Raw genomic sequence first — 56037 nt, 5'->3', positions numbered from 1 at the left:
GCCCCGACCTGTTTCGCAACTATCTGACGCAGCAGATCCGCCATCTGATCCGCAATCATGGCGTGCCGGTGCAGGTGGGCCTGTCGTCCACGCCGATGCCGGTGCATTTTGCCGTGGCCGCGCACCCCTCGGTCAGCGTGCCGCAGGAAGGGGTGCTGGATTTCAGCCTGCGTGACGTGTTCGACGTGCCCGATCTGGCGAACATGAACGACGACATCGTGAATGGCACAGCCGGGCACAACCCCGATGGATCGGGCCATCTGGCGCCGTTCACCGCGCAAAGGGTCGATTACTCGCTCGCCCGGCTAAGCCATTACACCGCCACCGCGGCCGAGCATTTCCAAAACCATGTGCTGTTCACCAACTACCAGTTCTATGTGGACGAATTCGAAAGCGTCGCGCGGCAGATGCTGGCCGATCCGACGTCGGGCTACACCGCCTTCGTGGCCCCCGGCAATGCCGAGATCACGACCGCAGGCGGCACCATTCCGGGGCTTGCGAAGCTGCCGCAGATGCCCGCCTATCACCTGAAACGCGACGACGGGAACGGCATCACGCTGGTCAATATCGGGGTCGGGCCGTCGAATGCGAAAACCGCGACCGACCATATCGCGGTGCTGCGCCCGCATGCCTGGCTGATGGTCGGGCACTGCGCGGGGCTGCGCAATTCGCAGTCGCTGGGCGATTTCGTTCTGGCCCACGCCTATCTGCGCGAAGATCACGTTCTGGATGACGACCTGCCGGTCTGGGTGCCGATCCCGGCGCTAGCCGAAATCCAGATCGCCCTGCAAGAGGCGGTGGCCGAGGTCACCAAGCTGGAGGGATACGAGCTGAAACGGATCATGCGCACCGGCACCGTGGCCACCATCGACAACCGCAACTGGGAGCTGCGCGACCAGTCCGGCCCGGTCCATCGCCTGAGCCAGTCGCGCGCCGTCGCGCTCGACATGGAAAGTGCCACGATCGCGGCCAACGGCTTCCGCTTCCGCGTGCCCTACGGCACACTTCTGTGCGTCTCGGACAAGCCGCTGCATGGCGAGTTGAAGCTGCCCGGAATGGCGACCGAGTTCTACAAAACGCAGGTCGCCAGCCATCTGCTGATCGGCATTCGCGCGATGGAGAAACTGCGCGAGATGCCGCTGGAGCGGATACACAGCCGCAAGTTGCGCAGTTTCGAGGAAACGGCCTTCCTTTGAGGCAAGCGGATTTCCGGCGGTAAACCGCTTTTACCAGCCGAAAAAGGCTTGCCTTGGCTAATAAAAGCGTGTGTTACAGGCGCACCAACCGTGTAACGCGGATCTAATTGACCCCGGGCGAGCGGGGCGTATGAGAGGAAAACATATGTCGAAACCGATGACCAAGACCCAGCTCGTGGCCGCTCTGGCCGAGACGATGGGCTCGGACAAGAAAACCGCTTCGGCCGCGCTGGACGCCATCGCTGAAGTCGTCACCAAAGAAGTCGCCGCTGGCGGCGCTGTGACCCTGCCGGGCATCGGCAAGGTGTCGTGCAAGGCGCGCCCCGAGCGTCAGGTCCGCAACCCGGCCACCGGCGAGACCATGACCAAAGCTGCCGACAAGCAGGTCAAAGTGACCATCGCGAAAGCGCTGAAAGACAGCGTGAACGACTGATTTGCACGCAGCCCCTTGCGGGGCGCGACGCATCGGATAGGGTCGCCCTTCGAGCAATCGGGGCGGCCTTTTTCTTTGGCCGGGAAAGGGCGGCGATGGATCTGCGCGCAATCGGAATGGGACTGGCCTTTGCGCTGATGTGGTCCTCGGCCTTCACCTCGGCCCGAATGATCGTGGCCGACGCGCCCCCGCTTGCCGCGCTGTCGCTGCGGTTCTTCGTGTCCGGCCTGATCGGGGTGGGGATTGCGTTGGCGGCGGGGCAAAGCTGGCGGCTGAACCGGGCGCAATGGCGCGCCACGCTGATCTTCGGGCTGTGCCAGAACGCGCTTTATCTGGGTCTGAACTTCGTGGCGATGCAATGGGTGCAGGCCTCGGTCGCCTCGATCATCGCCTCGACGATGCCGCTGATGGTGGCGGGCCTCGGATGGGCAGTGTTTCGTGACAGGGTGCGTCCGCTGGGGCTGATCGGGCTGATCGCGGGCGTGCTGGGCGTGGCGATCATCATGGGCGCGAGACTGCAAGGCGGGGTCGATCCCGTCGGAATGGCGCTGTGTTTCGCGGGCGCGCTGGCACTGAGCATCGCAACGCTGAGCGTGCGCGGCGCGTCCTCGGGCGGCAATGTGATGATGATCGTGGGGCTGCAGATGTTCGTCGGCGCCGCGATCCTGGCCGTCGCCTCGGCCCTGTGGGAGCCTTGGGTCGTGCATTGGTCGCCCCGGCTGATCGGCGCCTTCGCCTATACCACGCTGATCCCCGGCGTGCTGGCGACCTGGGTCTGGTTCCGGCTGGTGGCGCGGATCGGCGCGATCAAGGCCGCAACCTTCCACTTCCTGAACCCGTTCTTCGGCGTTGCCATCGCGGCCCTGGTGCTGGGCGAGCGGCTGGGCCTGATGGACCTGATCGGCGTGGCCGTCATCGCAATGGGCATTCTGGCGGTGCAGCTGTCCAAACAGGGCTAGTCGCGAAACGCCGCCGCAAAGGGCTCGGGCAGGTCGAATTCGGCCAGCACCCGCGCGCGGCCCTCGGCCGACATCTTGCGCGCGGTCCTTTGCACGATCTTCAGCAGGGCCTCGGGGGATTGCGTGGCGGCGAAGGGCGCGAAATAGTGCCGCAGGAAGACGAAGCAGATCACGTCTTCCAGGGCCTGCACCTCGGCGTCGCGCTTGATCCCTTCCTTGCGCAGCAATTGCCCCGCGCGCACGATATCGTCGGCGCGATAGCCGGCTTCGGCCATGATCTGCCCGACCCGGCGCGCATGCCGCCGTGCCTGCTCGCGGCGCCACTCCAGATAGCCCTCGCGGCCTTCTGGAAAATCCGAGCGCGGCAACAGCCAGCGTTCGACATGCTGCCCCCGCGCCGCGATCTGCAACATCTCGGACGCATCCGGGACCAGCCGTTCCAATTCGGCCGACATCCGCTGGCCATACAGCAGCGCCGCAGGTTGGCTGGCTTCGATCGTGGGATCGGCAGCATTGGCGGCGTCGATGCCACGCAGGGCGCGGGCGAGCGGAGTGACCATGGCAATCTCGGGAAGTGATTTATGTTAAGGCAGCTTTGCACGATTTTATGGCAGGCTCCAAGGGCGCAAGAGGTATTCGATGGGATGGTTTGAATTCATTGCGGCATTTGCCGTTTTCATGGGCATTCATGCGGTGCCTTCGCGCCCGGGGCTGAAAGCGGCGCTTGTGGCCGGGCTGGGCGCGCGCGGCTATGCCGTCGTGTTCAGTCTGGTCTCGACCGCACTGTTGGCCTGGCTGATCGTGGCGGCCGGACGGGCGCCCTATGTCGAACTGTGGCCGCAGGCGGGCTGGATGCGGTGGCTTGTGAATGGCGTGATGCCGCTGGCGGTTGTGCTGGCGAGCTATGGCGTCGCGGCCCCCAACCCGTTTGCCTTCGAGGGGCGCGCAGATGGGTTTGACCCCGATCATCCGGGGATCGCGGGCGTGGCGCGCCAACCGCTGCTGTGGGCCCTTGGGCTATGGGGCGGGGTGCATCTGCTGGTCAATGGCGATCTGGCGCACGCAATCCTGTTTGGCGCCTTCGCAGTGTTTGCCTTTGTGGGCCTGCGCGCGATGGAGGCCCGCAAGCGCCGCAACTGGGGCATGGCCGAGTTCGACCGTCTGGCCGCGCGCACCTCTGACTGGCCGTTTCAGGCGCTGATCGCCGGGCGCTGGCGCCCGCAAACCGGGCCATCGCTGGCCCGGCTGACGCTGGCGGTCGTGATCTGGGCCGCGCTGTTGCATCTGCACAGCCCGGTGATCGGTGTCTCGCCCCTGCCTTAACGCAACGCCTTGAGCAGATCGAGCGTGGCATAGCCGTCGGGCGCATGGCCATTGGCGCGCTGCCAGGCCTCGATCGCAGCGATGGTGTTGGGGCCGATCTTGCCGTCAGTGCCCTGCGTGTCATAGCCCTTGGCAGTCAGCCGTTCCTGCAGCTCCTGCCGCTCGGCCGAGGTCAGCGCCCGCCCGGTGCGCGGCCAGGGCGCCTGAAACGCGGGGCGCCCACGCAGCCGGTCGGACAGGTGGCCCACCCCGATCACATAGGCATCGGCGTTGTTGTAGCGCGAGATCGCGGTGAAATTGCCAAAGATCATCAGCGCCGGTCCCTGCGCGCCCGCCGGCAGCAGGATCGAGGCCGCACCATAATTGGGCACCTTGCCGCCTGAGGCCGCGCGCACGCCCAGTGCCGCCCAGTCGTCGGGCGATTTCTTCACCTTCTTGCCCGCCAACCCATAGTTGAAGCCGGGCGGCAGCGTGACCTCGACACCCCAGGGCTGCCCCTTCGACCAGCCCGAACGCGCCAGATAGGCCGCGGTCGAGGCCAGCGCATCGGCGGGGTTGTCCGACCAGATGTCGCGCTTGCCGTCGCCGGTGAAATCGACCGCATAAGCCAGATAAGAGGTCGGGATGAACTGCGTGTGCCCCATCGCCCCTGCCCAGGACCCGGTCATGTGGCCTGCGTCGGTATCGCCCGCCTGGATGATCTTCAGCGCGGCAATCAACTGCTGCTGGAAGAAGCTGCCGCGCCGCCCGTCATAGGCCAGCGTTGCCAGCGCGGGCACGATCAGCGTGGTGCCGCGGTTCTTGCCGAAGTTGGATTCCATCCCCCAGACGGCCACGACGACCTCTTTCTCGACGCCATATTTCGCCTCGATCGCGCGCAGCACGGCGGCATGTTCGCGCAGCGCCGCCTGACCGTTCGCGATCCGCGTGTCGGAGACCGCACTGTCCAGATATTCCCAGATCGTCTTGGTGAATTCGGCCTGATGGCGGTCACGCTCGATGACCTTGGGGTTATAGCGGATGTTCCGCGTCGCGCGGTTCCAGGTGGTTTCGGAAATGCCATTGGCCAGCGCGCGCGGTTTGAAGTCCGCCAGCCACGCCTCGAAACCGCGCTGCACATCCGGGGCAACGGCAGGGATCTCGTCGATCATCTGCACACCTCGGGGCATCGGCCGGGGCGAATTTTCCAGCGGCCCGGCACAGGCCGCCAGCCCCGAAAAGGCAAGAAACGAGAGAGAGGTGATTTTGACTGCACTTTTCATGATCTGCCCGACTGTTTGTTCTTTCGAAACAGTCTAGCAGGCCGGCACGGGGGCGCAAATCACCTTTACGTCCGGTTCAGGCGTGGCCCTTGTCATCCCCGAAATAGGGCGTCATCTGCGCCACCACGACCGAGTTTTCAGCAAGCGCGCGCGCCATCAGGGCGCGTTCCTCATCGTCGATCTCGTGGCCCTGCGCTTCGCGTTCCTCGATCGTGCCATAGCCGGTCACATCAAGCGGCGCCAGATCAGCCTGCTTCAGGATCTGCACGGTCTCGCGCACGGCTTCGGCCTCGTCCACGCCGCTGGCATAGCACAGAAGGCCCGCGCCGGTGGCCTTCTTCGGCAGGCCGTCCCCCTCTTTGCGGCCAACCTCGATCAGCAGGGTATAGACCTGCTGCGGGCGCTTTTGCTTGACGGGTTTTTCATCGGGCGTGTCGGTCATTCTGGCCTCCGGGCTTTTGTCGGGGGTCGCCTGCATCGGCGATTGAGTCAAGGCCGGATCGGTGCAAACGTGACACCGATGAATTGCACAAAGAGGATTTCAATGCGTTTTCTGCCTGCACTGGCTGCAGCACTGATGCTGTCGGCCTGTATCGACGCCGATGTGACGATGGATTTTTCCGACGGCGAAACCATGCAGGGCGGGGTCGAGATGACCCTTGCGCGCGAGCTGTTCGACATGATGGGCAAAAGCCCCGCGTCCGCCTGCCCCGGCGGCGAGGGCGTTCTGACGAAAACCGACTTCACCTGCCGCACCCATGGCGAAACCCCCATCGCCAAACTGCTGGAAGAGGGCGCGGCCGAAACCGCCCAGAACGATTTCGACCCTTCGGCGGCGGCAAAGTTCGAACGCGTCGACGACAATACGATCCGCGTCAGTTTCGATTTCACCGAAATGGCCAGCAAGGGGCAGAAAACGGGCCAGCAGGACATGGGCGGCATGGAGGATCTGATCTCTGCCGCGATGGCGGGGCATTCCTTCAGCTTCCACATCAAGGGCTACAAGATCGTCTCGACCACCGGCACCCTGTCCGAAGACGGAACCGAAGCCAGCCTCGTGATCCCCGTCAGCGCGTTTCTGGACGAGAGCCCCGATCTCGGCCCGCCCTTCGTGACCGAGGTGCAGTTGAAACGGCACTGCACATTCTTCATCTTCTGCGACTGAACGAAAAAGGCCCGCCAGATCGGCGGGCCTTGAACACTCGGGCGCGCGGGTCAGTCGCGCAGCAGCTCGTTGATGCCGGTTTTCGAGCGGGTCTGCGCATCGACGCGTTTCACGATCACCGCGCAATACAGGTTCACGCCGTTTTTCGACGGCATCGAGCCCGCAACCACCACCGAATAGGGCGGCACTTCGCCATACATCACTTCGCCGGTCTCGCGGTCGACGATCTTCGTCGATTTGCCGATGAACACGCCCATCCCCAGGACCGAGCCTTCGCGGATGATGCAGCCCTCGACCACCTCGGAACGCGCGCCGATGAAGCAGTTGTCCTCGATGATCGTGGGGCCCGCCTGCATCGGTTCCAGCACGCCGCCGATGCCGACGCCGCCCGACAGGTGCACATGCTTGCCGATCTGAGCGCAGCTACCCACGGTGGCCCAGGTGTCAACCATCGTGCCCTCGTCGACATAGGCGCCCAGGTTCACGAAGCTCGGCATCAGCACCACGCCCTTGCCGATGAAGGCCGAGCGGCGTACAACGCAGTTGGGCACCGCGCGGAAGCCCGCGCTTTTCCACTGCGCCTCGCCCCAATGGGCGAATTTGCTGTCGACCTTGTCCCACCAGTTGCTGCCCTGCGGCCCGCCCGATTGCAGTTCCATGTCTTTCAGCCGGAAGCCCAGCAGAACGGCCTTCTTGGCCCACTGGTTCACATGCCACTGCCCATCGTCCTGCTGTTCGGCCACCCGCAGGGTGCCGTTGTCCAGCGAGGCCAGCGTGGTTTCGATGGCATCGCGGGCCTCGCCCTTGGTCGAGGGCGTGATCGTGTCACGGGTTTCCCAGGCGGCTTCGATAGCGGCTTCAAGCGCAGATCTCGGCATGGTTGCACTCCCATTTTCATGCGGTTTCAGGTGGCTTTTACGGGGTTTGCGCATTAGTTGAAAGACATAACAGGCATGACGAGCAGGACGACCATGACCGACGATACCCGCAGCCACACGTTCCGCGATTCGATCGAGGACGCGCGCGCCGCCAAACGCATCCCGGATACGCCGCAGACGCGCGCACCGGCCTATCGGCTGGCCTTCATCGACAACGATTTCATGATGCGCGCCGATCTGCGCCCAGTGCGGTTGCAGCTTGAACTGCTCAAACCGCAGCTGATCCTGGACGAACGCGGGATCGAAAGCACGATCGTGATGTTCGGCGGATCGCGCATCCCCGCCCCCGAGCAAAAAGACAGCGCCAAGACCCCCTATCTGGCCGAACTGTCGCATTATTACGAAGAGGCGCGGCAATTCGCGCGGATGATGACCGAACGCAGCCTGGAAAGTTACGGCCGCGAAATGGTGGTCTGCACCGGCGGCGGCCCCGGCGTGATGGAGGCGGGCAACCGCGGCGCGCACGAGGCGGGCGGGCATTCCATCGGGCTCAACATCGTGTTGCCGCACGAACAGGCGCCGAACCAGTATGTGACCCCGGACCTGAGCTTCAACTTCCACTATTTCGCCATCCGCAAGATGCATTTCCTGATGCGCGCCAAGGCGGTCTGCGTGTTTCCCGGCGGCTTCGGCACGCTGGACGAGATGTTCGAGTCCCTGACGCTGATCCAGACCCGGCGGATGCGCAGCATCCCCTTCATCCTGTTCGGCACCGAATTCTGGAAAAGCGTCGTCAACTGGGACATGCTGGCCGAGGCGGGCACGATCTCGCCCGAGGATCTGAACCTGATCAGCTTTGTCGAGACCGCAGCCGAGGCCGCGCAGATCATTGACGGCTGGGATTACGGCTGCGACGGCTGAGGGGGCGGGCATGCGCGCGATCGAACAATGGCTGGCCGGGCTGGGCCCGCGGGGCGTGAGCGCGCTGCTGCTGGCGGTGTCGCTGCTAATGTTTCTGCCCGGTTTCACCAGTCTGCCGGTGCTGGACCGCGACGAGGCGCGCTTTGCCCAGGCCAGCCGTCAGATGCTGGCGAGCGGCGATTTCATCGACATCCGCTTTCAGGATGAACCACGCTACAAGAAACCCGTGGGCATCTACTGGCTGCAATCGGCGGCGGTGGCGCTGACCGGGGCGGAGGCCGCGCCGATCTGGAAATACCGCCTGCCCTCGCTGCTGGCCGCCGTTGCCTCGGTGTTGCTGACCGCACGCATCACAATGGGCTTCGGCACCGCGCGCGCCGGGCTGATTGCCGGGCTGATGATGGCAGGGGTGTTCAGCCTGGGGATGGAGGCGCGGCTGGCCAAGACCGACGCGGTGCTGTTGCTGGGCATTCTGGCATCCCAGGCGGTTCTGGCGCAGCTGTGGCAGGTGGCGCGGGCGCAGAATTTCGCGCGCCCCACCCTGCCCCTGGCGGCCGTGCTGCTGTTCTGGGCGGCGATCAGTGCGGGACTGCTGGTCAAGGGGCCGGTCGGGCCGATGGTCAGCGGGCTGACGGTCGTCGCGCTGGCCCTGATCGCCCGGCGGCTGGGCTGGCTGATGGCGCTGCGCCCGGGGCTGGGGCTGGCGCTGACGGCAGTGCTGGTGCTGCCCTGGTATATCGCGATTTCGGTGCAATCGCAGGGCGCGTTCTGGGCCGCCTCGCTGGGGCATGACATGATCGGCAAGATGGCAGGCGCGCAGGAAAGCCACGGCGCGCCGCCCGGCACCTATCTGGTGCTGCTGTGGCTAACGTTCTTTCCCGCCTCTGTCGGGCTGGCGCTGGCGTTGCGCCCGCTGTGGCTGTGGCGGCACAGCCGATCCACCGCGCTGCTGTTCGTGCTGGCCTGGGTCGTGCCCGGGTGGGCCGTGTTCGAACTGACGCCGACCAAGCTGACGCATTATGTGCTGCCCTTCTATCCGGCACTGTCCGTGGCCGTCGCCCTGGTGTGGGAGGATCTGATCGCCGCGCCGCGCAAGCGCTGGCATTGGCTGGTGCTGGGGGCGCTGGCCCTGCTGGCCGCCGGGGTTTTGGGGGCGATCGGGGCCTATGCCGCGCGGCTCGCGCCCGATTTCACCGCCCCCGTGGGGGCACTGCTGCTGGCGCTGTCGGTGCTGGCCGCGGGCGTGGCGCTGGCGGCCCGGGCGATGGCCCGGCATCTGCCGCTGCTGGCGGCGACCGGACTGGCGGTGATGGGACTGGGGTTCAGCACAGGTGCTGTTCTGGCGGTGTCACGCGTGCCCGCGATCTGGCCTGCCCCGCGGATCGTGGCGGCGGCGGTCGATGCCACCTGCCCTGCGCCCACGATCTATGCCCAGGGGTATTTCGAGCCCTCGCTGGTCTTCCTGTCACCCGGCCCGGTGCGTCCGACCACCCCCGAAGAGGCAGCCGCCCATCTGGCAGAGCCCTGCGCGCGCGTGCTGTTGCCGGCAACGGATAGAACGCTGGCCCCGATCGGCACCCAGATCGCCCGGATCGAGGGGCTCAATCTGGGAACCGGCAAGCCCGTCGATCTGCGGCTCTGGCAGGCGCGTTAGGCGCCGCCCGGGGCCGCCTTGCCCAGACCCGTTTTCTCGCGCCGCGCGCGTTCGGTCGCCGATTTCAGCTGCCCGCAGGCGGCCATGATGTCCTCGCCGCGCGGCGTGCGGATCGGGCTGGCGTAACCGGCCTTGTAGATGATGTCGGCGAAGGCCTCGATCCGTTCCCAGTCGCTGCGCTGATAGGGGGCGCCGGGCCATTCGTTGAACGGGATCAGGTTGATCTTGGCCGGGATGCCGCGGATCAGCCGGACCAGACGCCGGGCGTCCTCATCGCTGTCATTCACGCCCTTCAGCATCACATATTCAAAGGTGATCCGTTCGGAATTCGACAGCCGCGGATAGTCGCGCAGCGTGTTCAGCAGCGTCTCGATGTTCCATTTCTTGTTGACCGGCACCAGCTTGTCGCGCACCTCGTCGGTGGTCGCGTGGAAGGACACCGCCAGCAGGCAGCCGATTTCCTCGGCGGTCTTGGCAATCTCGGGCACGATACCGCTGGTCGACAGCGTGATCCGGCGGCGCGACAGGGTCAGGCCTTCGTGATCCATCACCACCTTCATCGCATCCCGCACATTGTCGAAGTTATACAGCGGCTCGCCCATGCCCATCAGCACGACGTTGCTGACAAGGCGCGTTTCATCCTTGGGCGCACCGGGCACCGGCCATTCGCCCAGATCGTCGCGCGCCAGCATCACCTGGCCCACAATCTCGGCCGCGGTCAGGTTGCGCACCAGTTTCTGCGTGCCGGTATGGCAGAACGAACAGGTCAGCGTGCAGCCGACCTGCGAGCTGATGCACAGCGTGCCGCGGTTTTCCTCGGGGATATAGACGACCTCGACCTCGTGCCCGCCCGCGATCCGCACCAGATATTTGCGCGTGCCATCGGCCGACACCTGTTTCGAGACCAGCTCGGGCACGGCGATCTCGAACCGTTCGTCCAGAAACGCGCGGTAGTCCTTGGCCAGATTGGTCATCACCGCGAAATCGCGCACGCCCCAGTGATAGATCCACTGCCAGATCTGGCCCACACGCATCTTGGCCTGCCTTTCAGGCGTGCCTGCGGCGATCAGCGCATCGCGCATCTGTTCGCGCGTCAGGCCGACAAGATTGGTCTTGCCGCCCTCGGGCAGCTTGCGCGGCAGGGTCAGCACGTCTTGCGTGATCGGGGCGGTAGGCTCGGTCATGGCAGGGTTCCGGTATGCGAGAGGCGCTTCATATAGGGGATTCGCAGGCAAACGGGTAGTGCAAATGCAAAAGCCCCGGCAAAGCCGGGGCCTGCGCGCGCGCCGGAACGCTTACTTGCAGCGTTTGGCGGCCTCTTCCATCGCGGCGGTGAAGCCCATCAGAGAGAATTTGTCCTTGGTATAGGTGCCGCGGCCCGAATGACCGCCCACCGTCACATCGGCCCCCGCTTTCAGCGCGGCGATGATCTTGGCATCTTCCTCGGGCGAACCGGCCCAGGCGCCTTCGCCATCGGTGAACAGGGTGAATTTCGCGCCGTTGTTGACTTCCAGATCGACGGTCGAGCCCGATGCAAAGGGATAACCGCCCATGAAGGACACTTCACCCGGTTTGCCCGGACGGAAGGTCACGAACAGCAAGATGTCACCGCGGCGCACCTGGACCGGCTTGCCGTCCTTGGTGTTCACGGTTTCCTTGGGCTGCGACACGCCCCAGCATTCCTTCGGGCTTTCTTCGACGAAGACGCTCCAATCGGTGCTGGCCGCGACGCGGTTGGTGGTTTGCTGCGCCGCCGCAGCCCCGGTCAGGAAAACCGACGCAGCCAGGATCGCAACGCCCCGCAGAACAAGATTCGTCATGGTTACAGCCTCCAGCTGCCTGATGCCTCTGCCCCGCCTCGTGGGCTTATGCCCTTTTTTACAATGGCGGATGTGATTTCAACTCGATATCCAACAGATAACGCAAAAGTGCCGCTGTGGGAAAGCCCCTCAGGCGGGATTTCGCGCATCAGACAGGAGGACAGACCGATGACAGCGGTTCCGATGATCGAATTGTGGCGCGGCGGCATGCTGGAATCGGTGCATTCCGGGCATGCGGTGGTGTTCGGCCCGGGGGGCGTGGAAATGGCCTGGGGCGACCCCGAGACGGTTATCTTCCCGCGCTCGTCGTGCAAGATGCTGCAGGCGTTGCCGCTGATCGAAAGCGGCGCGGCCGAGGCCGCGGGCCTGACCGAACGGCAACTGGCCCTGTCCTGCGCCAGCCATTCGGGCGCCGCGCTGCACACGCTGGCCGTCGAAAGCTGGCTGGCATCGCTGGGAATGGCCGAACCCGATCTGCGCTGCGGCAGCCACATGCCGCAGGACCGCGACGAAAACAAACGCCTGACCTGTTCGGACACCGCGCCCTGCCAGTTGCACAACAACTGTTCGGGCAAGCATGCGGGCTTCCTGACGCTCAACCGCCATCTGGGCGGGGGCAGCGAATATGTCGAACTCGATCATCCGGTGCAGCGCGCGGTCAAGGCCGCCTTCGAAGAGGTCACGGAGGAAACCTCGGCCGGGCATGGCATCGACGGCTGCTCGGCCCCGAACTTCGCCTGCACCGTCACCGGGCTGGCCCGCGCGATGCAGTTCTTCGCCGCCGCCAACCCCGACGGCGATACGCGCCAATCCGCCGCGGCCCGCCTGACCCGCGCCATGGCGACCTTCCCCGAGATGGTGGCGGGCGAAGGCCGCGCCTGCACCAATCTGATGCGCGCGATGGGCGGCAAGGTGGCGGTGAAGACCGGCGCCGAAGCGGTCTTTGTCGCGATCCTGCCCGAACAGAAACGCGGCATCGCGCTCAAGATCCTGGATGGCGGCACCCGCGCATCAGAGGCCGCGATCACCGCGTTGCTCATCAAGCTCGGCGCGCTGGATGCCGCGCATCCGGTGGTCGAGAAACTGCTGCCCAGCGTGCAGCGCAACTGGCGCGGTTTCGTGACCGGCGACATGCGTCTGGCGCCGGGCTTCGGCTGAACGGCCCAGCCGCGCAAGACATCCCCGCCGCAGGCCACGCCCACCCGGCGATGCCTCCGGCGGGAGTATTTCAGCCAAGAAGAACGCTAGAGCATCTGCCAGATCAGGCGCAGCGCCAGCAGGGTCGAGGTGGTCACCAGCAGCGGCTTGATGACCTTTGCCCCGACCCGCATCGCCAGTTTCGATCCGATCCGCGCGCCCGCCACCTGCGCTAGCCCCATCGCCAGCCCCAGTTTCCACCACGGCGCGCCAATCGCGGCAAAGGCGATCAGCCCGCCCAGGTTCGAGGCGAAATTCAGCAGTTTCGTATGCGCGGTGGCGCGGAGCACGCCATAGCCCGCCAGCGTCACGAAGCCGATCATGTAAAACGCCCCCGCCCCCGGCCCGATCAGCCCGTCGTAAAACCCGATCAGCGGCACCACGAAGGCGGTGAAGGCGGCCGGCTTGATCCGCTCGACCCGGTCGGTGTCATCCAGCCCCTTCTTGAAGGCGAAAAACGCCGCAATCGCGATCAGCACCACGGGCAATCCCAGCCGCAGCCCCTCGGTCGGCAGGACCGAAACCAGAAGCGCCCCCACCAGCCCCGCCAGAAACGCCAGCGAGGCCGCGCCGATCTGCCGGCGCAGATTGACATGCCCCGAGGCCGCATAGGACAGCGCCGCGGTGGCCGCGCCGAACACGCCCTGCACCTTGTTGGTGGACAGCGCCTGCAAGGGCGAAGCCCCCGCCAGCAACAGCACCGGCAGCGTAATCAGCCCGCCGCCGCCCGCGATACTGTCGACAAACCCCGCCGCGAAGGCCGCGCCGATCAGCAGAGCCGCCAGGTCGAAAGAAACCTCAAACATCGTCCCCCCGGGATTCAGACCGCCCTTCATCCCGCGCCGATCGCGCGAAGTAAAGGGGCGCTTGTGAGCCCCCGGGCCGCCGGGTAGGCTGCGCCCGAACCAGCCGAGGACCGCGATGCGCTACCCCTTCCTTGCCAGTTTCGCAGCCCCGGCGGGGGCGCGGGCAGAACTGTGGCGCACCGCATTGGGCGTGCTTGGCATCGCAGCGCTGTATTCCGCGGGGCTGTTTGTGGCGCTCAATGCGCTGGCCGCGGTGTTGGGCGATCTGCAATTCGCCCGCACCCTCAGGGGCATGATCGGCGGCTCGACCCCACAAGGTCTGGCGCTGATGCTGGGCAGCTTCGCACCGATGCTGGCGGCGGTGATCTTTGTCACCGGGGCCCTGCACGGGCGGAACTGGCGCAGCCTTCTGGGTCGGGGAGCGGGGGCGAATTTCCTGCGTGTGGCGGTGCCGCTGATCGGGCTGTCGCTGCTGCTGATGCCGCTGGATCTGTTCGATCCGAACGTCGGGCGGGCCACGCCACTGGCCACGGTTCTGGGCTGGATGCCGCTGGCGCTGCCGCTTCTGGCGGTGCAGATCGGCGCCGAGGAACTGGTATTTCGCGGCTATCTGCTGCAACAGCTGGGCGCGCGGGCGCGCAGCCCGCTGGTCTGGATGGTGCTGCCCTCGGCGCTGTTCGGGGCGCTGCATTACGCGCCCGAGGATTTCGGCGCGAATGCCGTCTGGCCCGCGCTCTGGGCTTTTGCCTTCGGATGTCTGGCCGCCGACCTGACCGCCCGCACCGGCAATCTCGGCGCCGCCCTGGGGCTGCATTTCGCCACCAATTTCGCCGGGCTGTTTTTGGTCGGGCTTTATGGCAATCTCGACGGGCTTTCGCTCTATACCCTTGTCATCAATACGCGCGATGCCGCGGCACTCGGCCCCTATCTGGCACAGGATTTTCTGGTGATGGGGATCTCGTGGCTTCTGGCGCGGCTGATGCTGCGGGTCTGATTGCAATTCCCGCGCATGGGGCTTATCTGGGGCGGACGTGACGGAAGGCGCATTGCAAGGGGCAACAGACCGATGAACTGGATCTCGAACTACGTCCGACCCAAGATCAACTCGCTGTTTTCGCGCCGCGAGGTGCCCGAGAACCTGTGGACCAAATGCCCCGAATGCGGGACCATGCTGTTCCACCGCGAACTGGCCGACAATCTGAATGTCTGCACCAACTGCAATCACCACATGGCGATCACGCCGCGCGCGCGTTTCGCCGCGCTGTTCGATGGCGGCATCTTCTCCGAGGTGAAGGTGCCCGAACCGATCACCGATCCGCTGCAGTTCCGCGATCAGAAGAAATACCCCGACCGGATGAAGGCCGCGCAGAAATCCACCGGCGAGAAAGAGGCGATGCTGGTCGCCGAAGGCGAGATCGGCCGCACCCCGATCGTTGCCGCAGCCCAGGATTTCTCGTTCATGGGCGGCTCGATGGGCATGTATGTCGGCAATGCGATCATCGCGGCCGCCGAACGCGCGGTGAAGCTCAAGCGTCCGTTGGTGCTGTTTTCGGCCGCCGGTGGCGCGCGCATGCAGGAAGGCATCCTGTCGCTGATGCAGATGCCGCGCACGACCGTCGCCGTGCAGATGCTGCGCGAGGCAAAGCTGCCCTATATCGTCGTGCTGACCCATCCCACGACCGGTGGCGTCACCGCATCCTACGCGATGCTGGGCGATGTGCAGATCGCAGAACCCAACGCCCTGATCTGCTTTGCCGGGCCGCGCGTGATCGAACAGACGATCCGCGAGAAACTGCCCGAAGGCTTCCAGCGCGCCGAATACCTGCTCGATCACGGCATGCTCGATCGGGTCACCCACCGCAGCAAGATGCGCGAGGAGTTGATTACCATCCTGCGCATGCTGATGGGGCTGCCCCCCGCTGTGGCAGGCGACCTGCCCTCGCCCGAGAAAGCGGCCGCCCAGAACAAACCCGCCGAGGCCAAACCCGCCAAGGCCAAGAAGGCCTGACCCTTTCTTTCTGGCAAAAATATCCCGGGGGTCCGGGGGCGGCGCCCCCGGCCTGCCCCCCAACCCGACGGTGCATCCATGAGCCAGCCTTCTGACGAAATCCTCGCGCGGCTGATGTCGCTGCACCCCAAGATCATCGACCTGACGCTGGACCGGCTGACCCGGCTTCTGGATGCGCTTGGCAATCCCGAGCGCGCGGTGCCGCCGGTCATTCATATTGCGGGCACCAATGGCAAGGGATCGACCCAGGCGATGATCCGCGCCGGGCTCGAATCGCAGGGGCTGCGCGTGCACGCCTATACCTCGCCGCATCTGGCGCGGTTTCACGAACGCATCCGTCTGGCAGGCGAGCTGATTTCCGAACCCGCGCTGACCGCCCTGCTGGACGAATGCGAGGCGGCCAATGGCGGCGCCAATATCACCTTCTTCGAAATCACCACGGCGGCGGCCTTTCTGGCCTTCGCCCGCACGCCCGCCGATTTCACCCTGCTCGAGGTGGGCCTGGGCGGCCGGCTCGATGCGACCAATGTGATCGACCAGCCGCGGCTGAGCATCATCACCCCGGTCTCGATCGACCATCAGCAGTATCTGGGCGAAACCCTGCCCGAGATCGCGGGCGAAAAGGCCGGCATCATCAAGCGCGGGGTGCCGGTGATCGTCGGCCCGCAGGACGAGGCGGGGCTTGCCGTGATCGAGGCCCGCGCCGCGCGGCTGGGCGCGCCGGTTCTGGCCTATGGTCAGCACTGGCATGTGGCCGAGGAGAACGGGCGGCTGATCTATCAGGACGAACGCGGCCTGCTGGACCTGCCGCTGCCCAACCTGCCCGGCCCGCATCAGATCGTGAATGCAGGCGCCGCGATCACCGCGCTGCGCGCGCTTGGCCTGGATGACACCGCCTGCGAGGCCGCCGTGACCCGCGCCGAATGGCCCGCGCGCATGCAGCGGCTGCGGCAGGGCCCGCTGGCGCAATCGGCCCCGGGGGTCGAGCTATGGCTGGACGGCGGGCACAACCCGGCAGGCGGCATCGCCGTGGCGGCGACGCTGGCGCGGATGCCCGCGCGGCCGACCCATCTGATCTGCGGGATGCTCAACACCAAGGATGTGACCGGCTATCTGCGCCCGCTGGCCGCACAGGCCGTCAGCCTGACCGCCGTGTCGATCCCCGGCGAGCCCAACACCCTGCCCGCCGCGGAAACCGAGGCCGCCGCCCGCGCGGCAGGTTTTGCACGAACTGCCACTGCCCCCGACGTGGCCGAGGCGCTGGCGCAGATCGCCGCCGCCGATCCGCAGGCACGGGTGCTGATCTGCGGATCGCTTTATCTGGCGGGACAGGTGCTGAAACAGAACGGCTAGGCACAACCGCCCCCCGCCGTCACCGCGCCTCGGGGCTGCCCTCGGCCCAGTCCGCCGATTGCATCTCGCGCAGGCGCGAGGCGGTGCGTTCGAATTCGAAGGTGCCCGTGCCTTCGATATAGAGCCGCTCTGGCACATCTGCGGCCGAACAGATCAGCCGCACCTTCGCCTCGTAAAGCGCGTCGATCAGCGTGACGAAGCGCTTCGCCTCGTTGAAATTCGACGCAGACAACAGCGGGATGTCATCAATCATCAGAACCCGCACCGCCCCCGCGATCGCCAGATAATCCGCCGGCCCCAGCATGGAGGCGCACAGATCCCAGAACGAGGCCCGCCCGACGCCATTGTGGAACCGCTCGATCACCACATCGCGTCCCTTGACGTTCAGCACCAGCCGGGTGCTGGCATCGTGGCCGGTCAGCTCGTCCCACAGCGCATCCATCGCCGCATGGGCATGCGCGCCGCCGGGGGTGAAATAGACCTCGGCCCCGGCCAGACGATGCTGGCGATAGTCCGTTTCGCTTTCGATCTCGTGCACATCAAGCTGCGCGCGCAGCACACCGATGAAGGGCACGAACAGCTGCCGGTTCAGGCCGTTCTTGTACAGATCCTCGGGCACCCGGTTCGAGGTGGTCACCACCGTCACGCCCAAGGAAAACAGCGTCTCGAATAGCCGCCCCACGATCATCGCATCGGCAATATCGGTGATCTGCATTTCATCGAAACACAGCAACCGGACAGAGCCTGCGATTTCCCGGGCGACCGGCATCAGCGCATCTTCGACCTTGGCCCGGCGGGCCGCGTCGATCTTGGCCTGCACCTCTTGCATGAAGGCGTGGAAATGGACGCGCCGCTTGGGCGTATCGGTCGCCTCGCAGAACAGATCCATCAGCATGGATTTGCCACGCCCGACCCCGCCCCACAGGTACAACCCGCGCACCGCCTCGGGCGGCTTGGACCAGCGGCCGAACAGACCCGGCTTCTTCACCGGCACTTCAAGCCCCGCGCGCACGCGTTCCAGCATCGGCAGGATTGCGCGTTGCGCCGCATCGGCATGCAGGCTGCCATCGGCCACACGGGCGTCGTAAATCTGGGTCAGGCTTTGTCTCATGGCCCGTTCGTAGCCGCTGCAGGCGCGATTGAAAAGCCGCGCGATGATCGGCCGCGAAATCCGTTCCGGCGCGGTCGATTGCCGCAGGCAAAGCTTGAGCTGACGCTGCGGCTGCACTAGGGTGCGCCACCGCAGCACCCCCATGCGACAGGAGCATCCATGTCCAAGACAACCCAGCGTCTTCACCTCGTCTTCGGCGGCGAGTTGACCAACCCGACGCGCACCGAATTCAAGGATGTGAGCAAGATCCACATCGTCGGCATCTTCCCGAATTACGCAACCGCGCATAACGCCTGGAAAGCCGAGGCGCAGCGCACCGTGGATGACGCCCACACCCGTTATTTCATCGCGCATCTGCATCGCCTGCGCGACGAGGAAACCCCGGCCTCGCCGACCGAGGAACTGGGCGCCTGACCGGACACCTCTGACATGCGCTATTCTGTGCTGCTGTGGCTGCGTCTTGCGCTGGCGCGCGGTCGGCGGACCGGCCCGCTGGCCCATGCCGCAGCGCAGGTGGTGCGCCCCCCCGGCGCGCTGATCTGGCTGCATCTGGCCGACGGGCCCGAAGCGGTAAGCGGGGCCGCCCTGATTGCCCAGCATTTGCTGCGCCAGCGCCCCGCCGTCCAGTTGCGGATCACCTTCTGCGGGCCAGAGCCGGTCACGACCGCCTGGCCCGCGGATGTGCCCTGTCTGCCCGCCCCCGAAGACACCCCGGCCGCCACCCGGCTGGTGCTGGAAAGCTGGCGTCCCGATCTGATCGTGCTGGTCGGCAACGGCCTGCCCGGGGCACTGATCTGCACGGCCCACAAGCTGGGGGTGCCGGTCATGATCGCGGATGCCCGGATCGCCCCCGATGCCCGACGTGGCCTGTTTTTGCGCAGTGAACAGCGATCGCTGCTCAGCCGTCTGTCGCGAATGCTGGTCCGCGACCCGGAAAGTGCGGCGGCACTGGCCCGGCTGGGCGCGCCGCCGAACCGGATCGAGGTCGGCGGTCAACTGTCGGAACCCGCCGATCCCCTGCCCTGTTCGGAGGCCGAGCGCGCCTCGATCGCGGGCCAGATGCGCGCGCGCCCGGTCTGGCTGGCCGTGGCAGTGCCCGCCGCCGAATTGGCCGCCGTGCTGGTCGCGCATCGCCACGCCCTGCGCCATGCCCATCGCAGCCTGCTGATCTTGGCCCCCGCCACGCCCGGAGAGGCGACGGATCTGGCCGCCGAGCTGGAGGCCGACGGCTGGGTCGTCGGGCGTCGCACGCTGGAGGGGGAGCCCGACGAAGAGATGCAGATCTTCCTGGCCGACGACCCGGGCGATTTCGGTCTGTGGTATCGGCTGGCCCCGGTCACCTATATGGGCGGCACGTTCAGCGAGGGCACAGGTGCCGCGCGCTCGCCACTGGAGGCCGCAGCCCTGGGATCGGCGATCGTCCACGGCCCAAGGACCGCCCCGTTCGACGCGGAATACGCACGGCTGGACGATGCGCGGGCCGCCCGTGCGGTGCTGCGCCCGACCGGGCTGGGCGATGCGGTGGCAGATCTGATGGCCCCTGACCGTGCCGCGATTCTGGCGCATAATGCCTGGGCGGTCACCTCGGGCGGGGCCGGCGCGGCCGAGGCGGTGGCCCGCGCGATCCTGTCCGAACTCGACAGCCGCACAACAGGAGCACAGTGATGGGCGCACCGCTTTTCTGGTTCACCCCGCCCGCACGGCCCGGCTGGAAAGCCCGCGCGCTGGCGCCTCTGGGCGCGCTCTATGCTGCGGCGACCGCGCGGCGTGTGGCACATTCGGGTGTGCGTGCGGGCGTGCCGGTGATTTGCGTCGGCAATATCAATGCGGGCGGCACGGGAAAAACCCCGACCGTCATCGCCCTGATCCAGCATCTGGCCGCGCGCGGTGTGGCGGCCCATGTCGTCAGCCGCGGCCATGGCGGCAGCCTGCAAGGTCCGGTGCGGGTGGATGAACGCCAGCACAGCGCCGATCAGACCGGAGACGAGCCGTTACTGCTGTCGGCCTTCGGTCCGACCTGGGTCGCCAAGGACCGGGCCGCAGGCGCGCGGGCTGCGGTGGCCGCGGGCGCGCAGGCGATCATTCTGGATGACGGGCATCAGAACCCGGCGCTGGTCAAGGATCTGTCGCTGGTTGTCGTCGATGCGGTGAAGGGCTTCGGCAACGGCCGCTGTCTGCCCGCAGGACCGCTGCGCGAACCCGTTGCTGCGGGCTTGGCGCGCGCCGATCTGCTGCTCAGCATCGGACCGCAAGCGGCGCAGCAGGATTTCGCCCGGACCTGGGGCCATGCGATCACCGTGCCGCATCTGACCGGCGCGCTGGAACCACTGCAAACCGGGATGGATTGGCAAGGCCTGCCCGTGCTGGCCTTCGCGGGGATCGGCCATCCCGAGAAATTCTTTGCCACGCTGCGCAGCCTCGGGGCCGAGGTGCTGCGCGGCGAGGCGCTGGAAGATCACCAGCTGTTTTCGCCACAGTTGCTGACCCGGCTGGAAACCGAGGCCCGGCTGCTGGGCGCGCAGATGGTCACGACCGAGAAAGATGCCGTGCGCCTGCCCGCGGCCTTCCGGCCCAAGGTTCTGGCACTGCCGGTGCGGTTGCAGATTGCCGACACCAGCGCGCTGGATGACGCGCTGGTGCGTATCGGGCTTTAGGCGCCCGATTTCAGGCTGGCGCGAACCTCGGCATCATGCTCGCCCAGTTTTGGCGAGGGCCGGTCAAGCGCCAGTTCCGCCCCCGAAAACACGATCGGCAGACGCACCCCCGGCACGCCGCCCGGTGCGATCTGCATGCCGCGCGCGACGATCTGCGGATCCGCGAAGACATCGGCCATCTCGTTGATCGGCCCGGCGGGCACGCCCGCCGCCTCGCAAGCCGCCAGCAGATCCGCCCGGGTCCAGCCCCGCGTCTGCGCCGAGATCAGATCGGTGATCGCCTCGCGATGCGCGATCCGGTCGGCATTGGTCAGAAAACGCGGATCGGTCGCCAATTCCTGAACATTCAGAATTTTGCAAAGCTTCTGATATTGCGCATCATTTCCCGTGGCCAGAATGGCAAACCCGTCCGAACAGGGGAACACCGCATAGGGCACAAGGTTCGGATGCGCATTGCCCATCCGCTTGGGCGAAACCCCGGTGGCCAGATAGTTCATCGCCTGATTGGCCATCACCGCCGTGGCCACGTCGAACAGCGCCAGATCGACGCGCTGGCCCAGCCCGGTGGTATTGCGCTGATGCACGGCGGCCAGAATCCCGGTCGCGGCATAGATCCCGGTGAACACATCGGTCACCGCGACGCCCACCTTTTGCGGCTCACCATCGGCGGGGCCGGTCACGCTCATCAGCCCCGACATGCCCTGCACAATGTAGTCATAGCCCGCGCGATGCGCATAGGGGCCGTCCTGGCCAAAGCCGGTGACCGAGCAATAGATCAGCCGCGGGTTCACCGCACGCAGGCTGTCATAATCCAGCCCGTATTTCGCCAAGCCCCCGACCTTGAAATTCTCGATCAGGATATCGGCCTCGGCGACCAGTTTACGCACAAATTCCTGCCCCTCGGGGGTGCGGAAATCGCAGATGACCGAGCGTTTGCCCCGGTTCGCGGCGTGGAAATAGGCCGCCGTCGTCTCGCCCTCGCGGGTCAGGAAGGGCGGGCCCCAGCGACGGGTGTCATCGCCTTCGGGGGCCTCGACCTTGATCACTTCGGCACCCAGATCGGCAAGGATCTGACCGGCCCAAGGGCCCGCCAGAATCCGCGCCAGCTCAACGACTTTCAATCCGGCAAGTGGCGTCATGGGTCAGAGCTTCGCATCCAGAATTGCCTTCAGTTCGGCATAGGTCATGTTGGAATGCTTGACCCCGTCGATGACCAGCGACGGCGTGCCGGTGATTTCATCGGCGCCCGCGTTTTTCTGATAGGTCGCGACCAGTGCCTTGGCGCGATCCTGATCGTTCAGACAGGTTTCGATCTGCTCTTTCGACAGGCCGGCCTTCAGCCCGATCTTGCGCAGATTGGCGCCGATCGTGGCCTCTTTGCCATCGCCGATCCAGTCATTCTGGGTGGCATAAAGCATCCCGGAGACCGCGTAATATTTCGGCGCACCGCCGCATTGTGCGATCAGCCCGGCCCACAGACCGAACTTGTCGAAGTAAACCTCGCGGTGGATGAATTTCACCTTGCCGGTGTCGATGTAATCCCGCTTCAGCGGGATGAACACATCGTCATGGAAATGCGCGCAATGCGGGCAGGTGTAAGAGGCATATTCGATCACGGTGATCGGCGCGCTGTCCTGCCCCAGAACGATATCGGGCAAGGTCGCGGCATCTTCGGCCAGCGCAGGCGCGACAAAGCCCGTCTGCTGTGCGCCCTGGCGCGATGCGACCCAGCCGCCGGTCACGGCAACGATGGCGGCCCCGGCGATGCCAAGGAGAAGGGAACGTCGAGTCATTATCTAGCCTTTCTTCTGCGCGGCCCGCTGCGCGGACCTCGTTAGGACGTTTTGTGCCAGCGTTTCAAGCGCCGTGCGCAGATCGGGGTCATGCAACCCGTCTGCGCTGGCCTGCGCCGCCGCACGGATTTCAGGAGAGGGCGGAACAGCCGCCGCTTTCGGCGCCGGGACGAATTGCGCCTGCCCCTCGGCAAAGCCGGTCGGCGCGGTCTGGGTCAGCACCACGCGCGAAATCGCGTTGTACCCGTAGCAGGCATTCACCTTGTCGCGGATCTGCGGCAGTTGCATCTGCACCATCGGCGCCGATGCACCCTGCGTCAGCAGGGTCAGCGTGGCACCGAACCCGCCCTTGGAATAGCCGATCTTAACAGGCCGGGTCTGCGCGGCGATCTCGGGGCCCACCACCTCGGCCCAATGGGTCAGCAGGCGCGACACCGCAAACCCGCGCGATTCGCCAACCGTGCGGATGCGATCCTGCAACAGCCTGGCCGCGGGCTCGAAACCGCGCATCCGCCGCTGAGGCGGGGTCTGGGCCACAGAGCCGGCCGATATGCGCGACGGTTTTTTGGGGGGCATCCCTGTTCATCCCTGATCTCGTCGCTATCTTAGGCGGCTTGCAGGGCAATGCCAGCAGAATGCACGAAAAAGGGGCTAAAGATTGCGTGACGGAGACGAGAGCGCCGCCAGCGCGGCCTTGCTGGCCTGGTATGACCGGGCTGCCCGGGTGATGCCATGGCGCACCGGCCCGGCAGAGCATGCCGCAGGCCTGCGCAGCGATCCCTACCGCGTCTGGCTGTCCGAGGTGATGCTGCAGCAAACCACCGTCGCTGCGGTGCGCGATTACTTCCATCGTTTCACGGCGCGCTGGCCCGACGTGACAGCGCTCGCCGCGGCCGAGGATGCCGAGGTCATGGCCGAATGGGCCGGTCTTGGATATTACGCCCGCGCCCGAAACCTGCTGAAATGCGCCCGCGCCGTGGTCACCGATCATGGCGGCACCTTTCCCAAAACCGCGGCGGGGCTGCGCGCGCTGCCCGGCATCGGCCCCTATACCGCCGCCGCCATCGCCGCCATCGCCTTTGACGAACCCGCCGTGGTCGTCGACGGCAATGTCGAGCGGGTGGTGGCGCGGCTTTGGGCGGTGCAGACGCCGCTGCCCGCGGCCAAGCCCGAACTGACCGCGCTGGCCGCGCGCCTGACCCCCGACACCCGCCCCGGCGAACATGCGCAGGCGATGATGGATCTGGGCGCCACAATCTGCACGCCGCGCAAACCGGCCTGCGCCCTGTGTCCGCTGGCGCCGTTCTGCGCGGGGCATGCCGCCGGCACCGCCGCCGATCTGCCCCGCAAAAGCCCCAGGCCCGAAAAGCCCACCCGCCAAGGCTTTGCCTATGTCGCACTGTCGCCTGCGGGGGATGTGTTGCTGGAACGTCGCCCCGACAAGGGGCTGCTGGGCGGCACGCTGGGCTTTCCCGGCTCGGACTGGTCGGACGCACCGGCGCCCGCCCCGCCCCTTGTCGCCGAATGGCGCGAATCCCCGGCCAGCGTGCGCCACACCTTCACCCATTTCCACCTGGTCCTGCGGGTCTTCGTGGCGCAGACCGTGGCCCCCGGCATGACCCCCTGCGCCAGTTTTCGCCCCGCCGACCTGCCCACGCTGATGCGCAAGGTCTGGGACGCGGCCCAAAGCGCCGATTGGCCGCAGCGCGCGTGATTGCGCACGCGGTCCGGCACGCTATCATCCGCCCCGCCGCCCGCGAGAAAAGAGGTGCCGATGTCCAGCCGCGAACAGATCCGCTCCCCCCGCCGGGCGCTGCCGTTCTGGCTCTCGCTCGGGATGGTGCCGCTGGCGGTGCTGGGCGCCACGGTGGGGGGCTGGACGGTGGTGCTGATGCCGATCTACGGCTGGACCATGGTCACCATACTCGACGCGTTTCTGGGCCTGAACGAGGACCAGCCCGACCCCACCACCCCCGAGGCCGACCTGTTCTGGTATCGGCTGATCACGCTGATCTGGTTCCCGGTCCAGTTTGTGACGATCTACGGCATGATCTGGTGGGTGACCCATACCGACCACCTGGGCGCGCTGGAAACCATCGTGCTGTTCTTCGGTGTCGGGGTGATTTCGGGCACGGTGGGCATCGTCTACAGCCACGAATTGCTGCATCAGAAGAACCGCCTGGAACGCTGGCTTGGCGATCTGCTGCTGGCAAGCGTGCTGTATTCCCATTTCCGCACGGAACATCTGCTGGTGCATCACCTGTGGGTCGGCACCCCGCGCGATGCGGTGACGGCGCGCTATAACGAGGGGTTTCACCGCTTCTTCCTGCGGGTGCTGCTGGACTGCCCGCGCAGCGCCTGGCGGGCCGAAAAGCTGAAACTGGCGCGCGCGGGGCGCCCGGTCTGGCACCGCAGCAACCCGTTCTGGCGCTATGGCGCGCTGCAGCTGGCGGCGCTGGCACTGGCCTTTGCCTTGGGCGGGTGGGTCGGGCTGGGATTGTTCGTGTTTCAGGCCTTCGTCGCCATCTGGCAACTGGAGCTGACCAATTACGTCGAACATTACGGACTGACCCGCGAATACAAGGGCGAGGGGCGGTATGAACATGTCCTGCCGCGGCATTCCTGGAACGCCTCTCATACCGCGTCGAACTGGCTGTTGATCAACCTGCAGCGTCACTCCGACCACCACTACAAGCCCGAGCGCCGCTTCCCGCTGCTGCAAACCTATACTGCGGACGAGGCGCCGCAACTGCCGCTGGGCTATCCGGCGATGACCGCGCTGGCGATGATCCCGCCGCTGTGGCGGCGCCGGATGAACCCGCGGGTGCGGGCCTGGCGCAAGACATACTATCCGCAGATCGAAGACTGGGCGCCCTACAAAGACGGCACGACCCCGATGCCGCGCGGCTCTGTCTGAGGCCGCCGGGGGCTTCGCGCCCCCGGACCTCCGCGGGATATTTGGGCCAGAAAGAAGGGGCGGATTTCAGCTTACCACGCGCAGCGTCAGATTGATCCGCCCGCCCCGGGGCAGCAGGGGCGAAGTGCCCGGCGCAATCCGGTCGATGCCGTGATAGCGCAGCCGCGCGTCGCCCCCCATCACCAGCACATCGCCCGAGCGCAGCCAAACGCTTTGTGTCGCACCGCCGCGCGTCAGGTTGCCGATGCGAAACAGCGCGTCGTCGCCCAGGCTGACCGAGACGACAGGCTGGGTGAAATCCGTCTCGTCGCGATCCTGATGCAACCCCATCTTCGCCTGATCGTCGTAGAAATTGATCAGGCAGCACTCCGGGCTGCGCGCCGTGCCTGCAACCGCATTCCAGATGTCGAGAACGCGCGCGGGGATCGCAGGCCAGGGCTGCCCGTCGGAATGCGTTGCGCTGTAACGATACCCGCGCCGGTCCGAGACCCAGCCGAAACGCCCTGCGGACGTCATCCGCACCGACATCGCCTTGCCCGAGGGCGTGACCGGCGAGAACAGCGGCGCCTGCGCCACCACCGCACGCAGATCGTCGCGCAGCGCGGCCTGCTCGGCCGCCGTCAACCAGCCGGGATAATGCAGAAAGCCGCGGATTTCCTGCGGCAACGGGCGGATCGGCGCCGGATCGGCAGATTCCTTCATTTGTCGCGATCTTCCTGTCCAACGGGTTCTTGCAGGGGCTCTGACCCCTCCTTATATACGCCCAGAAGCCGCCGAAGGACATGTTCGGAAGCGGATTTTGAACTGAAACCCAGGGATAGGGGTCAGGGGCCTTAATGGACCTGTTCCCCGTCATATCGCCGCAAGAAGAGGTATTATCATGGCCAAAGTCATCGGGATCGACCTCGGGACCACGAACTCCTGCGTCGCCATCATGGATGGGTCGCAGCCCCGTGTGATCGAGAACTCCGAAGGGGCGCGCACCACGCCCTCTATCGTTGCCTACACCGACAACGAACGTCTGGTCGGCCAGCCTGCGAAACGTCAGGCCGTCACCAACCCCACCAATACCATTTTCGCCGTCAAGCGCCTGATCGGTCGCCGCGTGACCGATGCCGAAGTCGAAAAAGACCGCAAGCTCGTGCCCTATTCGATCGTGGATGGCGGCAACGGCGATGCTTGGGTCGATGTGAAGGGCGAGAAATTCTCGCCGGCGCAGGTTTCGGCCGTCATCCTTCAGAAGATGAAGGAAACCGCGGAATCCTATCTGGGCGAGCCGGTGACGCAGGCCGTCATCACCGTTCCGGCCTATTTCAACGACGCCCAGCGTCAGGCGACCAAGGACGCCGGCAAGATCGCGGGCCTTGAAGTGTTGCGCATCATCAACGAGCCGACCGCGGCTGCGCTGGCCTATGGTCTGGACAAGAAAGAAACCAAGACCATCGCCGTTTATGACCTTGGCGGTGGCACCTTCGACATCACCATTCTGGAAATCGACGACGGTCTGTTCGAAGTCAAATCGACCAACGGCGACACCTTCCTGGGCGGTGAAGACTTCGACATGCGCATCGTGAACTACCTCGCCGAGGAGTTCAAAAAAGAGCATGGCGTCGATCTGACCAAGGACAAGATGGCCCTGCAGCGCCTGAAAGAAGCCGCTGAAAAGGCCAAGATCGAACTGTCGTCCAGCCAGCAGACCGAAATCAACCAGCCGTTCATCTCGATGGATGCGTCCTCGGGCACGCCGCTGCACATGGTGATGAAACTCACCCGCTCGAAGCTGGAGCAACTGGTGGGCGACCTGATCAAGGCCTCGCTGAAGCCCTGCGCCGCCGCGCTGAAAGATGCCGGCGTGTCGAAAGGCGACATCGACGAGGTGGTTCTGGTCGGCGGGATGACCCGGATGCCGAAGGTCGTGGAAGAAGTGACCGCCTTCTTCGGCAAGGAACCGCACAAGGGTGTGAACCCCGACGAGGTCGTGGCACTGGGTGCTGCGATCCAGGCGGGCGTTCTGCAAGGCGACGTGAAGGACGTGGTCCTGCTCGACGTGACCCCGCTGAGCTTGGGCATCGAGACGCTGGGTGGTGTGTTCACCCGTCTGATCGACCGCAACACCACGATCCCGACCAAGAAATCGCAGGTCTTCTCGACCGCCGAGGACAACCAGAACGCCGTGACGATCCGGGTGTTCCAGGGCGAGCGTGAAATGGCGGCCGACAACAAGCTGCTGGGCATGTTCAACCTTGAAGACATCCCGCCCGCGCCGCGCGGCATGCCCCAGATCGAGGTGACCTTCGACATCGACGCCAACGGCATCGTTTCGGTTTCGGCCAAGGACAAGGGCACCGGCAAGTCGCAGAACATCACCATTCAGGCCTCGGGTGGTCTGTCGGATGAGGACATCGACAAGATGGTGCGCGACGCCGAGGCCAATGCCGAAGCCGACAAGGCCCGCAAGGATCTGGTCGAAACCAAGAACCAGGCCGAAAGCCTGCTGCACTCGACCCGCAAGTCGCTGGAAGAGCATGGCGACAAGGTCGACGCTTCGACCGTCGAAGCGATCGAACTCGCCGCCAATGCGCTCGAAGAGGTGCTCAAGTCCGAAGACGCCGGCAAGATCAAGGGCGGTATCTCCAACCTGACCGACGCCGCGATGAAGCTGGGTGAAGCGATCTACAAGGCGCAGGCAGCCGAGGCTGGCGGTGCCGACGTGGACGAAGACGCCCCGCGCGACGTGGACGATGACATCGTTGACGCCGATTTCGAAGACATGGGCGACAACAAGCGCAAGTAAGCGCCGGAACCTGAGGAGCGGGCCCCAAGGGGCCCGTTCCCGTGTTCCCCCAAGGGGGTAAGCAATGGCAAAACGTGATTTCTACGAGGTTCTGGGCGTCGCCAAAGGCGCCTCGACCGAAGAGATCAAGAAGGCCTATCGCAGCAAGGCGAAGGAACTTCACCCCGACCGCAACCAGGATAATCCCAACGCCGAAAGCCAGTTCAAGGAAGTGAACGAAGCTTATGACGTGCTGAAGGATGCCGAGAAGAAAGCGGCCTATGACCGCTTTGGTCATGCGGCCTTCGAAGGCGGCATGGGCGGCGGTGGCGGCCCGCGCGGCGGTTATGCGCAGGGCGATTTCTCTTCGGCCTTCTCCGATGTGTTCGAGGATCTGTTCGGCGACTTCATGGGCGGGCGTGGCCCGGGCGGTGGTGCGCGGTCGCGCGCGACCCGTGGCTCGGACCTGCGCTACAACATGCGCGTGACGCTGGAAGAGGCGTTCAAGGGCGCACAGAAGACGATCACCGTTCCGGGCTCGGCCGCCTGCACGGCATGTAATGGCACAGGCGCGGAAGGCGGCGCGGAACCGCAGACCTGCCCGACCTGTTCGGGCATGGGCAAGGTGCGCGCGCAGAACGGCTTCTTCACGGTCGAACGCACCTGCCCCACCTGTGGCGGCCAGGGTCAGGTTGTCAAGAACCCCTGCCGTGTCTGCCATGGCGCGGGTCGGGTCGAGAAGGAGCGCACGCTGAGCGTCAACATCCCGGCCGGGGTGGAAACCGGCACGCGCATTCGTCTGGCCGGCGAAGGCGAGGCCGGGATGCGCGGCGGCCCTGCGGGCGATCTGTATATCTTCATCGAGCTGCGCGAACACGCGATCTTCCAGCGCGACGGGATGACCCTGTTCTGCCGCGTGCCGGTCAGCATGGCCTCGGCCGCGCTTGGCGGCGAGGTCGAGGTGCCGACGATCGACGGCGGGCGCTCGCGCGTCAAGATCCCGGCTGGCAGCCAGTCGGGGCGGCAGATGCGTCTGCGCGGCAAGGGCATGCCCGCGCTGCGCGGTGGCGGCACCGGCGATATGGTGATCGAACTGGCGGTGGAAACCCCGGTGAACCTGACCACGCGGCAAAAGGAGTTGCTGCGCGAGTTCGAGAAGATCGAGGCCGAGAACAACCCCGAAGGGGCGTCGTTCTTCAAGAAGGTCAAGAGCTTCTGGGACGGGATGAAAGGTTGAATGGGCGCCTTCGGGCGCCCTTTTTCTTCGCCTTTGCGCCTCGGGAAAAGCGTTAACGTTTTTTTCACCATCCCTGCAGCACAGTGCAGGGCATGAGCAAGCCCCGCGCCTTTCACGAAGCCCCACTGCCCCTGTTCGGTGACCCGGACGAGGCGCTGGCGGTTGCGCTGGCTGATCCCGGCAAGTTGCCTTCTTATATCACCGATCACCGCAAACGCCTGCGCGAACGGTTCATGCAGGGCGGCGCGCAGGCCCTGCCGGATTACGAACTGCTGGAACTGATCCTGTTTCGCGCCCTGCCCCGGCAGGATGTCAAACCCCTGGCGCGGCGTCTGATCGACACGTTCGGCGATTTCGGGCGGGTGATTTCTGCCGCGCCCGCACGGTTGCAGGCGGTGACGGGGGTTGGCGATGCCGTCGTGCAGGAACTGAAGATCGTCGAGGCGGCGGCGCAGCGGCTTGCGCGCTCCAAGGTGATGCATCGCGCCGTGCTCAGTTCGTGGGAGGCGCTGCTGGATTACTGTCACACCACCATGGCGCATCGCGAAACCGAGCAATTCCGCGTGCTGTATCTGGACCGCAAGAACGTGCTGATCGCCGATGAGGAACAGGCGCGCGGCACGGTCGATCACGTCCCGGTCTATCCGCGCGAGGTGATAAAGCGTGCGCTGGAACTGAATGCCTCGGCGCTGATCCTGGTGCACAACCATCCCTCGGGCGACCCGACGCCCTCGGACTCCGATCTGGCGATGACCGCACAGATCGCGCAGGCTGCGCAGGTTCTGGGGCTGGTGCTGCACGATCATCTGATCGTCGGAAAAAGCCGCGAACTCAGCTTTCGCGCCCAGGGCTTTCTGTAATCAGTTCGCGGCCACCGAAACCGGCAGATCGGGCAGCGCCATCACCACATCCCCGCCGGCATCGCTGCAATCGGGCAGTGACAGGATCAGCCGCGCGGCAGGCTCGGCCGTTGCCGCCAGAACCCGCTGCAGGGCTCCGCCCAGATCGCGCCCGCAGCTGTGTTGCCCCACGGGCGCGTCAAGTTCGAAGCGCAGATCGGTCATCGTCGCAGGTGCCGTATAGACTTCGGCCCTGGCACCGTCCCGCAGATCGCCATAGGCCAGAAGATAGCCCCCCAGCGGCGTGTCGGGCGTGCGCGGCGCGGCGGCATGGATATGCCCGGCATCACCGAACCCCGCCCCCCGTTCGAAAACGTTCAGATGCATGTCACCCGCGCCCTGCCAGCTCAGGACAATGCGGTTGATCGCCTCGACGCCCGGCACCGCCACACTGGCGCCGATCTGCGCGCCCCCGGCGATCTGGACGGTCACAACCGCCTGTGTCGCAAGGGCTGGCAGCAGGCCATGCCACTCGCCCTGCCCATCCAGCACTGCGGTGAAGCGCAGCCCCTCATGCGCCACCTCGACGGGCTGACCCGCGAGGCATGGCGCATGCAAATCAGCCTGCAGAAGGGCATGGTCAACCGCCTGCACCTTCAAATCAGCCGGCGCACAGATCCCCGAAAATCCGACCGTCGCCGACACATCCCGGGGGACTGCGGGCGCCCCCAGATCCGGCGCAATGGCGCGTTGCGACAATTGGGGCAGCTCCGCGACGCTGGCAATCTGCGCGCCGGTGATCGTCAGCGATGCGGCCGCCGCGCGAGGCAGCGATGCGCCCGCCCCATATAGTCCGTCTTCCGCTGTCGTCTGCATTACATGTCCGGTGGCGGCGGCCAGCAGGAAGGTTGCCCCCACCATGATCACATTGCGCATCTGTCGCATCGCGGCCTCCACTCACCCCTGACATTGGCCCAGTCTAGCCCCCGAAAAGGGCAAAGCGATGACCGGAAAGTGGCAGTGTTTCCAAATAGTTAACGCCCATATCGCGTAAATTCGCCCAAAATGCGCGAAAAACCACAAGATATGGGAAAGCGGCCCCGGATCGCTCCGAGGCCGCCTGATTGTCGCCCTATTTCAGTCAGACGAGGCGCCCGTGGCAGTGCTTGAACTTCTCGCCCGAACCACAGGGGCAGGGATCGTTGCGCGATGGGTTGCCCCAGGTGGTGGGGTCGGATTCGTCAAAACCCGGCACGGCAGCGGCAGCAGGGGCAGGCGCGGGGTCATCGGCCGGCTCCGGCGCGGCGGCGGCCACCATCTGCGCCTGCATCGCGGCGCGCTCTTCCTCGGTCAGCGGCCGGATCTGCGCCAGACGCTTGGTCACATCGCTGCGCAGACTGTCGAGCATGGTTTCGAACAGCTGGAAGCTCTCGGTCTTGTATTCTGAAAGCGGATCGCGCTGCGCATAGCCGCGGAAGCCCACGACCGAACGCAGATGCTCCAGCGTCACCAGATGTTCGCGCCATTTGGTGTCGATCGTCTGCAGCAGAACCTGCTTCTCGATCATCCGCATCGTATCGGCGCCAAAACCTTCGGCCTTTTGCGCCATGTAGCCGTCGGTCATCTGTTCCAGCCGCTCGCGCAGCACGTCCTGATCGACGCCCTCTTCTGCGGCCCATTCGGCAATCGGCAGGTCCATGTTCAGCGCTTCGATCACGGCCTGATGCAACCCGGGAACATCCCACTGATCGGCATAGGATTTCGGCGGCGCATATTGATCGACCAGATCGTCGATCACCTGATAGCGCATGTCCTGCGCAATTTCGCCGATGTCCTCGGCTTCCATGATCTCGCGGCGCTGGCTGAAGATCGCCTTGCGCTGGTCGTTCATCACATCGTCGAACTTCAGCAACTGCTTGCGGATGTCGAAGTTGCGGCCTTCGACCTTGGCCTGCGCGCGTTCCAGCGACTTGTTCACCCAGGGGTGAATGATCGCTTCGCCTTCCTTCATGCCCAGCTTGGACAGCACGGACTCCAGCTTGTCCGAGCCGAAGATGCGCATCAGATCGTCTTCCAGCGACAGGAAGAACAACGAGCGCCCCGGGTCACCCTGACGCCCCGACCGGCCGCGCAGCTGGTTGTCGATGCGGCGGCTTTCGTGGCGTTCGGTGGCCAGAACGAACAGGCCGCCCGCTTCCAGCACCTTCTTCTTCTCTTCGGCGTGTTCGGCTTCGATCCGCGCGCGGACCTCATCGGGGTTCGCCTCGGGGTTGGCGGCCAGCTCATCCAGAACCTTCATCTCGACGTTGCCGCCAAGCTGAATATCGGTGCCGCGACCGGCCATGTTGGTGGCGATGGTCACCGCACCCAGACGGCCCGCATCTGCCACGATCTTGGCTTCCTGTTCATGCTGGCGGGCGTTCAGCACGTTATGCGCGATCCCCTCGGCCTTGAGCATTTCGGAAATCATCTCGGATTTCTCGATCGAGGTGGTGCCCAGCAGAACCGGCTGTCCCTTGGCATGCGCCGCTTTCAGCGCCTCGATCACGGCGGCGTATTTTTCACGCGCAGTGCGATAGACGCGGTCGTGTTCGTCGATCCGCTGCACCGGGCGGTTGGTCGGCATCTCGATCACGCCCAGCTTGTAGATCTCGGCGAATTCCTCGGCTTCGGTCGCGGCGGTGCCGGTCATCCCGCCCAGTTTCTCATACAGGCGGAAATAGTTCTGGAAGGTCACCGAGGCAAGGGTCACGTTCTCGGGCTGCACCGGCAGCCCCTCTTTCGCCTCGATCGCCTGATGCAGACCGTCCGACAGACGGCGGCCCTTCATCGCGCGGCCGGTGTGTTCGTCGATCAGCACGACTTCCTGCCCCATCACCACATAGTTCTGGTCCTTGTGGAACAGCTTGTGCGCGCGCAGGGCCTGGGTGACGTGGTGGACGATGGTCGTCGATTCCGGGTCATAGAGCGACTGGCCCTCGGGCAGGATACCGGCCTCGTGCAGGCGCTGCTCCAGGAATTCGTTGCCCTCTTCGGTATAGGTCGCGTTGCGGCCCTTTTCGTCCAGGGTGAAATGCGCCTCGGTGATTTCCGGGATAAACTTGTCGAGCGTGTTATACAGCTCCGAGCGGTCCTGCGACGGGCCCGAGATGATCAGCGGCGTGCGAGCCTCGTCGATGAGGATACTGTCCACCTCGTCGACGATCGCGTAGAAATGACCGCGCTGCGCCATTTCCTCGACCGAGCCCTTCATGTTGTCGCGCAGGTAATCGAAGCCCAGCTCGTTGTTGGTGGCATAGGTCACGTCGGCGGCATAGGCCGCGCGTTTCTCTTCGTCGGACTGGAAGGGAACGACAACGCCGGTGGTCAGCCCCAGATGGGCATAGACCTTGCCCATCCATTCCGCATCGCGCCGCGCCAGATAGTCGTTGACGGTGACGATATGCACGCCCTTGCCCGCAAGCGCGTTCAGATAGGCCGGGAAGGTCGCGACCAGGGTCTTGCCTTCGCCCGTTTTCATCTCGGCGATATTGCCGCGGTGCAGGAAGATCCCGCCCATCAGCTGCGTATCGAAGGCCCGCAGGCCAAGCGCCCGGCGCGCCCCTTCGCGGCAGTTGGCGAAGGCCTCGGGCAGCAGCGCATCAAGGCTTTCGCCACCCTGGGCCCGCGCCTGCAGCTCGCGCGTCTTGGCCTTGATTTCATCGTCGGTCAGCTTCTCGAACTCGGGTTCGAGCGCATTGATCTTGGCGACCAGCGGACGCACCGACTTCACCTGGCGATCATTCGGCGTGCCGAAGACCTTTTTCGCGATAGTTCCGAGGCCCAGCATGTTTTCTCCGCGGGTTCGTCTGACCAAATCGTGTGACAAGCGGCCTTGCCGTGCCCTTCGCCCCCGCCTAGAACGGCTTGAGAAAAAGGGCGGCGGCGCCTTCACTAGACCCTTGGCGATGTAAGGGGCGGCCGTCTGAGTGTCAACGCCGCGGGGTGCCGCGGCCCCCTGCAGGAGAGGCTTTGATGCCGAAACTCATCCAATTTCTGGGCGCCACGGCGATTTCTCTGGCGTTGAGCGTCCCCGCTTTCGCCGAAGACCCGAAACCGGCGGCGCCGGAAATGAAGGTGGATACCGTGCTGGCCACCGTGAACGGCACCGAAATCACCCTTGGCCACATGCTGACGGTGCGCAACGGCCTGCCGCCCGAATACCTGCAACTGCCCGATGACGTTTTGTTCAACGGCATTCTGGACCAGCTGATCCAGCAGACCGCGCTGGCCGAAATCGGCGAAGGCCGGATGACCCATCGCGACGAACTGGCGCTGGAAGTCGACCGCCGCGCCTATCTGGCCGGGTCGCTGCTGGATTACACGGCCAGGAAGGCCGTGACCGAAGAACAGATCGAAGATGCCTACAAGGCGAAATATGCCGCGGCCGAACCTTCGCGCGAATATCACGCCGCCCATATCATCGTGGCGACCGAGGACGAGGCCAAGGCCGTGAAGGCCGAGATCGACGGCGGCGCCGATTTTGCCGAGGTCGCCAAGGCGAAATCGACCGATGGTGCCGCGGCCAATGGCGGCGATCTGGGCTGGTTCGGGCTGGATGCGATGGTGCAACCCTTCGCCGAAGCGGTCGCCGCGATGAAGGATGGCGAGGTCAAGGGCCCGGTGCAGACCGAATACGGCTGGCACGTCGTCAAGCTGATTGAATCGCGTCTGGCCGCCGCCCCCACGATCGACGATGTCCGCGCCGAACTGGAAGGCGATTTGCGTCAGAAAGCCGTCGAAGAACGCGTGACCGAGACGGTTGCCAAGGCTAAGGTCGAGAAGATGACCGAGGGCGTGGACCCGGCCATCCTGAAAGACGACAGCATTCTGGGCGAGTGACGGTAAGGGAGGCGCGGGACATGGCCAAGCAGGACAAAGAGTTGAAAGCCAAGGTCGAGAAGCTCAAGACCAAGGTCAAAAAACTGAAATCGCAGCTTGAACATCTGGCCGCCGAGGCGGTCGAAGAGGTTACCGAAGTGATGGGCGAGGTCGCGGCCAAGGTCAAGAAGACCGCGCCCGTCTCTCCTCTGGCGCCTGCCTCCTTCCCGGCCTTGCCGGTGATCGAGGGCGTGGAATTCGCTGCCATCGGGGCCGGTGTGCGCTATGCCGGCCGCACCGATGTGATGCTGGCGCGCGTGGCGCCCGGCGCGACCATCGCCGGGGTGTTCACCACCTCGTCGACCCGTGCGGCCTGTGTGCTCGACTGTCAGGCCAAATTGGCGGGTAAACCCGATGAAAGCGCCGGCGCGGCGATCATCGTGAATTCGGGCAACGCCAACGCCTTTACCGGCGCGGGCGGGCAAGAGGCAGTCGATGCCGTGACCGGGGCCGTCGCCGCGGCCCTGGGGATGCCGGCAAGCCGCGTGTTTTCCTCGTCTACCGGGGTCATCGGCGAGCCGCTGCCCTATGAACGGATCACGGCCAAGGTCGGCGATCTGGCCGCCGCGCTCGATCCGGCCGGCATGGAGGCCGCCGCGCGCGCGATCATGACCACCGACACCTTCCCGAAAGGGGCCGCCGCCGAGGTGGCGGGTGATGGCGGCACGATCCGCATTGCGGGCATCGCCAAAGGTTCGGGAATGATCGCGCCGAACATGGCGACGATGCTGGTCTATATCTTTACCGATGCCAAGATTTCGGCCCGCAACCTGCAAAAGATGCTGTCGCGTCAGGTGGATGACACGTTCAACGCGATCACCGTGGACAGCGACACCTCGACCTCGGACGCGCTGATCCTGGCGGCGACGGGCAAATCCCCGGCCGCCGAGATCACCGATCTGCGGTCCAAGGTGGCGAAGGACTTCGAAGCCGCGCTGCGCAGCGTGATGATGGATCTGGCGCATCAGGTGGTGAAGGATGGCGAGGGCGCGACCAAGTTCGTCGAGGTCCGCGTGACCGGCGCCGAAACCGCCGCCGATGCGCATAAGGTCGCGATGGCCGTCGCCAACTCGCCGCTGGTGAAAACCGCCATCGCGGGCGAGGATGCGAACTGGGGCCGCGTCGTGGCCGCCGTGGGCAAGTCCGGCGCCAAGGCCGATCGCGACCGGCTGACCATCCGGTTTGGCGACATGGTTCTGGCGGCGAACGGCTGGCGCGTGCCCGATTACGACGAAGACGCCGCCTCGGCCTATATGAAGGGTCAGGAACTGGTGATCGGCGTCGATCTGGGGCTGGGCAAGGCCGCGAAATCGGTCTGGACCTGCGACCTGACGCATCGCTACATCGACATCAATGCGGATTATCGGTCTTGAGCGCGGGCTGCGGCCCGGATGGCACCCCCGCCCCCACGCCGGGGCGGGTGTTGCTGGTCACCGCCGTTGCGCTGATCGACGTGGACGGCCGCATCCTGCTGGCGCAGCGCCCCGAGGGCAAATCGCTGGCCGGTCTGTGGGAATTTCCCGGTGGCAAGGTAGAGCCCGGCGAAACCCCCGAAGCCGCGCTGATCCGCGAGCTGAAGGAAGAGCTGGGCATCGACACCTATCATTCGTGCCTGGCGCCGCTGACCTTCGCCAGCCATTCCTACGACGATTTCCACCTGCTGATGCCGCTGTTCGCCTGCCGCCGCTGGGAAGGCACGCCAACTCCGCGCGAAGGGCAGACCCTGGCCTGGGTGCGCGCGCAGAACCTGCGCGATTACCCGATGCCCCCCGCGGACGAGCCGCTGATTCCGATCCTGCATGCCTGGATATGACAGAAAGACAGACCAATTCGGCCAGTTTTTTTGTCCAATTCAGCCCGATGCGTGTCTTTTTCATTTACTCCGTGTAAAGGTTTTGCGACTAATTTCATAAGCAGATGAGATTTGGGAGGATATCTGATGCTTCGCACTATCGTTGTCGGCAGCTGCGTTTCCGTTCAAGGAACGTTCGAAGCTCAGTTGGAAAATGGCAAGATCGTTGTCCGCGTGGATGACCGACTCTATGCCGGGCGCCCCGTCGTCGGGAAGGCCGCCTGAGCCTCGCGATATAACACGCATCTTGATTACACGGGGGGCAATTGCCCCTCTTTTTCATGCGCACACTGCAGCAGCCATGAACAAGGGGGCCTTTCGGCCCCCATGAAAATTCTTGCGATGTGATCCGACGCGGCTTTACAGCGTGCGTTCGACTTCCTCGCGTTCGAAAATCTCGATGACATCGCCGGGGCGAATATCTTCGTAATTCTCGAAAGCCATGCCGCATTCCTGACCGGAAATGACGTCCTTGACCTCGTCCTTGAAGCGTTTGAGCGTCTTCAGCGTGCCCTCGTGGATCACCACGTCGTCGCGCAGCAACCGGACACCGGCCGAACGGCGCGCAACGCCTTCGGTAACGATACAGCCAGCCACCTTGCCGACGCCCGAGACCTTGAAGACCTCTTTGATCTGCGCATAGCCGATGAAGTGCTCGCGCACCTCGTTCTTCAGCAGACCCGAAGCCGCCGCTTTGATGTCGTCAACCAGATCGTAGATAATCGAGTAATAGCGGATCTCGACACCCTTCTGGTTCGCGGCGGCCCGTGCCGGCGCATTGGCCCGCACGTTGAAGCCGATGACCGGCGCACCCGACGCCTCGGCCAAGCCGACATCGCTTTCGGTGATGGCACCGACGCCCGAATGGATGACGCGCACGCGCACCTCTTCGTTGCCGACCTTTTCGAGCGCCTGCACGATCGCTTCCGTCGAACCCTGCACGTCGGCTTTCACAACCACCGGCAGTTCCGCCACGTTCAGATCCGCCTTGGCCTTGGCCATCAGCTGCTCCAGCGTGGTCGCGGCACCGGCCGCGGCGCGTTTGTCCTTGGTCGTCTGCTCGCGATAATCTGCGATCTCGCGGGCCTGCGCTTCGGTCTCGACCACGTTCAGCACGTCACCGGCTTCGGGCGTGCCGTTCAGGCCCAGAACCTCGACCGGAACCGACGGACCGGCCTCGGTCACACGCTCGCCACGGTCGTTGATCAGCGCGCGCACCTTGCCCCATTTCTCGCCGACGACGAAAATGTCGCCCTGCTTGAGCGTGCCGTGCTGCACCAGAACGGTGGCGACGGGGCCACGGCCCACGTCGAGTTTCGCTTCGATAACAGCACCTTGCGCGGCGCGGTTCGGGTTCGCCTTGAGTTCCAGGACCTCGGCCTGCAGCGCGATGGCTTCCAGCAGCTCATCCAGCCCCTTGCCGGTCTTGGCCGAGACCTCGACATCCTGCACATCGCCCGACATCGCCTCGACGACGACCTCGTGCTGCAGCAGATCCGTGCGCACCTTTTGCGGGTTCGCCTCGTATTTGTCGCATTTGTTGATCGCCACGATCATCGGCACTTTCGCCGCTTTCGCGTGGTTGATCGCCTCGATCGTCTGCGGCATCACCGCGTCATCGGCGGCCACCACCAGAACGACGATATCGGTGACCTGTGCACCGCGCGCCCGCATCGAGGTGAAGGCGGCGTGGCCGGGCGTATCCAGGAAGGTCAGCACCGCCCCGGAATCGGTCGTCACCTGATAGGCCCCGATGTGCTGGGTAATGCCCCCGGCTTCGCCCGACACGACGTTGGCCTTGCGGATCGCGTCCAGCAGCGAGGTCTTGCCGTGGTCGACGTGGCCCATGATCGTGATGATCGGCGGGCGGGTTTGCAGATCTTCGGGCTTGTCCTCGACGGTGTCGATCACCTGCTCGACGTCGGCATCCGAAACGCGCACAGCCTTGTGGCCGAATTCCTCGATCACCAGTTCGGCGGTATCGGCGTCGATGGTCTGGTTGGCGGTCACCATCATGCCCATCTTCATCAGCGCCTTGACCACATCGGCGGCCCGTTCGGCCATACGGTTGGCCAGCTCGGAAACCACGATGGTTTCGGGCAGCTGCACGTCGCGCACCATCTTTTCGGCGCTTTGGCCATAGCCCATCGCCTTCTGGCGCGCTTTTTCCTGCTTGCGCTTCATCGCCGCGAGCGAGCGCTGACGCCCGCCTTCGCCACCATGCAGCGCTTCGGAGAGCGACAGCTTGCCGGTGCGGCGCGCGTTGTCGTCGCCCTTGCCCTTGGCATTGCGCGCGTCACGATCCGGCGCGCGTTCGTCGCGATCACGGTCGGTCTTGCGCGGGCCGGTCGCCACGACACCCTTGGTCGCGGCACGCGCCGCGGCGGCCTCGGCAGCGGCCGGATCGGCAGGCGCTTCGGCTTTCGCCGGTGCCTTGCGGACCTCTTCCTTCTTCTGCGCGCGCAGCTCGGCCTCGCGGGCCTTGCGGGCGTCTTCCTCGGCCTTCAGGCGCAGCGCTTCCTCGCGTTCGCGATCCTCACGCTCCTTGGCCTCGGCCTCGGCGCGACGGCGCTCCCGCTCTTCTTCGCGGGCCTTTTCTTCGGCCACACGCTGTGCGGCCTCTTCGGCTTCGCGTGCCTTGGCAGCCTGCAACGCCTTCAGGCGGCGTTCCATTTCGGCGTCGGAAATCCCGGCAGGGCGCCGCGAAGGGTCGCCCAGGCTGGGCGAACCCGCAGGTTTGCCGCCCGCAGCGCTCGGCTTCGGAACGACCACCTTCTTGCGTTTCGTCTCGACCACAACGCTTTTCGTGCGACCGTGAGAGAAGCTCTGCTTCACCTGACCGGGGCGCGCGCCGCCAAGACCCAAGGGTTTTTTACCGTCCGTATCGCTCATGCCGTCTTCATATCCTTCATGGCGGTCTGGCCGCCGTCCTGCTTGCGCATACCCGCAAGCCTTGCCGCTTCGCTTATAACACGCGGGGTGAGTCCGCCAGCCGCAAGCGCGCCGTGTATGGCATGATCGCGACCGAAAGCCAAACCCAATTCGGCGCTGGTCAGGCAACCGAACCAGCGGCCACCCTCGGGCGTCCAGAGCTTGCCCTTGCCGCGGTCGGACCCGTCCGACGCCTGCAGCAAAACTTTGGCGCGGCCATCGGCCAGCCAGCCCTTCACCTTTTCAAACCCGACCACCGCGCGACCGGACTTGCGCACCAAGGAGATAAGCTCCACCACGCGATGCGCAAGGCCCTGCTCGACCAGATCGGCCAGATTTTCGGGCACTTTCGCCGGTGCGCGGGCCGCGCGCGCGAAAAGCCCCTTGGCCGCCGCCCGGTCGATTGCCGCCCGATCCGCCGTGACCCAGATCCCCCGACCGGGCAGTTTTTCCGCCAGATCGGGATAGATCAGCCCGTCGGGGCCCAGCACGAAGCGCACAAGCCCGGCCTTGGGCTGCACGTCACCCGTGACGATGCAGCGCCGTTCCGGCTCGCCCTTTTCCACGCGTGTGCCCCCACGGCTCATGGCTCAGCCCCGAGGATTACTCCTCGGCCTCCTCTTCGGTCTCTTCCGACTCGGCTTCCAGCTCGGAGGGATCGACCCAGCCCAGCATGATCCGCGCCGTCATGATCAGGTTCTGCGCTTCCTCAAGGCTCATGTCGAACTTCTCGAGGATGCCTTCGTCCTTCACGCGCTGGCCGTTGACCGTGGTCCAGCCGCCGGCCAGTTCCCAGTCGGCACAGGTCGCGAAATCTTCCAGCGTCTTCACGCCATCTTTCGCCAGCGCCTCGACCATCTGCGGGGTCAGCCCTTCGAAATCGAACAGCGACTGCTCGACGCCCAGTTCCTTGGCCGCCTCGATGGCCTTGCGGTTCTGTTCTTCGATATAGTCGCGGGCGCGCGCCTGCAGTTCGGCCGCAGTGCCCTCGTCGACACCTTCGATCGCCAGCAGCTCGTCGAGGTCGACATAGGCGACCTCTTCCAGGTTGGTGAAGCCTTCGGCCACCAGAAGCTGCGCAAAGAATTCGTCCAGATCCAGCGCATCGACGAACAGCTTGGTGCGCTCGGCGAATTCGGCCTGACGGCGCTGCGATTCCTCGGCTTCGGTCAGGATGTCGATGTCGAGCCCCGTCAGCTGGCTTGCCAGACGCACGTTCTGGCCCCGACGGCCGATGGCGAGCGACAGCTGTTCATCAGGCACCACGACCTCGATCTTGCCGGCTTCCTCGTCGATCACCACTTTCGACACTTCGGCCGGTTGCAGCGCGTTCACCAGGAAAGTCGCCTGATCTTCGTTCCACGGAATGATGTCGATCTTCTCGCCCTGCAGCTCGCCCACCACGGCCTGCACGCGCGATCCGCGCATACCGACGCAGGCACCGACCGGGTCGATCGAATTGTCGTTCGAGATCACGGCGATCTTCGCGCGCGAACCCGGGTCACGGGCCACGGCCTTGATCTCGATGATGCCGTCATAGATTTCCGGCACTTCCATCTTGAACAGCTCGGCCATGAACTGCGGATCGGTCCGCGACAGGAAGACCTGCGGGCCACGGGTTTCACGGCGCACGTCCTTGATATAGGCGCGAATGCGGTCGTTCGGACGATAGCTTTCACGGCCGATCTTTTCATTGCGGCGCAGGATCGCCTCGCCACGGCCGATATCGACGATGATATTGCCGTATTCCTCGCGCTTGACGACGCCGTTGATGATCGTGCCCTTGCGATCCTTGAATTCGTCGAACTGACGGTCACGCTCGGCTTCGCGCACGCGCTGCAAGATCACCTGCTTGGCCGATTGCGCGGCGATCCGGCCCAGATCCACGGGCGGAACCTCGTCCACGATCTCGTCGCCGACCTTCGGATCGGCCAGATACTGCTTCGCCTGCGCGACGGTCAGTTCGGCCTGATAGTTCTCGACGGCGTCATCCTCGACGACGGTGCGCACCCGGGTAAAGGTGGCGCGGCCGGTCTTGCGGTCGATGCTCACGCGGATGTCCATCTCGGCGCCATAACGCGACTTCGCAGCACGGGCGAGACTGTCTTCCATCGCCTGGATCACCAGATCCGGGTCGATCATCTTCTCGCGCGCGACGGCTTCGGCCGTCTGCAGAAGTTCCAGCTGGTTGGCAGAGGTGATTGCCATCTCTCAGGTCTCCTCGTCGGGGGAATCGGTATCTTCGGTTTCGATCTCGTCGAACTGGTCTTCGTCGATCGCGCCGGACGCCTTCTTCTGGCGCAGCATCTCGTCGATCAGTTCGTCGGTCAGCACAAGTTTCGCATCCGAGAGCCAGTCGAACTGCAGGCCGATTGTGACCTGTTCGCCCTTCTCTTCAATCTCGATCAGCACTTCGTCGCCTTCGGTGCCGCGCACGATGCCCTTGAAGCGGCGGCGCCCGTCGATCGGCTCCGAAGTCTCGATCTTCGCCTCATAACCTTCCCAGACGTCGAAATCCTTCAACCGGGTCAGCGGGCGGTCGATGCCGGGGGACGACACTTCAAGGTGATAATTGTCTTCGATCGGGTCTTCGACATCCAGCACCGCCGAAACGGCGGTCGAGATCCTGGCGCAGTCATCCACGACGATGCCGCCTTCGGGACGGTCGGCCATGATCTGCAGCGTGGCGGTCTTGCCGCCCTGCAAACGGATGCGCACCAGTTCGAATCCCAGCCCCTCGATGGTGGGGGTGACGATTTCGGCAAGGCGCCGGTCAATCGCGGTCTTGGCGATCAGGTCGGTCATTGTTCCGATCCTTCAAAACAAAAAAACGGGCCGCGCGGCCCGTCGATATTTCCCGGTGGGCGTCAGGTTTGGACCCTCACGCGCCGCTGTTGAGGGGGGATATAGGCCAAAGCACGCCGTTCTGCAAGCCTGCAGTTGCTCAGCGGCGCAGCTCGTCCATCGCGGCAACCAGGGCCGCGGTGATTCCCGGCTCGCTCAGCGCGTGCCCCGCCGCCGGAACGATCCGCAGCGCGGCCCGCCGCCACCCCTGCGACAGACGCCAGGCCGAGACCGGCGGGCAGATCATGTCCATCCGCCCCTGCACGATAATCGCCGGAATATGCTCGATCCGGTGCCGGTCGCGCAGGATCTGGCCGTCTTCCTCCAGAAAGGCGCGGTTGATGAAATAATGGTTTTCCAGCCGCGCGAAGGCGCGCGCGTAATCGGGCGGCGCCTCGCCGGGCAGCCCGTCGAACTCGACCGAGGCCAGGGCATTTTCCCACATCGCCCAGTGCCGGGCATAGCGCGCCTCTTCCGCGTAATCGCCCGAAAACAGACGTTTGTGATAGGCGCCAATCAGATCGTGCTGCTCATCTTGCGGAATCGGGCGGCAGAACCCGTCCCACAGGTCGGGAAAGAATTGCCCGGCGCCGCCCCCGTAGAACCAGTTCAACTCGCTCTGCTCGGCCAGAAACACGCCACGCAGCACCAGCCCCTGCACCCGCTCGGGGTGGGTTTCGGCATAGATCAGCGCCAGAGTCGCCCCCCAGCTGCCGCCAAACACGATCCAGTCGCGAATCCCGAAAGTCTCGCGAATTCGTTCCACATCGGCAACCAGATGCCAGGTCGTGTTATTGGTGACCGAGGCGTGCGGCTTCGACAGCCCGCAGCCGCGCTGATCGAACAGGATCACGCGGTAATGCTTCGGGTCGAAATAGCGCCGCATCGCCGGGCTGCAGCCGCCCCCCGGCCCGCCATGAAACACCACCACCGGCTGGCCCTGCGGATGGCCCGACTGCTCCACATAGATCCGGTGACCATCGCCCATATCAAGCATGCGCTGATCGAAGGGCTCGATCGGCGGGTAAAGAAAGGCGCCCGATGTGCGCTTTTGCCCTGCGGTTCTGTCCATGATCCGACTATATAACGGGAAAGCGGCGCCCGCCACGGGGGGCGCACCAGAAGTTTCGAGGAAGCCATGCAAAACGCAACAAACACCATCGACCCGGCCGAAGTGGCGAAATTCGAGGCAATGGCCGCCGAATGGTGGGACCCGAACGGCAAGTTCAAGCCGCTGCATATGCTCAACCCCTGCCGGCTGGACTACATCACCACGCAAATCGCCGCGCAATTCGGACGCGACCTGAAGGCCCCGCGCCCGTTTGACGGGCTGCGGCTGCTTGATATCGGCTGCGGGGGCGGCCTCTTGTCCGAACCGATGGCACGGCTTGGCGCGACCGTCATTGGCGCCGATGCGGCGGGCGGCAATATCCCGGTGGCGCGGCTGCATGCCGAACAATCGGGCCTGGACATTGACTATCGCCATTGCGCCGCCGAAACCCTGGCCGAGGCGGGCGAACAGTTCGACGTGGTTCTGGCGATGGAGATCATCGAACATGTCGCCGATCCGCAGGGCTTCATGGATACCTGCGCGGGCCTTCTGAAACCGGGCGGGCTGCTGCTGTGCTCGACGCTGAACCGCAACGCCAAAAGCTATCTGGTGGCGATCATCGGCGCCGAGCAGGTGATGCGCTGGCTGCCGCGCGGCACCCATGAATGGCATAAATTCATCACCCCCGACGAACTGGCCGCCCTGATCGGCAAATCCGGGCTGGATGCCGTGGATCGCAAGGGGATGGTGTTCAACCCGATCAGCTGGCGCTGGTCACTGTCAGACCGCGATCTGTCGGTGAATTACGTCACCGCCAGTGTGAAACGCTGATCCTTCTTTCTGGCCAAAATATCCCCGCCGGAGGCTGCAACGGCACCCGCGGAACGCTCCGCGGGGGATATTTGGGCCAGAAAGAATAAGAAAAGCTACTTCGCCTTCGGGCGGAAGGCCACGATCTTTGCCGGGTCGGTTTCGATCCGGCCCGCGCCGATCAGATCGAGGCAATAGGGCACCGCCGCGAACACCGCATTCAGGCAGGTCGCGATGGCACTGGGTTTGCCCGGCAGCGTGATGATCAGGCTTTTCCCGGCGACCCCGGCACTCTGGCGCGACAGGATCGCGGTCGGCACCTCCAGCAGGCTGGCGCGGCGCATTTCCTCGCCAAAGCCTGCCAGTTCCTTTTCGATCACATCGGCCGCGCCCTCGGGCGTTTCGTCGCGCGGTGCAGGGCCGGTGCCGCCGGTGACGAGGATCAGATCGGCCTGTTCCGTCACCAGTTGACGCAGCATCGCCGCCACGCTTTCGCGCCCGTCGGGGATGATGTGACGGGTGATGGCCAGCGGCGAGGTCACCACGCCGCGCAGCCAGTCTTCGCAGCCGGGGCCGCCCTTGTCCTCGTATTCGCCGCGGCTTGCGCGGTCGGAAACGGTGACAATGGCGGCCCGGACGCTCATTTCTTCACCCGGGCGTTGCGGGTGGCGATCAGTTTCAGGCGCAGCGCGTTCAGGCGGATGAAGCCCGCCGCGTCTTTCTGGTCATAGGCGCCGGCATCGTCTTCGAAGGTCACATGCGCCTCGGAGTAAAGCGAATACTCCGACCAGCGGCCGACGCACTGCACCGAGCCCTTGTAGAGCTTCAGCCGCACGGTGCCCGTGACATTCTCTTGCGATTTGTCGATCAGCGCCTGCAGCATCTCGCGCTCGGGGCTGAACCAGAAGCCGTTATAGATCAGCTCGGCGTAGCGCGGCATCAGGCTGTCTTTCAGATGGCCCGAACCGGCGTCCAGAGTGATCTGTTCGATCCCGCGGTGCGCCTCCAGCAGGACGGTGCCGCCGGGGGTTTCATAGATGCCGCGCGATTTCATCCCGACGAAGCGGTTCTCGACGAAGTCCAGACGGCCGATGCCATGCTTGCCGCCCAGCTCGTTCAGCTTGGTCAGGATCGTGGCCGGCGACATCGCTTCGCCATTGATCGCCACCGCATCGCCGCGCTCGAAGGTGATCTCGACATATTCGGGGGTATCGGGCGCATCTTCGGGGTTCACGGTGCGCTGATAGACGTAATCGGGCGCCTCTTGCGCGGGGTTTTCCAGCGCCTTGCCCTCGGACGAGGTGTGCAGAAGGTTCGCATCGACCGAGAACGGCGCCTCGCCGCGCTTGTCTTTCGCGATCGGGATCTGGTTCTGCTCGGCGAATTCCAGCAGCTTGGTGCGCGAGGTCAGATCCCATTCCCGCCAGGGTGCGATCACCCGGATCGAGGGATCGAGCGCATAGGCGCTGAGTTCGAACCGCACCTGATCGTTGCCCTTGCCGGTCGCGCCATGCGCCACCGCATCGGCGCCGTGCTGATGCGCCAACTCGACCAGACGCTTGGAAATCAGCGGCCGCGCGATCGAGGTGCCCAGCAGATAAAGCCCTTCGTACACCGCATTGGCGCGGAACATCGGGAACACGAAATCGCGCACGAATTCCTCGCGCACGTCTTCGATGTGGATGTTTTCGGGCTTGATCCCCAGCAGCTCGGCCTTGGCGCGCGCGGGCTCCAGTTCTTCGCCCTGCCCCAGATCGGCGGTGAAGGTGATCACCTCGCAGCCGTATTCGGTTTGCAGCCATTTCAGGATGATCGAGGTATCGAGGCCGCCGGAATAGGCAAGCACGACTTTCTTGGGAGCAGACATGGGGCCTCCGAGATTGAGCATTTGGGCGGGCATAGTGCGTTTTGGCCTGTATCTCAAGGGCTCGGGTGCCCCGGCGGGGTGCAGAATTGTATCCCGCACAAGACAATGCCCAACCTTCAGGCTTGCATCGCGCCGCGCGCGGCGCCAAAGCTCGGCCATGACCCAATTCGCCCTCGAAGCCCTTGCCGCCACCCGCGCCCTGCGTGCGTTGTTCGAACCGACGCCCCTGCAGCGCAACGACCATCTGTCCGCGCGCTATGGCGCCGATATCTGGCTGAAACGCGAAGACCTGACGCCGGTGCGCAGCTACAAGATCCGCGGCGCCTTCACCGCGATGCGCAAGCTGCGCGCGGCAGACCCGGGCGCCGATCATTTCGTCTGTGCCAGTGCGGGCAACCACGCACAGGGCGTGGCCTTTGCCTGCCGTCATTTCGGCGTGAAGGGCACGATCTTCATGCCGGTGACGACGCCGCAGCAAAAGATCGACAAGACCAAGGTGTTTGGCGGCGATGCGATCGAGATCAGGCTGACGGGCGATTATTTCGATCAGACCCTGGCGGCAAGCCAGGCCTACTGCACGCAGGCGGGCGCGCATTTCCTGGCCCCCTTCGACGATGCCGATGTGATCGAGGGGCAGGCCTCGGTCGGGGTCGAGATCCTGGATCAGCTGGGGCGCGCGCCCGATCTGGTGATCCTGCCGGTGGGCGGTGGCGGGCTGGCCGCGGGGGTGACCGGCTATCTGCGGGCCACGGCGCCGCAGACCAGCTATCGTTTCGTCGAGCCGCTGGGTGGTGCCAGCCTGACCGCCGCCGTCGCCGCCGGTGCGCCGGTCACGCTCAAACAGGTCAACAGTTTCGTGGACGGTGCCGCGGTGGCGCGGATCGGCGCACTGCCCTTCGCGCGGCTCGACTGGGTGCGCCCCGAAATGATCCTGCGCGCGCCCGAAGACCGGATCTGCGTGACGATGCTGGAATTGCTGAACGTCGAGGGGATCGTGCTGGAGCCCGCCGGCGCGCTGTCGGTCGACGTGCTGCCCGAACTGGCCGACGAGATCCACGGCAAGACCGTCGTTTGCGTCACCTCGGGCGGGAACTTCGATTTCGAGCGACTGCCGGAAGTCAAGGAACGGGCCCAGCGGTTTTCGGGGCTGAAGAAATACTTCATCCTGCGGATGCCGCAGCGTCCGGGCGCGTTGCGCGAATTCCTGCAGATGCTGGGCCCAGAGGACGACATCGCGCGGTTCGAATACCTCAAGAAATCGGCGCGCAACTTCGGCTCTGTCCTGATCGGGATCGAGACCAAGGCGGCAGAGAATTTCCCCGCGCTGACCCGACAGCTTGATGCCGCCGGGTTCAGCTATCGCGATATTACCGATGACGAAGCGCTGGCCGAGTTCCTGATCTGAGCCGCTCAGGCGGCATCGCAAAACTCATCGGCACGCGCCATGAACACCTGTTTCGAGGCCCCGTAGCAAGAGATGATGGCCGAGGTGTCAACCTCTGCGGCATGTCCGGCGGCAGAGCGACGTTCGCCATCCTGACACATCGCACCAAAATCCCGGAATCCCAGGTTCCACGCCGATCCCTTGAGGAAATGCAGATCGTCCTCCAGCTTGTCGGTTCGCGACCCGAGCCGCATCACAACACCCTCGACCTCATCCAGAAACAGCTCCAGCACTTCGGCAAACCCCTCCGCGCCGATTTCAGATCGCAACTCGGCGACCCGCTCCCAATCAATCATCTCCACCTCCACTTTTCGGCGAGCCTTCACCGCCGTCCACGGTAAGGCGCAAAGATTTCCGAAGCTTTAATTCCTCTGCCGTGACCCCATTCACGGGATGTTAAGCCAAAGCCCCGAAGATGACCGGAGTGTAATCTTACCATGCGGCCCCCTGTGCTTGAAAACCTGCCTCAACGTGACCTCTCCGGGGCCAGCCCCGGAACCGTGGGTTCCCGACGGGTTCTGGTGGTGGATGACAGCCGGATGCAACGCCGCATCCTCTCGGCGCAATTGTCACGCTCGGGCTATGAGGTGATCGAGGCGGGCTCTGCCGAGGAGGCGCTGGCGATCTGTCAGACCTGCGAACCCGACATCGTGCTGTCCGACTGGGTGATGCCGGGCATGTCCGGGCTCGATTTCTGCCGCGCCTTTCGCAAGATGGATCGTGCGGGCTACGGCTATTTCGTGCTGCTGACCTCGAAAACCGAAAAGAACGAGGTGACAGAGGGGCTGCAAAGTGGCGCCGACGATTTTTTGTCCAAACCCGTCAACGGCGACGAATTGCGCGCGCGCCTGTCGGCCGGCGAACGCATCCTGCACATGGAACGCGAACTGAAAGACAAGAATCGCCTGCTGTCCTCGACCCTGACCGAATTGCAGGGGCTTTACGACGTGATCGACCGCGATCTGACCGAGGCCTGCAAACTGCAGCAAAGCCTGATAAAGGAGCGTCACCGCAGCTTCGGCAATGCCGAGGTGTCGCTGATGCTGCGCCCTTCGGGTCATGTCGGCGGCGATCTGGTCGGGTTCTTCCCGATCAATGCGCGGCGCGTCGGGATCTATGGCATCGACGTATCGGGCCATGGCATCACCTCGGCACTGATGACCGCGCGGCTGGCAGGCTATCTGTCCGGCTCCTCGCCCGATCAGAACATTGCGCTGATGCAGACCGAATTCGGCATCTACGACGCGCTGCCGCCCGGCGAACTGGCCGCCTATATGAACGCGCTCGTTCTGGATGAAATGCAGACCGAAAGCTATTTCACGCTGATCTATGCCGATGTCGATCTGATCTCGGGCAAGGTCGATCTGGTGCAGGCCGGGCATCCGCATCCGGCGGTGCAGCGCGCCGATGGCACGGTCGAATTTCTGGGCAATGGCGGCATGCCCGTCGGGCTGATCGAGGGCGCCGAGTATGAAACGATCACCACCCGGCTGCAGCCCGGCGACCGGCTGTTCCTGATGTCGGACGGCATCACCGAGGCGGCCGATCCCGCCGGCGCAATGCTGGGCGAAGAGGGCCTGGAACGGATCATCCGCAAATCCGCCGGGCTGCGGGGCGCGGCCTTTCTGGACGCGATCTTCTGGGATCTGGAGGCCTTCGCCGCGGGCGACCTTGTCGATGACGTTTCGGCGGTCTTCTTCGAATTCGACGGCGCCAAGCAGAACGCCGATTAAGGCTCGCGCAGCGCCTCGCGCGATTTATACAGCGGTTTGAGCAAATATTGCAGAACCGTCTTTTCGCCGGTGTGCAGTTCCACCGTGGCCTGCATCCCGGGGCGGATTTCCAGATCGCGCTGGCGCCCGGACAGATGCGCCAGATCGACCCGCAGCGTCACCTTGTAATGCGGGTCGCCATCCGGGCGGCGGTCATCCTTGAACGTATCGGCCGAGACGAAATGCACCTGCCCCCGAAGGCTGCCGTAGATCGTGTAATCATAGGCCGACAGCTTGATCGTCGCCTCCTGCCCGATCCGCACATTGGCGATGTCCTTGGGCGCGATCCGCGCCTCGACGAACATCTCTTCGTCCAGCGGGATGATTTGCAGGATCTCTTCGCCCGGCCGCACGACGCCACCGATCGTGGTGAGCGACAGCTTGTTGACGATACCCCGCAGCGGCGACACCAGGATCGTCCGGTCCAGTTGATCTTCCGACAGCTTCAACTGCTGACGCAATGTGCTCAGCTTGGCCAGCGTGTCGGAATAGTCCGCCGCGCGCTCCAGCTCGGTTCTGGTCACCGTCTCGTTGTATTGCTTTTCAGCATCCGAAAAGATCTTGCGCGCACGGGTCACCTCGATCAGCGGGGCCACTTCCTTGCGATACATGTTCTCCAGCAGGTCGCGCTCGGCCGCCGCCTGTTTCATCACCGCCGCCGCGCCGGATTTGCGTGCGCGGAAATCCTGCAGCCGTGCGCCCAGCAAAGCCGTTTCCGAGGCCACGATATGCGGCACCAGCCGGTCCTGCAGATCGCTCACCTCGAAGGCGTCGATACCGGCCATCTCGGCCTCCAGCCGCAACTGGCGGATTTCGAGCCCCGCGATCTGCGCTTCCAGATCGTCGACCTGGGTCTGGTATTGCGTGCCGTGAAGCCGGGCCAGAACCGTGCCCGGTTCGACCACATCGCCCTCGTGGACATAAAGCTCGGCCAGGATGCCGCCTTCAAGGTTCTGGATGATCTGCGGTTTGGACGAGGACACGATCTCGCCCGGGCCGCGCACGATCTGGTCGACCCAGGCGACCGAGGCCCAGATCAGGAACACGATGACCGTCGCCGCCACCAGCCAGATCGTCAGGCTCATCCGCCGGGTGCGGGTGCTCAGCGCGGCCGGGTCGATCGTGCTCATTGCGTCCCCCCCGCCTTGGCCTTGCTCAGATGGGCCAGCACCGCATCGCGCGGCCCGTCCACCGCCATCCGGCCGTTTTGCAGGATCAGCGTGCGCGTGGTCAGCGCCAGGATCGGCACGCGATGCGTCGCGATAACCGCCGTGCGCCCGGCCAGCCATCCGTCCAGGCGGCTGACCAGCGTCGTTTCCAGCGTGGTGTCCAGCGCTGCGGTCGGCTCGTCCAGGATCACCACGCTCGGGTCCTGCAACCACAGCCGCGCCCAGCCGATCGACTGGCGCTGCCCGACCGACAGCCCCTCGCCGCCATCGCCCAGCATCAGGTCCAGCCCGCGCGGATGGCTGCGCACGAAAGGCCCGAGCCCGGCGAAATCCAGCGCACTGAACAGCCGCTCTTCGTCGCGTTCCAGCTGGGTCAGGTTCAGGTTGTCGCGTAGCGTGCCGGAAAACAGCCGCACATCTTGACTGAGGTAGCCCACCGAGCGGCGCAGATCGCGAGGGTGCAACTGGCCGATGTCGACACCATCCAGCAAGATGCGCCCGCCCTGCGGCTCGTAAATCCCGGCCAGCAGTTTCAGCAGCGTCGACTTGCCAGAGCCATTGGCCCCCAGCACCGCCACCCGCTGCCCGGCGGGAATGCGCAACGCGGGAATGTCGACGGTGGTCGCGCCCTCGGCATCGTATTTGAAATCGATCTGGCGCAGCTCGAATTCGCCTGCGATCCGTGCGGCGCGCAGATAGGACCGGTCCTCGGCCTGCGTCTGCTCGGCGCCGGCGATCGCATCCAGCCCTTGCAATGCGCCTTTCACATTCGACCAGCGCGCCAGCGTGCCCGCCAGTTGCGTCAGCGGCGCCAGCGTGCGCGAGGTCAGGATGCCGATGGCGATGATCGCGCCCACGGTGAATTCGCCCGCGAACACCTTGTAGGTGCCGATCACGACCGCGGTGATATAGGTCGCCTGCTGCACCATCTGCGCCCAATAGGTCAGCACCGAACTCAGCTTGCGCTGTTCGCTGCTTTTGACCGCCGACAGGGTCGTCAGCTCTTCCCAGATCCGCTTGAATCGATCCTGCCCGCGGGCGGTGTTGACCGTTTCATGTTCGTAGATCGCTTCGTGCAGCAACCGCGAGGCCCGCGCCGAGGCGCCCTGCGTCGATTGTGTCAGCGCGATCATCCGCTTCTGGAACAGGAAACCTGGCGCCACCATTAGCACCGCACCCCCGACCAGCACCCAGACCAGATTGCCCCCGATGCTGGCAACCAGCGCCAGAAACACGAAGATGAACGGGATATCGGCCAGCGTGCCAATCGTCGAGGCGGTGAAGAACTCGCGCACCGATCCGAATTCGCGCATCGCGGAAAACAACTGGCTGGGCGCGCGTTTGCCCGGCGCGGCCTTCATCCCCAAAAGCCGTTCCATCAGCAGTTTCTGCACGCCAAGCTCGATCTTGCGCCCGGCCATGTCCATCAGGCCCGAACGCGCCAGTTTCAGCGCCATCTCCAACACCAGCGCCAGAAGCGCGCCCCCCGCCAGAACCCAGAGCGTGGCTTCGGATTTGTGCGGGATCACCCGGTCATAGACCTGCAGACTGAACATCGCGACCGCAACCGCCAGAATATTGGCAAACAGCGATCCCAGCGCCACCTCGGCAAAGGCGCGGCGCTGCGCGCGAAACGCCCCCCAGAACCAATGCGCGCGCGCAGCCGTGACCTTGTGGCGTTCTTCCAGCGTCCGCAACGAGGTGCGCGCCCGGATGATCCGCCCTGAAAAATGGGGCACGAAATCCCCCAGCGGCACCTCGGCACGCTGATCGGCGCAGGTCTTGTCATAGACGAAAAGCGTGTCGCCCTCCTGGCCCACCACCAGGACCATCTGCCCCGAGGTCATCTGTGCCAGCGCAGGCCACTGTCCGGGGGTCAGCTGGTCGATGGTTTCGACGCTGGCGGTCATCCCCGCGACCCGCAGCACCGCCGCGATATGTTCGGGCAGGATAGTGTCCGTCGGCCCGCCGGTGTCGGCCGCGCTTGCCTCGCCCACCGCCAGAAGCATCTGTTCCAGAATGTCGGCGGCAGGCACCTCGGCCCCCAGCAGCCCGGCATAGGCCGAGGCCAGTTCAGCACGCGCCCTGGCCCGGCCCGATGTGCGCGTCCCGGTGGCGGGCGGTGGGGTCATGGGCCGGGGCAACGCGCCATCCGCCGCCCCGCTGACACGGGCCGCGTTGATGTCGAACGCTATGATCCGGTCAGACAAGAACCCCTACACCTTGTTAAATGCTGCTACCATTCACCAATATCCCGTGCTCTCGCGCCATTTCCAGCTTGATCAACGCGATATCGTATTTCAGCCCGACCTGCGCGCGTTCCATCGCGGCGAGGTTTTCACAGGCAGTCACCAGCTCCATCAGCGTGCGCCGCCCCATCCGGTATTGTTCGGTGAACATCTCCAGCCCGGCACCGCTCTGTGCCACGACGGCCGCATCGCGCGTCTGTTGTGCCTGCAGGGCGCGCAACCGCGCATCGAGCGCGGCAAGCCGCTGCCCGGCCTCTTGCCGGGCGGTTTCGACCCGGGCGCCGGCGGCGTCCTGCGTGGCATCAAGCGCGGCCAGCGTGTCGGCGGTGCCGATCCCCAGCAACTGGCTGGTGCCCAGTGCAAGACCGATGTCGGGCTTGCCTGACCCCGCGCTTGCGCTGGCGCTCAGTGCCGGCAAATGCCCCGCCCGTGCCATCCGGGCCTCGGCAATTGTGCGCGCCTTCTCGCCTTCGGCCCGTTTCACGCTCAGCGGTTCAGGCGCCGGAACCGGCAGATCGAAATCGTCCAGCCCGCTCAGCGTGCCCAGATCCCGCACCGTCATCGCCTGCAGCTGTGCCCTTGCGGTGGCCGCCGCGTCGCTGTCGGCTGCGGCAATCGCCTGCATCTCGGCCAGCTTCTGCGCCAGAACGCGGGCCTCGGACATGTCCGACAGCCCGCCTTTGACACGCTCGCGCATGATCCGGTCATAGTCGCCGATCCGCGCGGCCGCCCGCATGCCCACCGTCGCCTGCTCGCGCGCCTTCAGACCCGAAACGTAATACCGCAGACCGTCATGCACGGTGTCGTTCATCTCGGCGGACAGGGCGACCGCCGCCACCTCGACATCCGCCGCGGCATGGTCGCGCTCGGCCTTCTTGCCGCCATTGTCGAACAGCACCTGTTCCAGCACCAGCTGCGTCGCCAGATCCCCCAGGGTGGTCAGGCTGACGGTCGGGCCGATCTGCGGCAACCAGTTCTTCGACTTGGCCTGCGCCGTCAGCCGCGCCACACGCAGCTCGGCCTGTGCGCTGCCTTTCGACGCCTCCAGCACCGCCTGCGACACCTGCGCATAGGCCCCGGAGGCAGGCAGCACCGAACGCCGCGCCGACAGATCCGCGATGATGAGCGAGGTTTGCGCCGTGGTGCCGGGTTTGCCGGGGGTCAGATCGCCGACCTCGTTCATCGAGAACGGCGAACGCCCCGAAGGAAATGGCGTCCCCCCGACGCAGCCGCCCAATACGGCCACGGCCGCCGCCATGGCAAAGGCCCGGGCGATGGGGCGGGACCCCGGAAGCACACTGTCACGACTAGGCCGGGTCATCCTGTGGCCCCCGGTCAGATCGTCAGATGGGTGATCTGATCGTCGATGATCAGGCTCGCACCATCATCCCCCAGCGTATAGACGCTGTAGCTCTTGCCCCCGATCACCTGTTCCTGCCCGGTATCCTGCGCCCCGATTGCGGTGATGTGATCCGCGGCATCGCCCTGAATGACCAGCGTCTTGTCGGGGCCGGTCAGGGCGGTGATCTGTTCTGCGGTGATCGTCAGATCGGCCTCGGCGAAGCTCAGGTCGATTGCGGCGAAGTCGAATTCGGCCAACCCCGCACGCGCCAGATCGACCGAGACCGCACTGTTGTTGTCCACCACAAGCAGGGTCGAGGCCTCGTTCCCCGCGGCATCGGTATCGGTAACCACCAGATACGACCCGTTCGGCACACTGCTTGAAAAGTTATACAGATCCTCTTCGCCCAGCGAGATCGGCCCGCCCGAGGACAGCGCCACCGAAGACACATCCCCCGCGGCATTCACACCATGGATCGCATAGGCGCCTTCGCCATCGGAATCGGTGTAGATCGCGCGCACGTTCTCGGTGTTGGTGGTCAGGGTGACGGCTTCGATTGCGGGCGCCTCGGGGGCGACCAGATCAACGTTGAAAGACAGCGAACTGTCATCGCCCAGCACCGCCACGTTGCCCGCATGATCGGTTGCGGTAACCGTGTAATGCAGGGTGCCGCTGGCTCCGGCCAGATCTGCGGCAGTGAAATTCACCGACCAGATGCCATCCGCGCCGACATGAACCGTCCGCATCGCGCCGGTTTCAAGCCGCACGACGATATCCGAATTCGGCTCGACCGTGCCCGAGATCGCGAACCCTGCCGCCGCCTCGCGGGCATTGACCAGATCGTCAGTGGTCACATTCGCCGTCTGAGTAAAGTCACGCACCATCGTGTCATACATCACCGCACCCGAAACCGGGGTTTGCAGCGTGTTGCCATAGGCATCGACCGCGTTGACGGTGTAGGTCAGCGTGCCTTCGCCGGTCGCGTAAGCGGCGGGGACCGTTGCGGTCCAGCTGGTGCCGGTGATCGTGCCGCTGATCGTGTGGCCATCCGCCAGCGTCACCGTCACCGATTGCGCGCCGGCCTCGACCGCGCCGCTCAGCACAATGCCCGCCGCGCCTTCGGCCGCGTTGACATAGGCGTCGTTCACCACGGTCGTGTTCGTCGTGGTGCCCGCCGTCAGCGTGTTCAGCACCGTGTCATAGACAACCGAACCCGCCAGCGAGGCCGTGTTGCCGTTCGGATCTGTCGCCGAAACCGTGTAGTCAAGCACACCTTCGCCGCTCATGCCTGCGGTCGGGATCGCCGCGGACCAGTTTCCATCAACGACACTCGCCGTGATCGTCTGCCCCGTGGCCAGTGTCACAACCACGCTCGACCCCGCATCCACCGAACCACCGATCGTCACACCCGCCGGGAGTTCCGCCGCGCTGACGACACCATCGGCCCCGCCGGGCACGGCGGTCTGGGTCAGGGTGATGTCTGTATC

Annotated in this window: 51 protein-coding genes (2 of these 51 cut by a window edge); 25 read left to right on the top strand and 26 right to left on the bottom strand. The window is 65.1% G+C overall.

What is annotated here, in order from left to right:
• From P2G62_RS02685 to P2G62_RS02675, 3 genes are all read left to right on the top strand, one after another.
• Positions 1–1196 carry the 3' portion of an AMP nucleosidase gene (locus P2G62_RS02685; protein ID WP_275733324.1) on the top strand. 280 nt of this gene lie to the left of the window's left edge, so 1196 of the gene's 1476 nt are visible here — the last part of the coding sequence; its start codon lies beyond the left edge, outside the window; its stop codon occupies positions 1194–1196.
• Positions 1197–1341: 145 nt separating this feature from the next.
• Positions 1342–1629 carry an HU family DNA-binding protein gene (locus tag P2G62_RS02680; protein ID WP_275733323.1) on the top strand — a complete coding sequence of 96 codons (288 nt, stop codon included), beginning with the start codon at positions 1342–1344 and terminating at the stop codon, positions 1627–1629.
• A 95-nt stretch (positions 1630–1724) separates the two neighbouring features.
• Positions 1725–2588, top strand: a complete 864-nt coding sequence (locus tag P2G62_RS02675) for a DMT family transporter (protein WP_275733322.1) — start codon at positions 1725–1727, stop codon at positions 2586–2588.
• On the opposite strand, the gene P2G62_RS02670 is transcribed toward P2G62_RS02675, so the two are convergent.
• Positions 2585–3148, bottom strand: a complete 564-nt coding sequence (locus tag P2G62_RS02670; RefSeq protein ID WP_275733321.1) for a DUF4202 domain-containing protein — start codon at positions 3146–3148, stop codon at positions 2585–2587. The two genes, P2G62_RS02675 and P2G62_RS02670, sit on opposite strands and share 4 nt — an antisense overlap.
• Before the next feature lie 79 nt (positions 3149–3227).
• Between P2G62_RS02670 and P2G62_RS02665 the strand changes: the two genes are divergently transcribed.
• The gene (locus P2G62_RS02665; RefSeq protein WP_275733320.1) at positions 3228–3911 is read left to right on the top strand and encodes an NnrU family protein; all 684 of its coding nucleotides are present in this window, start codon (positions 3228–3230) and stop codon (positions 3909–3911) included.
• On the opposite strand, the gene P2G62_RS02660 is transcribed toward P2G62_RS02665, so the two are convergent.
• Both P2G62_RS02660 and P2G62_RS02655 read right to left on the bottom strand, forming a co-directional pair.
• A complete protein-coding gene (locus P2G62_RS02660) occupies positions 3908–5173 on the bottom strand; it encodes a lytic murein transglycosylase (protein ID WP_275733319.1) in 1266 nt (421 codons plus the stop codon). The two genes, P2G62_RS02665 and P2G62_RS02660, sit on opposite strands and share 4 nt — an antisense overlap.
• Before the next feature lie 76 nt (positions 5174–5249).
• The gene (locus P2G62_RS02655) at positions 5250–5615 is read right to left on the bottom strand and encodes a hypothetical protein (protein WP_275733318.1); all 366 of its coding nucleotides are present in this window, start codon (positions 5613–5615) and stop codon (positions 5250–5252) included.
• A 102-nt stretch (positions 5616–5717) separates the two neighbouring features.
• Between P2G62_RS02655 and P2G62_RS02650 the strand changes: the two genes are divergently transcribed.
• The gene (locus P2G62_RS02650; protein WP_275733317.1) at positions 5718–6338 is read left to right on the top strand and encodes a hypothetical protein; all 621 of its coding nucleotides are present in this window, start codon (positions 5718–5720) and stop codon (positions 6336–6338) included.
• 50 nt (positions 6339–6388) lie between these two features.
• Here P2G62_RS02650 and dapD read toward each other — a convergent pair whose 3' ends face one another.
• Positions 6389–7216, bottom strand: a complete 828-nt coding sequence (gene dapD / locus P2G62_RS02645) for a 2,3,4,5-tetrahydropyridine-2,6-dicarboxylate N-succinyltransferase (RefSeq protein WP_275733316.1) — start codon at positions 7214–7216, stop codon at positions 6389–6391.
• Between the two features lie 93 nt (positions 7217–7309).
• Here dapD and P2G62_RS02640 point away from each other — a divergent pair, with 93 nt between their 5' ends.
• Both P2G62_RS02640 and P2G62_RS02635 read left to right on the top strand, forming a co-directional pair.
• Positions 7310–8137, top strand: a complete 828-nt coding sequence (locus tag P2G62_RS02640) for an LOG family protein (RefSeq protein WP_275733315.1) — start codon at positions 7310–7312, stop codon at positions 8135–8137.
• Positions 8138–8147: 10 nt separating this feature from the next.
• Positions 8148–9791: a glycosyltransferase family 39 protein gene (locus tag P2G62_RS02635; RefSeq protein WP_275733314.1), complete on the top strand. Its 1644-nt coding sequence runs from the start codon at positions 8148–8150 to the stop codon at positions 9789–9791.
• On the opposite strand, the gene rlmN is transcribed toward P2G62_RS02635, so the two are convergent.
• Together rlmN and P2G62_RS02625 are read right to left on the bottom strand one after the other, a co-directional pair.
• Positions 9788–10975: a 23S rRNA (adenine(2503)-C(2))-methyltransferase RlmN gene (gene rlmN, locus P2G62_RS02630; protein ID WP_275733313.1), complete on the bottom strand. Its 1188-nt coding sequence runs from the start codon at positions 10973–10975 to the stop codon at positions 9788–9790. The two genes, P2G62_RS02635 and rlmN, sit on opposite strands and share 4 nt — an antisense overlap.
• A 111-nt stretch (positions 10976–11086) precedes the next feature.
• Positions 11087–11611, bottom strand: coding sequence for an invasion associated locus B family protein (locus tag P2G62_RS02625; RefSeq protein WP_275733312.1), 525 nt, complete (start codon positions 11609–11611; stop codon positions 11087–11089).
• A 168-nt stretch (positions 11612–11779) separates the two neighbouring features.
• Between P2G62_RS02625 and P2G62_RS02620 the strand changes: the two genes are divergently transcribed.
• On the top strand, positions 11780–12769 hold the full coding sequence (locus P2G62_RS02620; RefSeq protein WP_275733311.1) for an asparaginase: 990 nt from the start codon (positions 11780–11782) through the stop codon (positions 12767–12769).
• A gap of 86 nt (positions 12770–12855) precedes the next feature.
• Here the strand turns inward: P2G62_RS02620 and P2G62_RS02615 are convergent, their stop codons facing one another.
• Positions 12856–13614: a TSUP family transporter gene (locus tag P2G62_RS02615; protein WP_275733310.1), complete on the bottom strand. Its 759-nt coding sequence runs from the start codon at positions 13612–13614 to the stop codon at positions 12856–12858.
• A 115-nt stretch (positions 13615–13729) separates the two neighbouring features.
• Here P2G62_RS02615 and P2G62_RS02610 point away from each other — a divergent pair, with 115 nt between their 5' ends.
• The 3 genes from P2G62_RS02610 (at position 13730) to P2G62_RS02600 (ending at position 16975) form a co-directional block, all read left to right on the top strand.
• Positions 13730–14608 carry a type II CAAX endopeptidase family protein gene (locus P2G62_RS02610; RefSeq protein WP_275733309.1) on the top strand — a complete coding sequence of 293 codons (879 nt, stop codon included), beginning with the start codon at positions 13730–13732 and terminating at the stop codon, positions 14606–14608.
• 72 nt (positions 14609–14680) lie between these two features.
• Positions 14681–15622 carry an acetyl-CoA carboxylase, carboxyltransferase subunit beta gene (gene accD / locus P2G62_RS02605; RefSeq protein ID WP_275733308.1) on the top strand — a complete coding sequence of 314 codons (942 nt, stop codon included), beginning with the start codon at positions 14681–14683 and terminating at the stop codon, positions 15620–15622.
• A gap of 78 nt (positions 15623–15700) precedes the next feature.
• Positions 15701–16975 (top strand): folylpolyglutamate synthase/dihydrofolate synthase family protein, encoded by a 1275-nt coding sequence (locus tag P2G62_RS02600; protein WP_275733307.1) that lies wholly within the window; start codon positions 15701–15703, stop codon positions 16973–16975.
• Between the two features lie 19 nt (positions 16976–16994).
• Here the strand turns inward: P2G62_RS02600 and zapE are convergent, their stop codons facing one another.
• Entirely contained in the window at positions 16995–18086 is a 1092-nt protein-coding gene (gene zapE, locus P2G62_RS02595; RefSeq protein WP_275733646.1) for a cell division protein ZapE, read from the bottom strand.
• A 159-nt stretch (positions 18087–18245) separates the two neighbouring features.
• On the opposite strand from zapE, the gene P2G62_RS02590 reads away from it, so the two are divergent.
• The 3 genes from P2G62_RS02590 to lpxK are packed head-to-tail and all read left to right on the top strand — an operon-like array spanning position 18246 to position 20740.
• Positions 18246–18500, top strand: a complete 255-nt coding sequence (locus P2G62_RS02590) for a DUF4170 domain-containing protein (RefSeq protein WP_275733306.1) — start codon at positions 18246–18248, stop codon at positions 18498–18500.
• Between the two features lie 15 nt (positions 18501–18515).
• Positions 18516–19751, top strand: a complete 1236-nt coding sequence (locus tag P2G62_RS02585; RefSeq protein ID WP_275733305.1) for a glycosyltransferase N-terminal domain-containing protein — start codon at positions 18516–18518, stop codon at positions 19749–19751.
• A complete protein-coding gene (gene lpxK, locus P2G62_RS02580; RefSeq protein ID WP_275733304.1) occupies positions 19751–20740 on the top strand; it encodes a tetraacyldisaccharide 4'-kinase in 990 nt (329 codons plus the stop codon). The genes P2G62_RS02585 and lpxK overlap by 1 nt, the downstream gene beginning before the upstream one ends.
• Here lpxK and P2G62_RS02575 read toward each other — a convergent pair.
• From P2G62_RS02575 to P2G62_RS02565, 3 genes are read right to left on the bottom strand one after another with little or no spacing between them, the layout of a single operon-like run.
• Entirely contained in the window at positions 20737–21879 is a 1143-nt protein-coding gene (locus P2G62_RS02575) for a CaiB/BaiF CoA-transferase family protein (protein ID WP_275733303.1), read from the bottom strand. The genes lpxK and P2G62_RS02575 overlap by 4 nt on opposite strands.
• A gap of 3 nt (positions 21880–21882) precedes the next feature.
• Positions 21883–22533 carry a DsbA family protein gene (locus tag P2G62_RS02570; protein WP_275733302.1) on the bottom strand — a complete coding sequence of 217 codons (651 nt, stop codon included), beginning with the start codon at positions 22531–22533 and terminating at the stop codon, positions 21883–21885.
• 3 nt (positions 22534–22536) lie between these two features.
• A complete protein-coding gene (locus P2G62_RS02565; RefSeq protein WP_275733645.1) occupies positions 22537–23043 on the bottom strand; it encodes a DUF721 domain-containing protein in 507 nt (168 codons plus the stop codon).
• 217 nt (positions 23044–23260) lie between these two features.
• Here P2G62_RS02565 and P2G62_RS02560 point away from each other — a divergent pair, with 217 nt between their 5' ends.
• On the top strand, positions 23261–24247 hold the full coding sequence (locus tag P2G62_RS02560) for an A/G-specific adenine glycosylase (protein WP_275733644.1): 987 nt from the start codon (positions 23261–23263) through the stop codon (positions 24245–24247).
• 60 nt (positions 24248–24307) lie between these two features.
• Positions 24308–25450 carry an alkane 1-monooxygenase gene (locus P2G62_RS02555; protein ID WP_275733301.1) on the top strand — a complete coding sequence of 381 codons (1143 nt, stop codon included), beginning with the start codon at positions 24308–24310 and terminating at the stop codon, positions 25448–25450.
• 66 nt (positions 25451–25516) lie between these two features.
• Here the strand turns inward: P2G62_RS02555 and P2G62_RS02550 are convergent, their stop codons facing one another.
• A complete protein-coding gene (locus tag P2G62_RS02550) occupies positions 25517–26152 on the bottom strand; it encodes an alpha-ketoglutarate-dependent dioxygenase AlkB (protein WP_275733300.1) in 636 nt (211 codons plus the stop codon).
• A gap of 178 nt (positions 26153–26330) precedes the next feature.
• On the opposite strand from P2G62_RS02550, the gene dnaK reads away from it, so the two are divergent.
• From dnaK to radC, 3 genes are all read left to right on the top strand, one after another.
• The gene (dnaK, locus tag P2G62_RS02545; RefSeq protein WP_275733299.1) at positions 26331–28244 is read left to right on the top strand and encodes a molecular chaperone DnaK; all 1914 of its coding nucleotides are present in this window, start codon (positions 26331–26333) and stop codon (positions 28242–28244) included.
• A 64-nt stretch (positions 28245–28308) separates the two neighbouring features.
• Positions 28309–29460 carry a molecular chaperone DnaJ gene (gene dnaJ, locus P2G62_RS02540; protein WP_275733298.1) on the top strand — a complete coding sequence of 384 codons (1152 nt, stop codon included), beginning with the start codon at positions 28309–28311 and terminating at the stop codon, positions 29458–29460.
• Positions 29461–29552: 92 nt separating this feature from the next.
• Positions 29553–30320: a DNA repair protein RadC gene (radC, locus tag P2G62_RS02535; protein WP_275733297.1), complete on the top strand. Its 768-nt coding sequence runs from the start codon at positions 29553–29555 to the stop codon at positions 30318–30320.
• Here radC and P2G62_RS02530 read toward each other — a convergent pair whose 3' ends face one another.
• Both P2G62_RS02530 and secA read right to left on the bottom strand, forming a co-directional pair.
• A complete protein-coding gene (locus tag P2G62_RS02530) occupies positions 30321–31244 on the bottom strand; it encodes a hypothetical protein (RefSeq protein ID WP_275733296.1) in 924 nt (307 codons plus the stop codon).
• 196 nt (positions 31245–31440) lie between these two features.
• Positions 31441–34128: a preprotein translocase subunit SecA gene (gene secA / locus P2G62_RS02525; protein WP_275733295.1), complete on the bottom strand. Its 2688-nt coding sequence runs from the start codon at positions 34126–34128 to the stop codon at positions 31441–31443.
• 185 nt (positions 34129–34313) lie between these two features.
• Between secA and P2G62_RS02520 the strand changes: the two genes are divergently transcribed.
• Genes P2G62_RS02520 through mutT form a run of 3 tightly spaced genes read left to right on the top strand, consistent with a single transcriptional unit; the run spans position 34314 to position 37032 of the window.
• On the top strand, positions 34314–35180 hold the full coding sequence (locus tag P2G62_RS02520; RefSeq protein ID WP_275733294.1) for a peptidylprolyl isomerase: 867 nt from the start codon (positions 34314–34316) through the stop codon (positions 35178–35180).
• Between the two features lie 20 nt (positions 35181–35200).
• Positions 35201–36592 carry a bifunctional glutamate N-acetyltransferase/amino-acid acetyltransferase ArgJ gene (argJ, locus tag P2G62_RS02515; protein ID WP_275733293.1) on the top strand — a complete coding sequence of 464 codons (1392 nt, stop codon included), beginning with the start codon at positions 35201–35203 and terminating at the stop codon, positions 36590–36592.
• The gene (gene mutT, locus P2G62_RS02510; RefSeq protein ID WP_275733292.1) at positions 36589–37032 is read left to right on the top strand and encodes an 8-oxo-dGTP diphosphatase MutT; all 444 of its coding nucleotides are present in this window, start codon (positions 36589–36591) and stop codon (positions 37030–37032) included. Before argJ ends, mutT begins: the two co-directional genes overlap by 4 nt.
• Positions 37033–37431: 399 nt before the next feature.
• Here the strand turns inward: mutT and infB are convergent, their stop codons facing one another.
• The 5 genes from infB to pip all read right to left on the bottom strand — a co-directional run bounded on the left by infB (position 37432) and on the right by pip (position 43918).
• Positions 37432–39963, bottom strand: a complete 2532-nt coding sequence (gene infB / locus P2G62_RS02505) for a translation initiation factor IF-2 (RefSeq protein ID WP_275733291.1) — start codon at positions 39961–39963, stop codon at positions 37432–37434.
• Complete coding sequence (locus tag P2G62_RS02500; RefSeq protein ID WP_275733290.1) at positions 39960–40589, bottom strand: RNA-binding protein; 630 nt, start codon at positions 40587–40589, stop codon at positions 39960–39962. The genes infB and P2G62_RS02500 overlap by 4 nt, the downstream gene beginning before the upstream one ends.
• A gap of 16 nt (positions 40590–40605) precedes the next feature.
• The gene (nusA, locus tag P2G62_RS02495; protein ID WP_275733289.1) at positions 40606–42210 is read right to left on the bottom strand and encodes a transcription termination factor NusA; all 1605 of its coding nucleotides are present in this window, start codon (positions 42208–42210) and stop codon (positions 40606–40608) included.
• A gap of 3 nt (positions 42211–42213) precedes the next feature.
• Positions 42214–42807, bottom strand: coding sequence for a ribosome maturation factor RimP (gene rimP / locus P2G62_RS02490; RefSeq protein WP_275733288.1), 594 nt, complete (start codon positions 42805–42807; stop codon positions 42214–42216).
• Positions 42808–42946: 139 nt separating this feature from the next.
• Entirely contained in the window at positions 42947–43918 is a 972-nt protein-coding gene (gene pip, locus P2G62_RS02485; protein ID WP_275733287.1) for a prolyl aminopeptidase, read from the bottom strand.
• 66 nt (positions 43919–43984) lie between these two features.
• On the opposite strand from pip, the gene ubiG reads away from it, so the two are divergent.
• Positions 43985–44728 (top strand): bifunctional 2-polyprenyl-6-hydroxyphenol methylase/3-demethylubiquinol 3-O-methyltransferase UbiG, encoded by a 744-nt coding sequence (gene ubiG / locus P2G62_RS02480; protein WP_275733286.1) that lies wholly within the window; start codon positions 43985–43987, stop codon positions 44726–44728.
• A gap of 95 nt (positions 44729–44823) precedes the next feature.
• Here ubiG and mog read toward each other — a convergent pair whose 3' ends face one another.
• Positions 44824–45351: a molybdopterin adenylyltransferase gene (gene mog, locus P2G62_RS02475; protein ID WP_275733285.1), complete on the bottom strand. Its 528-nt coding sequence runs from the start codon at positions 45349–45351 to the stop codon at positions 44824–44826.
• Complete coding sequence (locus P2G62_RS02470; protein WP_275733284.1) at positions 45348–46574, bottom strand: argininosuccinate synthase; 1227 nt, start codon at positions 46572–46574, stop codon at positions 45348–45350. Before P2G62_RS02470 ends, mog begins: the two co-directional genes overlap by 4 nt.
• A 157-nt stretch (positions 46575–46731) precedes the next feature.
• Between P2G62_RS02470 and ilvA the strand changes: the two genes are divergently transcribed.
• Positions 46732–47979: a threonine ammonia-lyase IlvA gene (gene ilvA, locus P2G62_RS02465; protein ID WP_275733283.1), complete on the top strand. Its 1248-nt coding sequence runs from the start codon at positions 46732–46734 to the stop codon at positions 47977–47979.
• A 5-nt stretch (positions 47980–47984) separates the two neighbouring features.
• Here the strand turns inward: ilvA and P2G62_RS02460 are convergent, their stop codons facing one another.
• Positions 47985–48314, bottom strand: coding sequence for an Hpt domain-containing protein (locus P2G62_RS02460; protein ID WP_275733282.1), 330 nt, complete (start codon positions 48312–48314; stop codon positions 47985–47987).
• 141 nt (positions 48315–48455) lie between these two features.
• Between P2G62_RS02460 and P2G62_RS02455 the strand changes: the two genes are divergently transcribed.
• Positions 48456–49751, top strand: a complete 1296-nt coding sequence (locus P2G62_RS02455; protein ID WP_275733281.1) for a fused response regulator/phosphatase — start codon at positions 48456–48458, stop codon at positions 49749–49751.
• Here P2G62_RS02455 and P2G62_RS02450 read toward each other — a convergent pair.
• The 4 genes from P2G62_RS02450 to P2G62_RS02435 form a co-directional block, all read right to left on the bottom strand.
• Positions 49748–50920, bottom strand: a complete 1173-nt coding sequence (locus P2G62_RS02450) for an HlyD family efflux transporter periplasmic adaptor subunit (RefSeq protein ID WP_275733280.1) — start codon at positions 50918–50920, stop codon at positions 49748–49750. The genes P2G62_RS02455 and P2G62_RS02450 overlap by 4 nt on opposite strands.
• Complete coding sequence (locus P2G62_RS02445) at positions 50917–53091, bottom strand: ATP-binding cassette domain-containing protein (protein ID WP_275733279.1); 2175 nt, start codon at positions 53089–53091, stop codon at positions 50917–50919. The genes P2G62_RS02450 and P2G62_RS02445 overlap by 4 nt, the downstream gene beginning before the upstream one ends.
• A gap of 94 nt (positions 53092–53185) precedes the next feature.
• On the bottom strand, positions 53186–54466 hold the full coding sequence (locus tag P2G62_RS02440) for a TolC family protein (protein ID WP_275733278.1): 1281 nt from the start codon (positions 54464–54466) through the stop codon (positions 53186–53188).
• 77 nt (positions 54467–54543) lie between these two features.
• Positions 54544–56037 carry the 3' portion of an Ig-like domain-containing protein gene (locus tag P2G62_RS02435; protein ID WP_275733277.1) on the bottom strand. Its footprint extends 1122 nt past the window's final position, so the window shows 1494 of its 2616 coding nt (coding positions 1123–2616); its start codon lies off the right edge, out of view — the gene reads right to left on this strand; the stop codon is at positions 54544–54546.

The organism is Paenirhodobacter sp. CAU 1674, from assembly GCF_029222945.1.
Taxonomy (GTDB): domain Bacteria; phylum Pseudomonadota; class Alphaproteobacteria; order Rhodobacterales; family Rhodobacteraceae; genus Rhodobacter.
This window is presented reverse-complemented; position numbering and strand designations above follow the sequence as displayed.

Excerpts from the sequence above, each read along its gene's own strand:
- P2G62_RS02680 (WP_275733323.1), top strand. The coding sequence starts at position 1,342 with ATGTCGAAACCGATGACCAAGACCCAGCTCGTGGCCGCTCTGGCCGAG.
- P2G62_RS02675 (WP_275733322.1), top strand. The coding sequence starts at position 1,725 with ATGGATCTGCGCGCAATCGGAATGGGACTGGCCTTTGCGCTGATGTGG.
- P2G62_RS02670 (WP_275733321.1), bottom strand. The coding sequence starts at position 3,148 with ATGGTCACTCCGCTCGCCCGCGCCCTGCGTGGCATCGACGCCGCCAAT.
- P2G62_RS02665 (WP_275733320.1), top strand. The coding sequence starts at position 3,228 with ATGGGATGGTTTGAATTCATTGCGGCATTTGCCGTTTTCATGGGCATT.
- P2G62_RS02660 (WP_275733319.1), bottom strand. The coding sequence starts at position 5,173 with ATGAAAAGTGCAGTCAAAATCACCTCTCTCTCGTTTCTTGCCTTTTCG.
- P2G62_RS02655 (WP_275733318.1), bottom strand. The coding sequence starts at position 5,615 with ATGACCGACACGCCCGATGAAAAACCCGTCAAGCAAAAGCGCCCGCAG.
- P2G62_RS02650 (WP_275733317.1), top strand. The coding sequence starts at position 5,718 with ATGCGTTTTCTGCCTGCACTGGCTGCAGCACTGATGCTGTCGGCCTGT.
- dapD (WP_275733316.1), bottom strand. The coding sequence starts at position 7,216 with ATGCCGAGATCTGCGCTTGAAGCCGCTATCGAAGCCGCCTGGGAAACC.
- P2G62_RS02640 (WP_275733315.1), top strand. The coding sequence starts at position 7,310 with ATGACCGACGATACCCGCAGCCACACGTTCCGCGATTCGATCGAGGAC.
- P2G62_RS02635 (WP_275733314.1), top strand. The coding sequence starts at position 8,148 with ATGCGCGCGATCGAACAATGGCTGGCCGGGCTGGGCCCGCGGGGCGTG.
- rlmN (WP_275733313.1), bottom strand. The coding sequence starts at position 10,975 with ATGACCGAGCCTACCGCCCCGATCACGCAAGACGTGCTGACCCTGCCG.
- P2G62_RS02625 (WP_275733312.1), bottom strand. The coding sequence starts at position 11,611 with ATGACGAATCTTGTTCTGCGGGGCGTTGCGATCCTGGCTGCGTCGGTT.
- P2G62_RS02620 (WP_275733311.1), top strand. The coding sequence starts at position 11,780 with ATGACAGCGGTTCCGATGATCGAATTGTGGCGCGGCGGCATGCTGGAA.
- P2G62_RS02615 (WP_275733310.1), bottom strand. The coding sequence starts at position 13,614 with ATGTTTGAGGTTTCTTTCGACCTGGCGGCTCTGCTGATCGGCGCGGCC.
- P2G62_RS02610 (WP_275733309.1), top strand. The coding sequence starts at position 13,730 with ATGCGCTACCCCTTCCTTGCCAGTTTCGCAGCCCCGGCGGGGGCGCGG.
- accD (WP_275733308.1), top strand. The coding sequence starts at position 14,681 with ATGAACTGGATCTCGAACTACGTCCGACCCAAGATCAACTCGCTGTTT.
- P2G62_RS02600 (WP_275733307.1), top strand. The coding sequence starts at position 15,701 with ATGAGCCAGCCTTCTGACGAAATCCTCGCGCGGCTGATGTCGCTGCAC.
- zapE (WP_275733646.1), bottom strand. The coding sequence starts at position 18,086 with ATGAGACAAAGCCTGACCCAGATTTACGACGCCCGTGTGGCCGATGGC.
- P2G62_RS02590 (WP_275733306.1), top strand. The coding sequence starts at position 18,246 with ATGTCCAAGACAACCCAGCGTCTTCACCTCGTCTTCGGCGGCGAGTTG.
- P2G62_RS02585 (WP_275733305.1), top strand. The coding sequence starts at position 18,516 with ATGCGCTATTCTGTGCTGCTGTGGCTGCGTCTTGCGCTGGCGCGCGGT.
- lpxK (WP_275733304.1), top strand. The coding sequence starts at position 19,751 with ATGGGCGCACCGCTTTTCTGGTTCACCCCGCCCGCACGGCCCGGCTGG.
- P2G62_RS02575 (WP_275733303.1), bottom strand. The coding sequence starts at position 21,879 with ATGACGCCACTTGCCGGATTGAAAGTCGTTGAGCTGGCGCGGATTCTG.
- P2G62_RS02570 (WP_275733302.1), bottom strand. The coding sequence starts at position 22,533 with ATGACTCGACGTTCCCTTCTCCTTGGCATCGCCGGGGCCGCCATCGTT.
- P2G62_RS02565 (WP_275733645.1), bottom strand. The coding sequence starts at position 23,043 with ATGCGCGGTTTCGAGCCCGCGGCCAGGCTGTTGCAGGATCGCATCCGC.
- P2G62_RS02560 (WP_275733644.1), top strand. The coding sequence starts at position 23,261 with ATGCCATGGCGCACCGGCCCGGCAGAGCATGCCGCAGGCCTGCGCAGC.
- P2G62_RS02555 (WP_275733301.1), top strand. The coding sequence starts at position 24,308 with ATGTCCAGCCGCGAACAGATCCGCTCCCCCCGCCGGGCGCTGCCGTTC.
- P2G62_RS02550 (WP_275733300.1), bottom strand. The coding sequence starts at position 26,152 with ATGAAGGAATCTGCCGATCCGGCGCCGATCCGCCCGTTGCCGCAGGAA.
- dnaK (WP_275733299.1), top strand. The coding sequence starts at position 26,331 with ATGGCCAAAGTCATCGGGATCGACCTCGGGACCACGAACTCCTGCGTC.
- dnaJ (WP_275733298.1), top strand. The coding sequence starts at position 28,309 with ATGGCAAAACGTGATTTCTACGAGGTTCTGGGCGTCGCCAAAGGCGCC.
- radC (WP_275733297.1), top strand. The coding sequence starts at position 29,553 with ATGAGCAAGCCCCGCGCCTTTCACGAAGCCCCACTGCCCCTGTTCGGT.
- P2G62_RS02530 (WP_275733296.1), bottom strand. The coding sequence starts at position 31,244 with ATGCGACAGATGCGCAATGTGATCATGGTGGGGGCAACCTTCCTGCTG.
- secA (WP_275733295.1), bottom strand. The coding sequence starts at position 34,128 with ATGCTGGGCCTCGGAACTATCGCGAAAAAGGTCTTCGGCACGCCGAAT.
- P2G62_RS02520 (WP_275733294.1), top strand. The coding sequence starts at position 34,314 with ATGCCGAAACTCATCCAATTTCTGGGCGCCACGGCGATTTCTCTGGCG.
- argJ (WP_275733293.1), top strand. The coding sequence starts at position 35,201 with ATGGCCAAGCAGGACAAAGAGTTGAAAGCCAAGGTCGAGAAGCTCAAG.
- infB (WP_275733291.1), bottom strand. The coding sequence starts at position 39,963 with ATGAGCGATACGGACGGTAAAAAACCCTTGGGTCTTGGCGGCGCGCGC.
- P2G62_RS02500 (WP_275733290.1), bottom strand. The coding sequence starts at position 40,589 with ATGAGCCGTGGGGGCACACGCGTGGAAAAGGGCGAGCCGGAACGGCGC.
- nusA (WP_275733289.1), bottom strand. The coding sequence starts at position 42,210 with ATGGCAATCACCTCTGCCAACCAGCTGGAACTTCTGCAGACGGCCGAA.
- rimP (WP_275733288.1), bottom strand. The coding sequence starts at position 42,807 with ATGACCGACCTGATCGCCAAGACCGCGATTGACCGGCGCCTTGCCGAA.
- pip (WP_275733287.1), bottom strand. The coding sequence starts at position 43,918 with ATGGACAGAACCGCAGGGCAAAAGCGCACATCGGGCGCCTTTCTTTAC.
- ubiG (WP_275733286.1), top strand. The coding sequence starts at position 43,985 with ATGCAAAACGCAACAAACACCATCGACCCGGCCGAAGTGGCGAAATTC.
- mog (WP_275733285.1), bottom strand. The coding sequence starts at position 45,351 with ATGAGCGTCCGGGCCGCCATTGTCACCGTTTCCGACCGCGCAAGCCGC.
- P2G62_RS02470 (WP_275733284.1), bottom strand. The coding sequence starts at position 46,574 with ATGTCTGCTCCCAAGAAAGTCGTGCTTGCCTATTCCGGCGGCCTCGAT.
- ilvA (WP_275733283.1), top strand. The coding sequence starts at position 46,732 with ATGACCCAATTCGCCCTCGAAGCCCTTGCCGCCACCCGCGCCCTGCGT.
- P2G62_RS02460 (WP_275733282.1), bottom strand. The coding sequence starts at position 48,314 with ATGATTGATTGGGAGCGGGTCGCCGAGTTGCGATCTGAAATCGGCGCG.
- P2G62_RS02455 (WP_275733281.1), top strand. The coding sequence starts at position 48,456 with ATGCGGCCCCCTGTGCTTGAAAACCTGCCTCAACGTGACCTCTCCGGG.
- P2G62_RS02450 (WP_275733280.1), bottom strand. The coding sequence starts at position 50,920 with ATGAGCACGATCGACCCGGCCGCGCTGAGCACCCGCACCCGGCGGATG.
- P2G62_RS02445 (WP_275733279.1), bottom strand. The coding sequence starts at position 53,091 with ATGACCCCACCGCCCGCCACCGGGACGCGCACATCGGGCCGGGCCAGG.
- P2G62_RS02440 (WP_275733278.1), bottom strand. The coding sequence starts at position 54,466 with ATGGCGGCGGCCGTGGCCGTATTGGGCGGCTGCGTCGGGGGGACGCCA.